The sequence below is a fragment of the Bradyrhizobium sp. SZCCHNS3016 genome (genome assembly GCF_032484535.1).
Classification (GTDB): domain Bacteria; phylum Pseudomonadota; class Alphaproteobacteria; order Rhizobiales; family Xanthobacteraceae; genus Bradyrhizobium.
Window position 1 is genome coordinate 56,056 of record NZ_JAUETE010000020.1, and the last position, 46,774, is coordinate 102,829.

32 protein-coding genes and 1 pseudogene (1 of these 33 cut by a window edge) are annotated in these 46,774 nt (G+C 66.0%); 22 read left to right on the top strand and 11 right to left on the bottom strand.

Annotated features, from left to right (window positions below; genetic code table 11):
• A protein-coding gene (locus QW881_RS29075) for a nitronate monooxygenase family protein (protein ID WP_315758847.1) crosses the window boundary here: on the top strand, window positions 1-26 show its final stretch. It extends 943 nt beyond the left edge of the window; 26 of the gene's 969 nt are visible here — the last part of the coding sequence; its start codon lies off the left edge, out of view; it ends in the stop codon at window positions 24-26.
• Between the two features lie 81 nt (window positions 27-107).
• On the opposite strand, the gene QW881_RS29080 is transcribed toward QW881_RS29075, so the two are convergent.
• The 4 genes from QW881_RS29080 to QW881_RS29095 all read right to left on the bottom strand — a co-directional run bounded on the left by QW881_RS29080 (window position 108) and on the right by QW881_RS29095 (window position 5,847).
• Window positions 108-1,679, bottom strand: a complete 1,572-nt coding sequence (locus QW881_RS29080; protein WP_315758846.1) for an ABC transporter substrate-binding protein — start codon at window positions 1,677-1,679, stop codon at window positions 108-110.
• Between the two features lie 212 nt (window positions 1,680-1,891).
• Window positions 1,892-3,424, bottom strand: a complete 1,533-nt coding sequence (locus QW881_RS29085; protein WP_315758845.1) for an ABC transporter substrate-binding protein — start codon at window positions 3,422-3,424, stop codon at window positions 1,892-1,894.
• 131 nt (window positions 3,425-3,555) lie between these two features.
• A complete protein-coding gene (locus QW881_RS29090) occupies window positions 3,556-5,166 on the bottom strand; it encodes an ABC transporter substrate-binding protein (protein WP_315758843.1) in 1,611 nt (536 codons plus the stop codon).
• A gap of 45 nt (window positions 5,167-5,211) precedes the next feature.
• Complete coding sequence (locus QW881_RS29095; protein WP_315736138.1) at window positions 5,212-5,847, bottom strand: hypothetical protein; 636 nt, start codon at window positions 5,845-5,847, stop codon at window positions 5,212-5,214.
• Window positions 5,848-6,365: 518 nt separating this feature from the next.
• Between QW881_RS29095 and minC the strand changes: the two genes are divergently transcribed.
• Genes minC through QW881_RS29115 form a run of 4 tightly spaced genes read left to right on the top strand, consistent with a single transcriptional unit; the run spans window position 6,366 to window position 8,964 of the window.
• Window positions 6,366-7,061, top strand: a complete 696-nt coding sequence (gene minC, locus QW881_RS29100; protein WP_315758842.1) for a septum site-determining protein MinC — start codon at window positions 6,366-6,368, stop codon at window positions 7,059-7,061.
• Between the two features lie 20 nt (window positions 7,062-7,081).
• Entirely contained in the window at window positions 7,082-7,897 is an 816-nt protein-coding gene (minD, locus tag QW881_RS29105; protein ID WP_315736140.1) for a septum site-determining protein MinD, read from the top strand.
• Complete coding sequence (minE, locus tag QW881_RS29110; protein ID WP_315716282.1) at window positions 7,894-8,169, top strand: cell division topological specificity factor MinE; 276 nt, start codon at window positions 7,894-7,896, stop codon at window positions 8,167-8,169. The genes minD and minE overlap by 4 nt, the downstream gene beginning before the upstream one ends.
• Window positions 8,170-8,190: 21 nt before the next feature.
• Window positions 8,191-8,964 (top strand): thioesterase family protein, encoded by a 774-nt coding sequence (locus tag QW881_RS29115; RefSeq protein WP_315736141.1) that lies wholly within the window; start codon window positions 8,191-8,193, stop codon window positions 8,962-8,964.
• Window positions 8,965-9,237: 273 nt separating this feature from the next.
• Here QW881_RS29115 and QW881_RS29120 read toward each other — a convergent pair.
• Window positions 9,238-9,579 (bottom strand): annotated as a pseudogene (locus QW881_RS29120) (methyl-accepting chemotaxis protein); the annotation flags it as partial.
• Between the two features lie 182 nt (window positions 9,580-9,761).
• On the opposite strand from QW881_RS29120, the gene QW881_RS29125 reads away from it, so the two are divergent.
• The 3 genes from QW881_RS29125 to QW881_RS29135 all read left to right on the top strand — a co-directional run bounded on the left by QW881_RS29125 (window position 9,762) and on the right by QW881_RS29135 (window position 11,740).
• Window positions 9,762-10,175 carry a DUF1801 domain-containing protein gene (locus tag QW881_RS29125; protein WP_315758841.1) on the top strand — a complete coding sequence of 138 codons (414 nt, stop codon included), beginning with the start codon at window positions 9,762-9,764 and terminating at the stop codon, window positions 10,173-10,175.
• A gap of 547 nt (window positions 10,176-10,722) precedes the next feature.
• Window positions 10,723-11,487 (top strand): hypothetical protein, encoded by a 765-nt coding sequence (locus tag QW881_RS29130; RefSeq protein ID WP_315758840.1) that lies wholly within the window; start codon window positions 10,723-10,725, stop codon window positions 11,485-11,487.
• A gap of 7 nt (window positions 11,488-11,494) precedes the next feature.
• Entirely contained in the window at window positions 11,495-11,740 is a 246-nt protein-coding gene (locus QW881_RS29135) for a hypothetical protein (RefSeq protein ID WP_315758839.1), read from the top strand.
• Window positions 11,741-12,995: 1,255 nt separating this feature from the next.
• Here the strand turns inward: QW881_RS29135 and QW881_RS29140 are convergent.
• On the bottom strand, window positions 12,996-14,558 hold the full coding sequence (locus QW881_RS29140; RefSeq protein ID WP_316159177.1) for an AMP-binding protein: 1,563 nt from the start codon (window positions 14,556-14,558) through the stop codon (window positions 12,996-12,998).
• A gap of 154 nt (window positions 14,559-14,712) precedes the next feature.
• Between QW881_RS29140 and QW881_RS29145 the strand changes: the two genes are divergently transcribed.
• The 4 genes from QW881_RS29145 to QW881_RS29160 all read left to right on the top strand — a co-directional run bounded on the left by QW881_RS29145 (window position 14,713) and on the right by QW881_RS29160 (window position 17,523).
• Complete coding sequence (locus QW881_RS29145) at window positions 14,713-15,342, top strand: hypothetical protein (RefSeq protein WP_316159178.1); 630 nt, start codon at window positions 14,713-14,715, stop codon at window positions 15,340-15,342.
• 56 nt (window positions 15,343-15,398) lie between these two features.
• Entirely contained in the window at window positions 15,399-16,370 is a 972-nt protein-coding gene (locus tag QW881_RS29150) for a nitronate monooxygenase (protein WP_315777833.1), read from the top strand.
• 84 nt (window positions 16,371-16,454) lie between these two features.
• Window positions 16,455-16,721 carry a hypothetical protein gene (locus QW881_RS29155; RefSeq protein WP_315758836.1) on the top strand — a complete coding sequence of 89 codons (267 nt, stop codon included), beginning with the start codon at window positions 16,455-16,457 and terminating at the stop codon, window positions 16,719-16,721.
• 181 nt (window positions 16,722-16,902) lie between these two features.
• Entirely contained in the window at window positions 16,903-17,523 is a 621-nt protein-coding gene (locus QW881_RS29160; protein WP_316159188.1) for a hypothetical protein, read from the top strand.
• A 76-nt stretch (window positions 17,524-17,599) separates the two neighbouring features.
• Here the strand turns inward: QW881_RS29160 and QW881_RS29165 are convergent, their stop codons facing one another.
• Window positions 17,600-18,079 (bottom strand): hypothetical protein, encoded by a 480-nt coding sequence (locus QW881_RS29165; protein WP_316159179.1) that lies wholly within the window; start codon window positions 18,077-18,079, stop codon window positions 17,600-17,602.
• Between the two features lie 123 nt (window positions 18,080-18,202).
• Entirely contained in the window at window positions 18,203-19,051 is an 849-nt protein-coding gene (locus QW881_RS29170; protein WP_316159180.1) for an SDR family oxidoreductase, read from the bottom strand.
• 191 nt (window positions 19,052-19,242) lie between these two features.
• Between QW881_RS29170 and QW881_RS29175 the strand changes: the two genes are divergently transcribed.
• The 4 genes from QW881_RS29175 to QW881_RS29190 all read left to right on the top strand — a co-directional run bounded on the left by QW881_RS29175 (window position 19,243) and on the right by QW881_RS29190 (window position 23,747).
• Window positions 19,243-21,282 (top strand): NAD(+) synthase, encoded by a 2,040-nt coding sequence (locus QW881_RS29175; RefSeq protein WP_316159181.1) that lies wholly within the window; start codon window positions 19,243-19,245, stop codon window positions 21,280-21,282.
• Between the two features lie 94 nt (window positions 21,283-21,376).
• Window positions 21,377-22,066 carry a substrate-binding domain-containing protein gene (locus QW881_RS29180; RefSeq protein ID WP_316159182.1) on the top strand — a complete coding sequence of 230 codons (690 nt, stop codon included), beginning with the start codon at window positions 21,377-21,379 and terminating at the stop codon, window positions 22,064-22,066.
• A gap of 100 nt (window positions 22,067-22,166) precedes the next feature.
• Entirely contained in the window at window positions 22,167-23,399 is a 1,233-nt protein-coding gene (locus QW881_RS29185) for an MFS transporter (protein WP_316159183.1), read from the top strand.
• A gap of 72 nt (window positions 23,400-23,471) precedes the next feature.
• Complete coding sequence (locus QW881_RS29190) at window positions 23,472-23,747, top strand: hypothetical protein (protein ID WP_410052081.1); 276 nt, start codon at window positions 23,472-23,474, stop codon at window positions 23,745-23,747.
• Window positions 23,748-23,951: 204 nt separating this feature from the next.
• Here QW881_RS29190 and QW881_RS29195 read toward each other — a convergent pair whose 3' ends face one another.
• The 3 genes from QW881_RS29195 to QW881_RS29205 form a co-directional block, all read right to left on the bottom strand.
• A complete protein-coding gene (locus QW881_RS29195; RefSeq protein WP_316159184.1) occupies window positions 23,952-24,191 on the bottom strand; it encodes a hypothetical protein in 240 nt (79 codons plus the stop codon).
• A gap of 121 nt (window positions 24,192-24,312) precedes the next feature.
• Window positions 24,313-24,615: a hypothetical protein gene (locus QW881_RS29200; RefSeq protein WP_316159185.1), complete on the bottom strand. Its 303-nt coding sequence runs from the start codon at window positions 24,613-24,615 to the stop codon at window positions 24,313-24,315.
• 257 nt (window positions 24,616-24,872) lie between these two features.
• On the bottom strand, window positions 24,873-25,295 hold the full coding sequence (locus QW881_RS29205) for a hypothetical protein (RefSeq protein ID WP_316159186.1): 423 nt from the start codon (window positions 25,293-25,295) through the stop codon (window positions 24,873-24,875).
• Window positions 25,296-25,665: 370 nt separating this feature from the next.
• Between QW881_RS29205 and QW881_RS29210 the strand changes: the two genes are divergently transcribed.
• The 6 genes from QW881_RS29210 (at window position 25,666) to QW881_RS29235 (ending at window position 46,597) form a co-directional block, all read left to right on the top strand.
• On the top strand, window positions 25,666-28,182 hold the full coding sequence (locus QW881_RS29210) for a M64 family metallopeptidase (protein WP_316159187.1): 2,517 nt from the start codon (window positions 25,666-25,668) through the stop codon (window positions 28,180-28,182).
• Window positions 28,175-31,681 (top strand): DUF6603 domain-containing protein, encoded by a 3,507-nt coding sequence (locus tag QW881_RS29215; RefSeq protein WP_315758826.1) that lies wholly within the window; start codon window positions 28,175-28,177, stop codon window positions 31,679-31,681. The genes QW881_RS29210 and QW881_RS29215 overlap by 8 nt, the downstream gene beginning before the upstream one ends.
• 51 nt (window positions 31,682-31,732) lie before the next feature.
• Entirely contained in the window at window positions 31,733-35,029 is a 3,297-nt protein-coding gene (locus tag QW881_RS29220; RefSeq protein WP_315758825.1) for a hypothetical protein, read from the top strand.
• Between the two features lie 37 nt (window positions 35,030-35,066).
• Window positions 35,067-40,736 (top strand): hypothetical protein, encoded by a 5,670-nt coding sequence (locus QW881_RS29225; RefSeq protein ID WP_315758824.1) that lies wholly within the window; start codon window positions 35,067-35,069, stop codon window positions 40,734-40,736.
• Window positions 40,729-42,612 carry a hypothetical protein gene (locus QW881_RS29230; protein WP_315758823.1) on the top strand — a complete coding sequence of 628 codons (1,884 nt, stop codon included), beginning with the start codon at window positions 40,729-40,731 and terminating at the stop codon, window positions 42,610-42,612. The genes QW881_RS29225 and QW881_RS29230 overlap by 8 nt, the downstream gene beginning before the upstream one ends.
• Window positions 42,613-43,492: 880 nt before the next feature.
• Window positions 43,493-46,597 (top strand): DEAD/DEAH box helicase, encoded by a 3,105-nt coding sequence (locus QW881_RS29235; protein WP_315758822.1) that lies wholly within the window; start codon window positions 43,493-43,495, stop codon window positions 46,595-46,597.
• Window positions 46,598-46,774: the final 177 nt, after the last annotated feature.

Here is a 46,774-nt window from a genome sequence, read left to right on the forward strand (position 1 = left end):
ACGAAGCGATCGATCCGCCGCTCTAAGCGGCTCCGCGACGGACAAAAGAAAAGCGCGGCAGCCAGGGCTGTCGCGCTTTTTTGTTGAGGCCGCAACAAGCGGGCGAGCTATTCCAGCTCGATCGCCTGGAACTTGCCGCGCTCGTCGAGCGCCGTGCCCCAGATCTTGTGCGAGGCCTGGTGCTCGGCGCGGCCGAAGCCGAGCTTGGCGCCAAGACCGAGATCGATGTCACGCATGTTTTCCAGCGTGTCGATCAGCGCCTCGGTGTCGAGCTGCGGGCCGACCCGGCGCAGCGCCTGGACCAGCACGTTGGCCGAGACGTAGCCTTCGAACGACACGTAGGACGGTGCCTCGCCCGGGAAGTACTTCTCGAGCGCGCTCTTGTACTCGAGCACGGCGCTCGAATAGCCGCCGACGGCCGGCACCACCTGGGTGACGATGACGCCGCTGGCATAGCGCGGACCGAGCAGCATCAGCTCGTCCGAGAGCTCGGTCGAGCCGACGAAGGAGACGTTGGTGTAGATCATGTGCGGGAACAGATCGCGCGTCTTCTCGATGAACTTCGCCGCTGCGCGATAGGTTGCGACCATGACGATCGCCTTGGGCGGGTTCTTCAATGCCCGCAGCTGGTTGACCGCGTCGTCGACGTCGACCGTGTTGCGCTTGTAGTTGAGGCGCAAGATGGCCGTGTCGGCAAGGCCGAGCGAGCGGAAGGCCTTGGCCACACCGGAGAAGCCGGCATCACCATAGGCGTCCTGCTGTGCGAACACGGCGATGTCCTTGGCCGGCAGGCGGCGCAGCTTGACCAGATAGCGAACGACGGTGTCGGTCTCTTCGGCGTAGCTGGCGCGATAGTTGAACACGTAGCGATCCGGCGGATCGTTGCGCAGGAGGTTGGCGCCGGTGAACGCGCCGTAGAACAGCACGCGGCGCTGCAGGGCGTAGGGCATCGCCACGGCAGAGGTCGGGGTGCCGACATTGCCGACGAAGCCGAAAACCTTGTCCTTCTCGTAGAGCTGCTTCATCGCGTCCAGCGTCCGCGACGGCTCGTAGCCGTCGTCGGCCGAATAGAGCCGCAGCGAGCGCCCGGCGATGCCGCCGGTGTCGTTGGCGCGGTTGAAGGCGGCCTCGATGCCCATCTTCATCTGCCGGCCGAGCTCCTTGGCCGCGCCCGAGAACGGAGCGGCGATGCCGAAGCGGATCTCGTTGGCGGTGACGCCCTGCACGTTGGTGGTGGACGCTGGCGGCAGCGTCGCGGTCGGTGCCGTCGCAGCCACGGCCGCGGACGGGGCAATCACCCCGGCGAGGCTGGTGGCGGTCTGGCTCGGCGCGCTTTGCCCGAGCGAGCGCTCGAGCTCGGCGAGCTGGCGGCCCGCGGAGTTACAGTCGGTCTGCGCCGCCCCCACGCGGTTGCGTCCATCGGCGACGTAGCCGTTGAAGACGCGGGTGAGCTCGTCACGATCCGAGCCGCCGGTGGAGGCCTCCCGGATCACCTCGCGAAACTTGTCGACAATGGCCTGAACGCGGCCCTGGTCGATCGCCTGACAGGCGGATGCTGCTCCCACGATCGGCCCGACCCGGCTCGCAAGATTACGCACCACATCCGCATTGGTGCCCGCCGCGCTGGCGGGCGTTGCGAGCAATGCCGCAACCAAGAACACGCTACAACGAAAGTTCATTGCCACTATCCCACTTTGGACCCCATCCAGGTCTTCCGCCTGGTGAATTGACGCCGTGTCTGCGACGGAGAAGACATAAGACCGTCACCATGCACAGACCAGCCTTTCCTAAGAGCATGACCATTTCGGTAACCCGACACGCCTTTTTCCGATCATACTTTAGGACCTGCTAACGAAACGTCTTCACCAGTTCTTCCCCTTCGAAGCTAATTCTACTCAAGTTCGATTGCCTGATACGTGCCGGTTTCGTCGAGTGCAGTGCCCCAGATCTTGTGCGAGGCCTGGTGCTCTGCGCGTCCAAATGCGAGCGTCGTGCCGAGGCCGAGATCGAGGCTGCGCATCGATTCGAGCGTGTCGACCAGGCGCTCGGTGTCGAGCGGGCTGGTCTGCTTCAGCGCCTGGATCAAGATCGTCGCCGCGATATAGCCTTCGAGAGACGTGTAGTCCGGCGCCTCGCCGGGCGCGTATTTGGCCAGGGCGTTCTTGTAGTCGAGCACGAGGCTCGAATAGCCCGAAACCGCCGGCACGCCCTGCGTCACGATGACGCCGTTGGTGAAGCGCGGACCGAGCAGCTTCAGCTCGGTCGCGAGCGAGGTCGAGCCGACGGCGGACACGTTGGCGTAGATCAGGCCCGGCACCGCGTCGCGCGTCTTCTCGATGAATTTCGCGGCGGCGCGATCGGTCGCCACCATGATGACCGCCTTGAGTCCCGGCTTGTGCGCCTTGACCTGATTGACCGCCTCTTCCACGTCCATCGTCGCGCGCGGATAGTTGATGCGCGTCACGGCATCGCCGAGGTTCAACTGTCGGTAGGCCTTCGCGACACCGGCGAAACCGTCGTCGCCGAATGGGTCCTGCTGGGTGAACACGGCGATCTGCTTGGGCGAGACGCGCTTCATCTTGATCAGGTAGCGCACCAGCGCGGCCGTCTCCTCGGCGTAGCTCGCCCGATAGTTGAAGACGTAGCGATCCGGCGGATCGCGTCGCACCACTGCTGCGCCGGTGTTCGGCGCAAAGAACAGCGTGCGCCGCTCCAGCGCATAGGGGATCGCCGCCTGCGAGTTGGCGGTGCCGACGTTGCCGATGAAGCCGAACACCTGCTCCTTGTCGTAGAGTTGCGTCATCGCCGCCAGCGTGCGGTTCGGATCGTAGCCGTCGTCGGCCGCCACGAGACGGAGCATGCGCCCGTTGACGCCGCCGGCATCGTTGGTGCGTGCGAACGCGGCCTCGATGCCCTGGCGCATCTGACGCCCGGTCTCCTTGCGGATGCCGGAGAACGGCAGGACCATGCCGAAGCGGATCTCACGGTCGGTGATGCCGCGCACGGGGCCCGCGGTGACGGCGCCAGTCGTCGCTTCGGCCTTGACCGGTGTGATCGGGGCCGTCGCCCCAGTCGGCTGGCCGAGCGAGCGTTCGAGCTCCGTCAGTTGCCGCTCCGCGGCGGCGCAGGTCGCCTGCGAGGCGCCCGTACGACTACGGCCCTCGGCGATGTAGCCATTGAAGCTGCGGGTCAGCAGATCGCGCTCGCCGTCATTGCTCGTCGCCTGGCGGATGGCTTCGCGGAATTTGTCGACGATGCTCTGGACCCGGCCCTGCGCGATGTCCGGGCAGGCGGACGCCTGTCCCACGATCGGCCCAACCCGGCCGCCAAGCTCCCGGACGACGTCGGGAGCCGCCGCCAAAGCGGGGCTCAAGGGAGCTACGAAAACACTCCCGATGATCAACGCGGACCAACGCACGGCCATCGAACCTTCCACCTGCTCAGCTTGTTTCCAACCCTCTTCGTTCTACTATTCGTGGCATTTCGAATTAATGTCGGGTTTCACTGTCGCTCTTTTGTCGTGGTAGTTGAGGCTGTCTTGCCTCTAGCGGTATCCTATTCAAGTTCGACGGGTTGATAGATGCCGCTGTCGTCCAGCGCGGTGCCCCAGATCTTGTGCGAAGCCTGGTGTTCGGCGCGGCCGAAGCCGAGCTGCGTGCCCAGGCCGAGATCGATGTTGCGCATGTTCTCGAGCGTTTCGACCAGTTGCTCGGTATCGAAGTTCGGACCGGCGCGCTTCAGTCCCTCGATCAGGATGCTCGCGGCGATGTAGCCCTCGAGCGAGGTGTAGTCGGCCGGCTCGCCCGGGGCGTATTTCGCAAGTGCGTTCTTGTATTCGAGGACCAGGCTCGAATAGCCGGCGACGCCGGGCACGGTCTGGCTGACGATCACGCCCTCGGCGTAGCGCGGTCCGAGCAGCATCAGCTCGCTGGCGAGCGCCGAGCCCGCGACCGCGGAGATGTTGGCGAAGATGACGCCTGGAAATACGCCTTGGGCCTTCTCGATGAATTTGGCCGCGGCGCGCGTCGTCGCCAGCATCACCACCGCCTTGACCGGGGTCTTCAGCAGCTTCAGCTGATTGATGGCGTCGTCGACCTCGACCGTGTTGCGCGGGTAGTTGACCCGCACGATCGAATTGTCGCTGGCGCCGAGCGTGCGGAACGCCTTGGCCACGCCGGCGAAGCCCGCGTCGCCGAACGCGTCGTTCTGCGCGAACACGACGATCTGGCGCGGATGCAGCCTTCGCATCTTCACGAGATAATGGACCAGCGCGTCGGTCTCCTCGGCATAGCTCGGCCGGTAGTTGAAGACGTAGCGGTCGGGCGGATCGTGGCGCACGACGTTGGCGCCGGTATAGGGCGCGAAGAACAGCGTGCGGCGCTCGAGCGCGTAGGGGATGGCGACCGCGGCGGTGGCCGAGCCGAAATTGCTGATATAGCCGAACACCTGCTCCTTCTCGTAGAGCAGCTTCATCGCATCCAGCGTGCGCGCGGGATCGTAGCCGTCATCGGCGGTGACGAGCTTCAGCATGCGGCCGTTGACGCCACCGGCCTCGTTGGCGCGATTGAACGCCGCCTCGACGCCGATCTTGAGCAGCCGCCCGCTCTCCTTCACCGGTCCGCTGTAGGGAATGACCATGCCGAGCTTGATCTCGCTCTGCGTCACTCCGCGCACGTTGCCGGCCGGCGGCAGCAGTTGCGCCGGTACGGTCGCGGCCTGCGCGGTCGCAGGTCCGATGCTCACGGCGGGCAGGTTCGCGCGCGCCGGAGGCGGCGCGGCGATGGATCGTTCGAGATCGGCAAGCTGCCGATCGGCGCCGCCGCAATCCATCCGGCCTGACGTGACGAGGCTGCGACCTTCGGCCACGTAGCGGTCGAGCAGGCGCGTCAGCTCGTCACGGTCGGCCTCGCTGGAGGCGGCCTCGCGGATGACGAGCTGGAATTTCTCGATGATGGCCTGGATGCGCGGCCGGGCGATGTCGCGGCACGCGAGCGCGGCGCCAATGATCGGGCCGACGCGGCCGCCGAGCTGGCGCGCCACGCTCACATTCTCGCCGGGCGCAGCAACGGCCTCGCCGGCCACGAGGGACGCGAGCAGGATGGCTGCCACACGGGCATGAGCCAGCGGACGGCGTGCTGCCGCTTTCTGCGGTAGGACGTCGATCATCGTCGCCTGTGATGTGTTGGAAGTCGGATCAGTCGTGTAGAGGGTTTAGCGAACCCGCTCCATCTGACCCGTCTTCTGGTTCCACTGCATGAACTGCTGCAGCATGGGCTTTTCGGGAGTGTCGGCCTCTGCCGTCGGCGCCGGAGCGTCCGCGAGCAGCGACTTGAACTGCGACAGCGCGGGAGCCTGCGGCTCGACCCGCTCCGGCAGCGCGCTGGTCTGGTCCGCCTTGGCGTCCTGCACGTCGGCGGCGACCGGCGGCAGCGTCTTCATCGACTGCACGGCGGCGACGAAGGACGAGCTCGCGTCGGGCTGGCGCCACACCGGCACGATGTTGACGAAGAACAGCGCGACGACGGCGGCGACGCCGGTTGCGGCGGCGAAGCGGCCAGCCACCTTGAACACGACCGAGCGGCGGTCGCGCTCGCGCTCCAGATCCGGCGGCTCGCGCATGACCTGCGGATTCAGCGACTGACGAAGGGATTCGAACACGGCGGTCTCCAGGCGAGCATCGAGCGGTCCTTGCTGTCCCGAAGCGGGACGCTCGGCCGCCTCCGCTGCCTTGGCATTGTCACCGACGAGAGATAGACGCGCGGCTTCCGGACGTTCGCGCAGCCACCGCGGTGCGTAGTGCAGCGGGTCCTGCGGGTTCATCGGATTCTGTTCACTCAACGAACTCATACGCTACTCCTCTGACGCTCGATTCCGGTAACTGATACGCTTCTGCCACGGTTCGTATGAGAGCTAGTTTCAAACGAAGAGCGGGAGCTGGTCTGCCACTTCAGTCCACACGGAATCACTCGCAGAATCAGACGTTTCGCGTCGATCAACGATCGCACGCCAGCGGTCCCTTCCTGCAAGGCGCCGTGGCACGTTTGCCGTGCCTTGGGCGCCTCTATCGATCCCATGCCCCGCCCCCTGACGAGTGTCAATCGATCGGAACCTCCTAAAGTCGTCGGTTCCGAATTATATGTACGTTAAAGTTATCATCATGATGTGATTAAAATGAGGCATGATAGGTCTTGACGCAGATGCTCATGAATTGCGTCTCATTGATGCCAAGATTGCGCCTTGATTCGATCATCATCGAACTATGTCGGGCGGGCCGCTGTCGATTTTTGAGCGGCTTAGCGTCGATTTAACCATCCGTTAACCATCTGGCGCCGACAGTTAACCAATCACTAAGAAGGTTGGGTCGGATGGTCATGAGTGCCAGCGCTGAAACGGTGCGTCCTGTTATTCGTCTGCGCGGGCGCTCCTACGTAGCCTTCGTGTTTTCGCCGGTGGTGCCGATTGCCGACTGGCTCAGCGAGCTCGATGCAACGCTCGCGGGCTCGCCCGGCTTCTTCGTCGGCAAGCCGATCGTGCTCGATCTCTCCGCGGTGGATCTGAGCCCGCTCGCCATCACGCACCTCATCAAGAGCATCGAGTCGCGCAACATCCGCGTGCTCGGGCTCGAAGGCGTCGAGCAGGGCCGGCTGTCGCTCGGCATGCCCCCCTTGTTGTCCGGCGGCCGTCATTGCGCCGTGCAGGAGATCGAGCCGGAGAAGCCGTCGCTGCAGCAGCCGACGTCGCTCTTGCTCGACCAGCCCGTGCGCTCCGGCCAGTCGATCGTGTTTCCCGACGGCGACGTCACCGTGCTCGGCGCGGTGTCGTCGGGCGCCGAGATCGTCGCCGGCGGCTCGATCCACGTCTACGGCGCGCTGCGCGGCCGCGCGATGGCCGGCATCAACGGCAACGCGGCGGCGCGCATCTATTGCCAGAAGATCGAGGCCGAGCTGGTCGCGATCGACGGCTACTACCAGACCGCCGAGCAGATCGACGCCGCGTTGCGCGGCCGGGCCGTGCAGGCGCGGCTCGAAGGTCATTCCATGAAGATCGTTGCATTGAACTGAGTAGCAGGAGGATCCGTAACATGTCGAAAGTACTTGTAGTGACGTCGGGCAAGGGTGGCGTCGGCAAGACCACCACGACGGCGGCGATGGGCGCGGCGCTGGCGCAGGCCGGCGAGAAGGTCGTCGTCGTCGATTTCGACGTCGGCCTGCGCAATCTCGACTTGGTCATGGGCGCCGAGCGCCGCGTCGTGTTCGATCTCATCAACGTCGTGCACGGCGTCGCCAAGCTGCCGCAAGCCCTGATCCGCGACAAGCGGCTGGAAAATCTGTGGCTGCTGCCGGCCTCGCAGACCAAGGACAAGGACGCGCTCACCGAGGACGGCGTCGGCCGCGTCATCGCCGAATTGCGCAAGACGTTCGACTGGGTGATCTGCGACAGCCCGGCCGGCATCGAGCGCGGCGCCATGCTGGCGATGCGCTATGCCGACGAGGCGGTCATCGTCACCAATCCGGAGGTGTCGTCGGTGCGCGATTCCGACCGCATCATCGGCATGCTCGATTCCAAGACGGTGCGCGCCGAGAACGGCGAGCGCGTCGAGAAGCACATTCTCATCACGCGCTATGATGCCGGCCGCGCCGCGCGTGGCGAGATGCTGTCGATCGAGGACGTGCTGGAGATTCTCGCGACGCCGCTGCTCGGCATCGTGCCGGAGAGCCAGGACGTGCTGCGCGCTTCCAACGTCGGCTGTCCCGTGACGCTCAACAGCCCAGCGAGCGCCCCCGCGCGCGCCTATCACGATGCGATGCGCCGCCTCCTCGGCGAGGAGGTCGAGATGCAGATCCCGACCGAGCGCAAGGGCCTGATGAACCTGCTCTTGGGACGGAGGGCTGCATGAGCGTGCTGCGGCTCTTTACGGGGCGTGCGGCCTCCGCGCCTGTCGCGCGGGAGCGGCTGCAGATCCTGCTCGCGCATGAGCGCAGCCTGCGCGGACAGCCCGATCTCCTGATGCAGCTCCGCGAGGAAATCCTCGCCGTGGTTTCGCGCCATGTGGTACTCGATCCGGACAAGGTCATCGTTCGCATGGATCGGGGAAAGCATGTCTCGACGCTCGAGGTCGACATCGAACTGCCCAATGGCGCCGACCGCGCCTTTGCCAGCGCCGGCTGAGACGTGGCGAGGCGCGCGCTGATGCGGCCGATCTTCCGCATCGCGGACAATAGGGTCGCCGTCAGCTCCGATGCTGCGGGACCGTGGGATCCGACCATGCAACACGGGTCCGCGCCGTCGGCGCTGGCCGTATGGGCTGCCGAGCGCATTCCGACGACGTCGCCGATGCGCATCGCCCGCGTCACCATCGACCTGATGCGCCCGGTGCCGCTCGCAGAGCTCCTCATCGAGACCGAGGTGCTGCGCGAGGGCCGCAAAATCCAGCTCTGCGCGGTGCGGCTGCGCGCCGGCGATACGGTGGTGGTCACGGCGACGGTGCTCAAGATCAGGCAGGATGCCGTGCCGCTTCCGGACGATGTCCGCGAGCTGCCGGTCGATCTGGTCGGTCCTGACGATGCGTTGCCGGAGCCTGCGGATTTCTCGACCAGCCCGTTCGTGCGCGGCATGACCCTGCGCGCCGCGCGCGGCCGGTTCGGCGTCAAGGGACCCGGCGCGATCTGGTACCGCGTCGACTGGCCGCTGGTCGAAGGCCACGCCGTGTCGCAGGCGATGCGCGCCGTGGTCGCGAGCGACTTCTGCAACGGCACCTCCGCTGCTCTCGACTTCCACAGCTACACCTTCCTCAACGCCGACCTCACCGTGAACATGGCCCGCGAGCCGGTCGGCGACTGGATCCTGCTCGATGCCGAAAGCTGGATCGGCCCGGACGGCGCCGGTCTGGCGATGGCGCGGCTGGGTGATGTCAGGGGCTATTTCGGCCGCGTGGTGCAGAGCCTCGTGATCGAGAAGCGGTGAGGGGGCGGTCAGCCGTCCGGATTGCGTTCACAGCGAGTTGGCGAACTGATCACCGCACCGGCGCTGCCTCGTTTCCAACGGCACGCCGCGGCGAGGTGTTATTAGGTTGGGCCGGTGATCGGCAGTTGCCTGCTTCGTTTCCGGGTGAACCGATCAACCCCGCGCCAAGCTCCGCTGCGCCCTCTCCCCCGCTTGCGGGGGAGAGTTGGAGAGGGGGCGCCACGCACACCGCCGCTGGAGCGGCCCTCTCCCTAGCCCTCCCCCGCAAGCGGGAGAGACGCGGTCGTTGGTCGTGCGCGCCTGGTCGACGGCCTCGTTGGCCATCCGCGCGGATTCCTGCACCTGCCGGCTGATCTCGGTCACCGACGAGCTCGGCTCCTCCGTGGCGGATGCGACCGACTGCGCGCTGGCGGTGGCCTGCTCGGATGCGGCCGCGACGGTGGTGGTGCGCTGCTGCGTGCGCTCGGCTGTCGAGGTCAAAGTCGTGGCCGACGCTTCGAGCTCGGTCGAGGCCGACGAGACCGTGTTGGTGATCTCCCTGACCGCACTCTCGAAGCTGTTGGCCAGCTCGTGCATGTCGCGCTTGCGTCGCTCGACGGCGAGCTTCTCGGCCTCCGTGTTGCTGCAAATCGGCCCGCGAGCGCTCAACGATGAGACATCGTGGTCCGCGCGTGTGGCTGATTTGGCCGTGGAGTTATCAATATTGCTCTAAACTTGAGCAGGCCAAGATGGTCGTATAACTACGACGCGGACTACACGCAGGTGAGACGACAAGCAGGTGGATGGGAACAAGCGTCATGGCGAAACCAACGAAGGCTACCAGCGTCGGCGAGGGGAACCAGTCTCCGTCGGAGCTGATCGACGCCCGGATCAAGGAGCTTGGGGATTGGCGCGGCGTCACGCTCAGCTACGTCCGCGATCTCATCAAACGGGCCGATCCCGATATCGTCGAAGAGTGGAAGTGGCGCGGCGTTCCCGTATGGTCGCATGCCGGCATCGTCTGCACCGGCGAGACCTACAAGGCCGCGGTGAAGCTGACCTTCGCCAAGGGAGCCTCGCTGCCGGACCCTTCCGGCCTCTTCAACGCCAGCCTCGACGGCAACACCCGCCGCGCCATCGACCTTCATGAAGGCGACGTGATCGATGAGACTGCGTTCATGGCGCTGATCCGCGCCGCGGTGGCGCTGAACATGACGAAGGGGAAGCGCTAGGGCTGGTGCATCGCTCCGCGCAGTCAGTATCAACGATCCAGGTCGCTGCTCACTCACCACGTCGTCGCGAGCGCAGCGAAGCAATCCAGGGCCAAGTCGAATCATCTGTCTGGAAGGCCTGGATCGCTTCGTCGTTTCGGGGGCTCGCGACGGCGGTGTGCCGGTCGCCGACAACCTTTCGCAACGATGACCCGTGTGCATCGAGGTGGGAGGAGGCGGCAGCCATGGTTGCGCTCTGCCGAGAAACACGCTAGTTCAGCGCATCCCAACTTCAACGCAGGAGGCGACGATGTTCAGACTCACGCGCTTCCCGGGCTCGCTGCGCGATCATTGACGCGGCCGACCGGGATGATTGTCCCGGCCATGATTTGACCCTTTCGCATCTCATCGAAAAGCCCGCGGCCCTCGTGGCCTGCGCTTGAACCGTCGTGTCATGACATCAAATCTCTTGCTGACTCCCAGCCGGGAGCCGGAGCGTTCCGACCTGCGCGAACGCCGGCTGCGGCGCTATTCGTCTCGTCTTCAATCCCGCGTGCGCGCATGCGCGATGCGACATCCTCATCTCGCCGACCTCGCGCTCAGCTTTCCGGCGCTGCTGTTCGCGCTGGCGGTGCCGCGCCCGGACGTCGATCCGGAGCGGGCGATCGCGTGCGTGATCGCGGGGCGTCCGCTGGCCGAGGCGGCGGCCGCGGCCGGTCTGCCGCTCTGGCTGCGCAAGCTGCCACCGGAGGCGTTCGTCCGTCCGATCCCGCCCTTGCCAGACGGCGAGCTGTTCCGGCGGCAGATCGGCAACCATTTGCCGCGCTCGCCGAAGCTGATGCCGACGTGGCTGCAGCTCGTGGCGGAGATGGCGGCGCTGGCGCATGAGCCGGCCGCGGTGTGGATCGCCCGTGAGTATCTGCGGGCGCCGCTGGCGCTGAAGCGCGACCGCATGCATCTGCTCGGTCTGTGGATCTGGTTCTCGGGGCAGCCCGCCGGCTTCGGCTGCGAGCTCGTCGAAAGGCCGTGGACGCCAGCCATGAAGCTCGATGCCGCGATGACGGCTGCCCTCGCTTGGCGAGGGAAAGTCTCGCTGCATCTCAATCTCGGTCAACGGCCAATCCGCGACATGTGGCTCAATCCCGGTCGCGTCGGGGACTATGAGTTTCGGCCGCTGGATGACATCCCGGATCTGGTCGACGAAGCGATGACCATGCGCAATTGTGTCCGCACCTATGGCTCCGACATCGCCCACAATCGCTCTCGGCTGTGGAGCGTCCGGCACCTGGGCGAACGCGTCGCGACGCTGGAGGTCGCCGTCCGTTTTTCCTGATCCGTTGTTGGGCATCGTCCAGCTCAAGGGACGGGGGAATGCTGACGTCGCCCGCGAGCTCTGGTGGATCGCGCGGCGCTGGCTGCACCTGCACGATCTGTCGCAGATCGAGACCGGTCGAATGAAATGGCGCCAGGCCCCTGTGGATCTCACCACATGGCGAATGCTGTGGCGGCCGTATTGGCTTGCCAAGCGCCGCATCCCGGACTGGTTGCCGCTCGCACCGTCGCGCGCTGCGTTCGCGGCGTTGTGAGATGGTTGTCGTGTCCGGACGCTCGTTCGACAAAATCAGTGTCGTCCCGGCGAACGCCGGGACCCATAACCCCAGGGCCATATTCGAGGCACGCGCGTTGATGCATCTGGGCTCGCCACGTCCTGTGGTATCGGTCCTGGGTCGCGCGAACGCGCCGATGCCTGCACATCGTCCGGCTTCGCTTGTTCGGCACGACAGCGGGTCGGAGTGCAGACCGGCTTTACGTTGGGCCCTCTGTTGCGCGTCGCGTGGGATTCGTTGTGCCGCAGCGAGGTTGATTTGGCCGACGAGCAGGCTTGCTTCCCCATCGATACCTTCCGGCGCAGGTCGGGCGTCCGCAGCGGCGCGCGCAAAGACGAAATTCGCTCGCGCGATCAAGCTGATTTGGGCTGTCCAGATGCGGAGCGAAAAATATTCGACTTTGCATTTTCAGAAATCCATGGTCTCTTCTCCGCATCCCGCTTCACTGACGAGGGGCGCTTCGCGAACGTCACGATGCGTTGGGGTGGGATGCGGTGGCCGCGATGGGGCGCAGCATGCTTTGGGCATGCCGACGTACGCCACGTCGCGGACGGTGAAGTCGCAGGGTCCTGGCCTCCCGACGCTGAGGTCCGCGCAACGCGTGAAACGCGTTGTCGCCACGGTGGCAAACAAGCCGGTCACCGAGGAGACTGCGTATAAATCGTAAAGCCATCGCGCAGGGAAGGCCGGGTCTATCCGGCCGAACCTGTGGTTCTGCCGCGTGCTTTTTTGCTGCACGCGGACCGCAGGCCTCGGTCGAGGCCTGGCCTTCCCTGCACCCTCCGTGAGTTGGAGGGGAACGACACCAGCAAGACTCGGACGCAGATGCGCCGCGAGGCAGCAATGTCATGTCTGCAATGGGGGCAACGCATTCAGTGTTGTTTGGATACAGCGGATCGCGTGGCGAGTATCGCGCCACACAAAGGCTGTCGTCCCGGCGAACGCCGGGACCCATAATCACAGGACGATGGTCGAGGCACGCGGGTCGCGACGTCAGCGCTTACGACGCTGCCCTGTGGTTATGGATCCCGGGTCGCGCTTCGCTTGCCCGGGACGACAGCGGAGCGCGGCGGCTACGGGCGAGAGCTTCCATCGGCATTGCAAAGCCGCGAGTCTGGATTGCCGTCGTTGCGAGCGGAGCGAAGCAATCCAGGGCCTCATCCGCGGCCCTGGATTGCTTCGGCGCAAGAGCGCCTCGCAATGACGGTGGCGATCGAGGGAGCTGATGATGCCGCTACCCCACCATCCGCCCGCGGCCCTCCCAGAACCGTGCGCGCAGCACCTTCTTGTCGACCTTGCCGACGCCGGTCATCGGCAGCTCCTTGACGAACGAGATGCTCTTGGGCGCATGGGCCGAGCCCTTGCGCGCCTTCACGAGCTCGATCAGCTCGGCAGCGTCGATCTGCGCGCCGGCGCGGGGCACCACGATCGCGGTGACAGCCTCGCCCCATTTGTCGTCGGGCACGCCAACCACCGCGCACATCGCGACGTCGGCGTGCTGCGTCAGCACGTCCTCGATCTCGCGCGGGAAGATGTTGAAGCCGCCGGAGACGATCATGTCCTTCTTGCGGTCGAGAATGTACACGTAGCCGCGCTCGTCGCGGCGGGCGATGTCGCCGGTGTGCAGCCAGCCGTTCTTCAACGTCTCCGCCGTGGTGTCCGGCCGCTTCCAATACTCCGCCATCACATGCGGCGCGCGCACGCAGATCTCGCCCGCTTCGCCCTGCGCGACCTCCCGATCGTCGTCGTCGAGGATCTTGACCTCGCAGGCCGCGATCGGGAAGCCGCAGGACAGGAACAGCTCCGGCTGCTTCGGATCATGATCGGCCTTGCGCAGCACCGAGACGGGATAGCATTCGGTCTGGCCGTAGAGCTGCGAGAACACCGGGCCGATGCGCTCGATCCCCTCGACGAGCCGCGTCGGCGACATCGCCGAGGCGCCGTACAGCACGAGCTCGAGCGAGGAGAGATCGGTCTTGCCGAGCGAGGGATGATCCAGCAGCACGTAGATCATGGTTGGAACGAACAAAGTGAAGTTGATGCGCTCGCGGGCGATGGTCGCCAGCACGGCCTCGGGATCGAATCCCTTCAGCATGTGCACGGTGCCGCCGCGCATCAGGGTCGGCAGCACCTTGGTGCCGGCGACATGGCTGATCGGCGCCACCGTCAGGTAGCGCGCACGCTCCGGAATCTCGAAATCGGCGAGGATCGCGGTGGCGAAGCCGCCATACTCGCGGTGATGGCGCAGCGCGCCCTTCGACTTTCCGGTGGTGCCGCCGGTGTAGTTCAGGGTCGCGATGTCGTCGGGCGTGGCGAAATTGCGTGCGGTGGCGTGGCCGGCCTGCTCGATTGCGGCGAGCAGGTCGACGCCATAGCCGGCCTGCCCCAGCGTGAACACGTGACGGAGGCCGTCGGCGCGCGCGGCGAGCTCACCGCCGCGGTCGCGGAACGCTGCCGCATCGATCACCAGCACCTGCGATTCCGAATCCGACAGCTGGAACAGCTGGTCCTCCAGCGATCCGAGCGGATGCAGCCAGGTGATGGCGAGCCGCGACAGCTGTGCCGCCGTGCCGGCGCACCAGGTATCGGCGCGGTTCGCGGTGAGCAACGCGACACGTGTTCCCGGCGAAAGGCCGAGGCGCATGAACACGCTCTGCATGCGCCCGATCAGGTCGATCGCGCCCTGATACGACAGCGATCCGCCGGGCCAGCTGAAAGCGATGCGCGAGGGGTGACGCGACAGGGTGAGCAGGGTCTGCTCGCAGACGACTGGAAACGTGTGAAGCTGATGGCTCATGGAACGTCCTCCCGGGAGGCCGCGATCGTTGTGGCGTCGCATGGCTTGTTGCCGACGCTATCAGAAAGTGCCTCGCGCTCAAGGCGCGCTCTGCCGTTCCCGGAACATCGCAGCGCGCCCCGCGTTGCCCGGCCGAAGAATAAGGAGCAAGGCCATGCGCACCTCGACAGCCTTTTTTGCAGGAGCCGGAACGGTCGCCATCGCCGTCGCGGCCGGTCTCGGCGGTGGGCTCATTCTGGCCGAGGGCATGCATCCGCGATCGCCGGTGATGGAATCGACCAAGCTCGAGCGCTCCGGACCGGACGCGCCGTCGCCAAGTCCGACCGCCACCGCGTATCTTGCGGCGACGCAGGCGGCTGCGACGACGCCGATCAAGGTGTCGCCTGCAGCAGCCGAGACGGCGCCTGCGACGTCGGCCTCGGCCAGTCCCGCGCCGTCGCAGCAGGCGGCTGCGCCGGACGCGAACGCTGCGCCCGCGGCTTCTGCGGTGGCGGCCACCACCCCGGCCAGCACGGCCGACGAAGCCCAGGCCAAGCTCCAGGAGAAGGCCGCAGAAAAGGTTCAGGACGCGGACCTGAAGGCGCGCGGGGCCGAGCGCAAGCGCGTCGCCGAGCAGCGCCGCGCCGACCGGCACCGGCAATATGTCGAGCGCCGGCGCCAGCGCCGGGAGCAGGATCTGCGCGCCGTCGAGCAGGCGGTGCGCGAGGATACGACGCCCCGCGCCTATGCGGCGCAGCCGGTCGGCATGGAAGGGCCGCGCTTCAGCTTCTTCGGCAACGATTGATCGCATGCGGCTGCGTCGTTATCCCTGAGCCGAACAGAGATCAGGGAGGACGCGCCGTGCAGGAGACTCGATGGGCCGGGCTACGGACGCGGCTGCGCCTGCCGCTGATCGCAGCGCCGATGTTTCTGGTGTCGGGAATCGAGCTCGTGAGCGCGGCCTGCGCCAACGGCGTGATCGGCGCGTTCCCGACGGTCAATTGTCGCACCCCCGACGAGCTCGACGCCTGGCTGTTCCGGATTGCGGATCGGCTTGCGCGCAGCAGCGATACCAGCGGGGCGGCGACTGCGCCAGTCTGCCCGAATCTGATCGTGCATCACTCCAACGCGCGGTTGAAGGACGATCTCGCGGTGCTATTGCGGCACCGGCCGGAGATCGTGATCACATCGGTCGGCTCGCCGGCGAAGGTCGTTGCGCCCTTGCATGATGCGGGCGCGCTGGTGTTGGCCGACGTCGCCTCGATCCGTCATGCCGAGCGCGCGGTGGAAGCCGGCGCCGATGGGCTGGTGCTGCTCACGGCCGGCGCGGGTGGCCAGACCGGCTGGCTCAACCCGTTCGCCTTCGTGCGCGCGGTCAGAGCGTTCTTCGCCGGGCCGATCGTGCTCGCGGGCGGCATCAGCGACGGCGTGGCCTTGCGGGCGGCCGAGGTGCTCGGCTGCGATCTCGCCTATATGGGCACGAAGTTCATCGCCACGCGCGAAAGCATGGCCGATGATCGCTACAAGGCGATGCTGGTGGCGAGCTCGGCCGACGACGTGCTGCTCACCTCGGCGTTCACGGGCCTGCCGACCAGCATGCTGCGGCCGTCGATCGTCGCGGCCGGGCTCGATCCCGAAGCGTTGCCGGCGCGCGGCGCGATCGAGATCGGCAGCGACATCGACATCGCCGCACGCGAGGCGCGGCCGAAACGCTGGCGCGACATCTGGAGCGCGGGGCACGCGACCTCGGGGGTCACCGACATCCCGTCGGTCGCCGTGCTGGTCGCGCGCACGGCTGATGAGTACGGCGGCGCGGGTGGCCTCCGATCATGAGAGAAAACGTGATGTGTGTCCTTAAGGCACCATTAACCATCGGGTCCCACAATCCGCGGAGCTTGAACTTGGCGGAATCGTGCGATGGGCATCGGGCTACGGCAGGACAAGGAGCGGGCGACGCTCGAGGAGATCCGGATCCGCGTCGGGCATGCTTTGCAGCGGCATCCGCTGTGCCGCAACGTCCAGTTCGACATCATGAGCGTTCCCCGCACCGCTCGCGGCGGGAACTGGACCATCAGCCTGCATTCGGTGGAACCGGCGGCGCTTTGGGAGGCCTCCGACATCGTCGCCGACATCCAGGCCGCGTACGATCTGCTGATGCCGGCCGAGCTGTATTCGGCGGCGTGAAAAAAATATCCATCATGTTCACAGGGCAGAATGGTGGCCTCTGTGTTTCTGTGGCATCGTAAAGCCTTAATTAACTCCCACTTTTCGGCAAGCTGCGGCTTTCCGCCGGGATACGGAGAATTGCGTGACGAAGTCGATCGCTTTTGTCGCTGTGCTGGGCGTGCTGATCTCATGCGCGGCCGTGACAAGCGTCCTGATGCGGGACAGCGTGCCTTCGGCCGGTGCGATGATGCCGCCTGTGGTGGCGAAGAGCCCAATTTCCAATCGTGAAGCCAAGGGCGACCGCCTGGCGATGGTCACACTTGCGGCTCCCGAGGTGCAGCAGCCGAGTGCCCCGTCGAAGGCGACGCTGCGTCAGGCCTATGCCTATGCGCCGTCCGAGCCGGAAATGGCAAAGGCGTCGGCCGTCGTCGCTGCCGAGCCGGTAGTGCCGAAGTCCAAGATTCTCGCCAGGAGCGAGCCGGGCCCGGCGCCGCTGAAGCCGGAGGTGCAGAAGGCCTATTCGTTGCTGTCGGACGGCCAGATCGCGGGCATCAAGGAGCGGCTGCGGCTGTCGTCGAGCCAGGAATATTATTGGCCGGCGGTCGAGACGGCGCTGCGCGCCGTCGCCCGCAAGATCCACGCCGGCCGCCAGGGAGCGGCGAAGCCGGGCGCGGTGGCGATCGATCCGGATTCGGATGAGGTGCAACAGCTGAAGTCGGCCGCGATGCCGCTGCTGTGGCAGCTGCGCGAGGACCAGAAGGACGAAGTGCGGCGGCTTGCGCGCACCATCGGCCTCGACAAGGTCGCCGCCGCGATCTGATCGGGGCGATCCACCCGGGTTGAACATCAAGATGGCCGCCCATTGCGCGGCCTTCCTGCTTTTCGAGGGTGTCTTTTTACCTCGCCGGCGGATTGGTCTCCGGATGCCTGCCGCTCTCGGCACCGGCTCCAGTCGGCGACGATGCGGGCGCGGTGCGCAGGTCCGGGCCGGGCCGCGCCAGCTGGGTCATGGTCGGGGCTGCCGGCGGGTTGATCGCCGCGCCGGCGCCGACCGCGTTGCCGCGGTCGGTGTTGGTGGGTGCTGACGGCACCGGCGTCGGCTTGTCGCCGCCGGCAAAGCGCGTCGCGCCGCCGCTCTGGTAGCCGGCGACCAGCAGGCCGGCGACGACGAGCGCGAGCACGAACAGCCCGCCGAGCTCGGGCAGGGCACCCGACGGGGCTACGCCGCGGCCCCGGCCGTCACCCTCGAGCGCCACCGCCGCGATCTCGCTGTTGTGTCGCGAGCGCAGGAAGGCCAGGAACGCGCCGGCGGCAATGATGATCGCGGCCGCGAGCGTGAAGAACATCAGCCAGCCGATGGGTTGATCGCCTTGCACGTCGAACATCCGTCGTGTGAGGGGCGCACGACGTGCAGTCGCGTTAAACCCGCATGACAATCTCTGTTCGTTGCAATCGTCGGTGGCGGGGAAGGTTTCCCGCCCGCCCCCGAAAATCTCGCGTCAGCGCCCTTGGCCCGCGGCCCACAGCGCGTCGAGCCCGGCGCGATACGTCGGGTAGGCAAAGACGACGCCGAGCTCCTGCTTGGCGCGGACGTTCCGGATGCGGCGGTTGCTGGCATAGAAGCTGCGCGCCATCGGCGACAGCTCGGCGCGGTCGAACGGCAGCTCGGGCGGCGGCGCGATGCCCATCAGCGCGGCGGCGTAGGCGATGACATCCTGCGGTGGCGCCGGCTCGTCGTCGACGATGTTCCAGGCGCCGCCTTGCCGGCGCTCGATCGCGCCCATGATCGCGCGGCCCGCATCATCGACATGGATGCGGTTGAACACCTGTCCCGGCTTGACGATGCGCCGCGCCCGCCCGGCCCGCAGCTCGACCAGCGCATTGCGACCCGGCCCGTAGATGCCGCCGAGCCGGAGCACCGCGAGCCGGTCGCCGATCCGCGCGCGCCAGTCCTGCTCGACGCGGACCCGGGCCTGCACCCGGTCGTGCTCAGGCGCCAGCGGCGTGTCCTCGTCGATCCAGCCGCCCTGATGGTCGCCATAGACGCCGACAGTCGAGAGATAGACTACGCGGCGCGCGCGCCCTGCCGTGATAGCGTCGCCGAACGTGGCCAGCACCGGGTCGTCGCCTCCTCCAGGCGGCACCGAGATCAGCACGACGTCGGCGCCCGCGGCTTTCGCCAGCGTCGCGGCCGGCGCCGTGCCGTCGAACAGGTCGATGTCATCAGGCGCCAGCTGCGCGCGCTTGTCGGCGCCGCGCACAGTGCCGCCGACGCGCGCGAACGCGCCGCGGTGCAGTTCGACGAAGCGCTGCGCGGTGTAGCCGAAGCCGATGACGAAGAGGTTCATGGATGCCGTTCACCCGGATGGCGCGAAGAAGCGAGCCTCCGAGTTACCCGGCGCCGGGTGGCCCGCGCAATTCAAATGACGCGTGCGGAGGTCACAGCCTGCGCCCCGGGCGATGCTGGCCTGCCGCCCTTGTTATGGCTCCCGTCATGGTCCATGTCGTATGATCAGGTGACAGGAGATGGACTGCCACGATGAATTTCCATTCGATCTACCGGCACGGTTTTGCCCGCGTCGCCGCCTGCGTCACGGCCTCCAGCGTCGCCAACCCCACCGCCAACGCGGCGGCGATCCTGGCGGCGGCGCGCGCCTGCCATGACCAGGGGGCGGCGGTCGCGGTGTTTCCGGAGCTCTGCCTGTCCGGTTACGCGATCGAGGATCTGGTCAAGCAGGATCCGCTGCTCGACGCCGTCCAGCGCGGCCTGCTCACCTTGGTCGAAGCCTCGCACGACCTGATGCCGGTCATGATCGTGGGCGCGCCGCTGCGCTTCGCCCACCGCGTCTATAATTGCGCCGTCGTGATCCATCGCGGCGAGGTACTCGGCGTCATCCCGAAGAGCTACCTGCCGACCTATCGCGAATTCTACGAAGGCCGTCACTTCGCCTCCGGCGCCGGCATCCGCGGCGAGATGATCGAGGTCGCCGAGACCATGGCGCCGTTCGGCACGGATCTGCTGTTCGCCGCCGCTGACGTCGCCGGGCTCGTCATCAGCGTCGAGATCTGCGAGGACATGTGGATCCCGGTGACGCCGGCGTCCGAGCTGGCGCTCGCCGGCGCCACCGTGCTCGCCAATCTCTCGGGCAGCCCGATCACGGTCGGCCGCGCCGAGTCGCGCTCGCTGCTCTGTCGTTCCACGTCGGCGCGCTGCCTCGCCGCCTACATCTACGCGGCGGCCGGTGTGGGCGAATCCACCACGGATCTCGCATGGGACGGCCAGACCTCGATCTTCGAGAACGGCGTGCTGCTGGCCGAGAGCGAGCGCTTCCGCCAGATCGGCCAGACCATCTTCGCCGACGTCGATCTCGATCTGCTGCGCCAGGAGCGGGCGCTGATGGGCACGTTCGACGACAATGCGCGCGCGCAACGCGCCGGCGTGCACTACCGCCGCATCGGCTTCGAGCTGCAGCCGACCCTCGATGACATCGGCTTCATGCGCAGCATCGAGCGCTTTCCGTTCGTGCCGAGTGATCCCGCGCGGCTCGATCAGGACTGCTACGAGGCCTACAACATCCAAGTCGCGGGTCTCGTCCAGCGGCTGCGCGCCACCGGCACCAAGCGCATCGTGATCGGCGTCTCCGGCGGGCTCGATTCCACGCATGCGCTGATCGTCGCCGCCAAGGCGATGGACCTGCTCGGCCTGCCGCGCACCAACATCCTCGCCTATACGATGCCGGGCTTCGCGACCGGCGCGCAAAGCAAGTCCTATGCGCATGCGCTGATGACATCGCTTCAAGTCAGTGCCGCCGAGCTCGACATCCGCCCCGCCGCGACGCAGATGCTGAAGGACATCGGCCATCCCTTCGGCCGCGGCGAACAGGTCTACGACGTCACCTTCGAGAACGTGCAGGCGGGCCTGCGCACCGACTACCTGTTCCGCCTCGCCAATGATCGCGGCGGCCTCGTGCTCGGCACCGGCGATCTCTCCGAGCTCGCGCTAGGCTGGTGCACCTATGGCGTCGGCGATCAGATGGCGCACTACAACGTCAATGCCGGCGTGCCGAAGACCTTGATCCAGCATCTCATCCGCTGGGTGATCGCCTCGCATCAGTTCTCCGCCGAAGTGGACCGCACGCTCGAGGCGGTGCTTTCAGCGGAGATCTCGCCGGAGCTGGTGCCGGTGAAGGAGGGCGAGACGCCGCAGAGCACGCAGGCCGCGATTGGCCCCTATGAGCTGCAGGACTTCAACCTGTTCTACACGCTCCGCTACGGCATGCGCCCGTCGAAGATCGCCTTCATGGCCCATCACGCCTGGAAGGATGCGGGCGACGGCGCCTGGCCGCCGGGCTTTCCCGCCGACAAGCGTCACGCCTACACGCTCGGCGAGATCAGGAAGTGGCTGGAGGTGTTCCTCAAGCGCTTCTTCGCCTTCAGCCAGTTCAAGCGCTCGGCAATGCCGAACGGCCCGAAAGTGGTCGCTGGCGGCGCCCTGTCGCCGCGCGGCGACTGGCGCGCGCCGTCGGACGGCAACGCCACCGCGTGGCTGGAGGATCTGGAGCGCAACGTGCCGAAGTGATGACCATCTTGCTCGGCCGCCGCGCTTGCCATATCCGAGACGTGCGCGTCCGCCTTTGCGGCGTCGTCATCGACATCGTTGAACGGAGCAGATCATGAGCGTGACCGCCGCCGGCATTTCCTCGATGGCGACGAGGCAGATCCTCGCCGAGCTCGCGGCCGCCTATGAGGAGGCGACCGGCGAGGTGATCACGATCGAATCCGTCGGCGGCGTCGATGCCGCCAAGCGCATCCGCGCCGGCGAAGCGTTCGATTTCGCGGTGCTCGCCTCGGATGCGCTGCAGAAGCTCGAGGCCGACGGCCATCTCGTGCCCGGCAGCATCATCGAGATCGCGGAATCGCCGATGGCGATGGCGGTGCGCGCGGGCGCCGCGAAGCCTGATCCGTTGGACGAGGCCGCCGTGCGCAGGGCGATGGAGAACGCCAAGGCGATCGGCATCTCCACCGGCCCGAGCGGCACGTATGTGCAGAAGCTCGCCCGCGACTGGGGCCTGGAGAGCGAGGGCACTTCGCGCCTGGTCCAGGCCAAGCCCGGCATTCCCGTCGCCAGGCTGCTCGCCGACGGCGAGGTCGAGGTCGGCTTCCAGCAGCTCAGCGAGATGCTCGGCGCGCCCGGCATCGACATCGTCGGCCTGCTGCCCGCGTCGCTGCAGCCCGGCACCGTGTTCGCGGCGGCGTTGTGCAAGGCCGGCGCGCATACCGAGGCGGCGCGGGCCTTCATCGAATATCTGGTCTCGGAGGAGACCGCCGAAACCAAGCGCCAGCACGGCATGACGCCGGTGTGAGGCGCCGGCTCCACAGCCCGCGAAAAAATCCGATCGCCGCGTGTCGTCTCGGCCTTGTCCCGATCGTCTTCCAACCGAACAATCGGGAAGGAGACGGCGGATGAGCACATCGTACTATCGCTGGGTGATCGTGGCGGCCGGGGGCGTGCTCGGCTGCGTCGCCGTCGGCGGCCTGTTCTCGCTGCCGGTGTTCCTCAAGCCGATGGCCGCCGAGACCGGGTGGTCGGTCGCGGGGATCTCCACCGCGATGACGATCGGCTTCCTGGCGATGGCCGTCACCAGCATGGGCTGGGGCACGCTGTCCGACCGCATCGGCCCGCGTCCCGTGCTGCTGATCGGATCGATCCTGCTCGCCGTCAGCCTGCTGCTGGCAAGCCTGACATCCTCGCTGTTGGCGTTCCAACTGCTGTTCGGCCTGATCGCAGGCATCGCGACAGCGGCGATCTTCCCGCCGGTCATGGCGACCGTCACCGGCTGGTTCGACACCCATCGCAGCCTCGCGGTGTCGCTGGTCTCGGCCGGCATGGGCGTGGCGCCGATGACGATGTCGCCGCTCGCGGCCTGGCTCGTCTCCAGCTACGACTGGCGGACCGCGATGCAGTGCATCGCCGCGATCGTGGCCGCCATCATGATTCCCACGTCGCTGCTCGTGGGCCGTCCGCCATCGTCCGCGCCCGGCGACGCCGTCGCGTCGGGTCCCGCCGCCGGGCCGGCCGAGATGACGCGGTCGGCGGCGCTGCGCTCGTCGCAGTTCCTGATCCTGCTCGCCACCAACTTCTTCTGCTGCGCCACGCATTCCGGCCCCATCATCCACACCGTGAGCTACGCCGTCACCTGCGGCATCCCGCTGATGGCGGCGGTGACGATCTACAGCATCGAGGGGCTCGCCGGGCTCGGCGGCCGCATCGCCTTCGGCCTGCTCGGCGACCGCTTCGGCGCCAAGCGGGTACTCGTTCTCGGCCTGCTCGCGCAGGCGTTCGGCGCGCTCGCCTACGTAGTCGTGGGCGACCTCGCCGCGTTCTATGCGGTCGCGGCGACCTTCGGCTTCCTCTATGCCGGCACCATGCCGCTCTACGCCGCGATCGCGCGCGACAATTTTCCGCAAGGCATCATGGGCACGGTGATCGGCGGCACGGCGATGGCCGGCAGCCTCGGCATGGCGACCGGCCCGCTGGCCGGCGGCCTGATCTACGACAGCTTTGCCAGCTACACGTGGCTCTATGTCGGCTCCTGGCTGATGGGCCTCGGCGCTGTCATGATGATGACCACGTTCCGGCCGTTTCCCAAGCCCGCGCCGCGGCAGCGCGCCGTGCCCGTGCAAGCGCCGGCGTGAGGCTGCTGCTGCGCACCCTCACGCGCGCCGCCGGATCAAACAACAACGCTTGATCCTGCGGCAGGAACTGTGATGTCGCAGTCGGGTTGGGCGAGCGTGGAGTTCAACCTGATGGAGATCGGATCCATGAAGAAGATCCAGCTCGCCATTGCCACCCTCGTCGTCACCACCCTCGCCGCCGTTCCGCTCGCCGCCCAGGCGAAGCATGCCAAGAAGCACAACGCCGCGACATCGGCGACGTCGTCGCAGACGACCGGCAGCAACATGAAATCCGGCCGCGACTCCACCTCCTCGAGCCAGGGCAATGTGGGGCCGGGCACCAACCAGGCGGGGAGCATGGGGAAGTAGTCGCACAAGTCGGTGTCGTTGAGCGTCGGGACAGCTCCATGCGCGAGCTTTCCTGACGCGACTTGGAAGGGTTCTTTGCGGATCCGGCTGCGAAGCGTTAGCTGTTCAGGTCCGTACGTCCGTGGCGCCGTCCACGTATGGCCTTGCACCTGCAGTCGCTGGCCGCGCCCTCCGGCAAGCGGAGCAACCGCCTCGCGTCGCCGATCACGACGCCTGCTTGATCTTGTGGTCCAAATGCCCGGTGCCGTGGTCGCGGCGCAACTGGCTCAGCGACGTCTCGTTGAGCTGCAGCAGCACATCGCCGAGCTTCGTCGAATCCGGATAGCCGGCCGCAAAGGACTTGCCGTAGATCTTGCGCAACGTGGCGACCAACGTATTGCCGTGCTTCCTGCTGATCTCGCCATCCTTGTCCCGATGGCGGCCGTCGAGTCCCGGTTCCTTCATGCGTCTCTCCCCTGATGCGACTTGCGCGCTTGGGGAGGAGCCTGCGCTCAATTCGCCCGATTGGCAACGCTGCGGCGCGAAGCGACGTGATTTTCTGATACATCTGCCCTGTCCCAACTGGCTACTCCGGCCGCCCTTCGCCCGACAGCCCCGCAGCCGGACCGGGTGCGGCCGTCGTGGTCATAGGAGCGGATGCTGGCCTTCGGGGCGGCACGCTCGGAGCTGGAGGGTAATAAGGATAAAAATTCTGCTCAATCGCCCGCCTCAGTTGCTTGTAGCGCACCTTGTTCGATGGACCGGTTTCGTCCCAGTTGCGCGTGTAGAATTTACAGTTTTGCGACGTCGCTCTGTCGGCGAGCTTCCGAGTAGCCGCGACGAAATCCCGTTCGTTGATTTCGACATCACGTTTGAACGAGCCGACCATCTCCCACGCCGGATCCTTCGCTCGGGTTGGCGTAGCGTCGCTGACCCTAATCCCGCGATCGCCGAATGTGATATCGAAGATGTATTCCGCTTGTCCCGTCGGCGTCCTCCAGCATGATGGATAGGCGAGGCCGTTTCCATTTCGGCGCACTAGATTGAGCACGTCGAGGTGATACCTCTTCTGTTCAGCTTCCGCTGTTGCAAGTTTTTGGGCAACTTCAGATAGCGGCTTGATCCGGCCCCGCTGCGGATCTTTGCCTAAGGGCTGAGAACATCGACCGCACGCTTCAGAACGGCCGGTGGATCATCAGGACCGATTTCCGACGCCTGCGCGGTGGAAAACGAGTGGAGTGTCTGCGCGCTGTCGAGGCCGAGTGACTTAAACAGCTCAGATTTCTCAGCCCGCTTGGCTGCCTCCCCTTTGAGGGCTGTCTTTTCCGCTTCCAAGTCTGGGAGCAGTTTGAAACGCTCGACGAGCTGCTGCACGCCGGTGATATCGACCGCGCCACCTTCATACAGTACTTGCTGAAGCGGATTCAGCTGCTCTTCAGCCGCATTAGCTCTGTCCTGCCAAATCTTGAGTTCGGCTGTAAGCGTGAGCAGGAGCAGGATCTCCGCCAAAGTTAGCCCGAGAATGAGGCCCCGGCGCTGTTCGCGTTCACGGATGGGAGACGCGGTCAATCGCAGTGCGACTCAAGACGCTTGACGGGGTAAGAAATCGGATCACGCCATAGATCCCGTACCCCGTGGGGACAGCTACAAGCCCAGCGCCCTCCAACGGCTTCTTGGCGATCGGAAACCACTGAGCGTTCGTGTCTATCCGATGAACGAGGACAACGAGATGCTCCACGCGGCCGGCTTTTGCATCAGGATTGGTGCCAGTGATGGAGAACTCCACTCGGCAAACGACAATTGCAGAAGGACGTCGAAACAGTATCACGTTCAGGTTGTATTGAGAAGGCTTGGGTGTAAAATCCTTACGATGCCAGATTTCCGATGGGAGCGACGGGCTTCCCAATAGTTCTACTCGCTGAGAGAGGGTTGTGCCGGCATGCCTCTCATTGTCTATCCGCATTGCGACATGCACGTCGCGCTGAAGAAGCCCGCGACCAAAGTGCTGCCGTTCCGCGTGTTCGACCAGGATTTGCCGAGCGGGTCGACGACCTACACGCTGACCGACGTCACCGCGGATTGCAATTTTCGGATCCTGGCGCCGTACAACCCGGTCGGCTCCCGGCTGACCAGCTTCGTGACGATCGATCCTGCGGCGCGCACCATCACCGGCGACGACGTCGGCATCAATCTCGTGGTGATCGAATACGGCCCCGGCTACATCGTCGCGCGTATCCAGGTGCACGACGATGTGCTCGGCTGGTGGTTCGGCAACTCCTCGATCACCACGGCGCTGCATCCGACGGTCGCCCACAGCCAGCCGACGCTGTGCGCGCTGTTCAGCGACGATCCGACCGGGACCGATCTCGTCGGCGACATCACCGGGCACGGCTTCGTCACGCTCAGCTCGGCCAGCCCCGGCACCTTCGTGGTGGCAAATACGAACAATGAGGGACGGTTGAGGGGCGTGAGCGAGGGGGCGGCCCAGCTCGACGGCAGCTTCCTCGGTGTCAACCAGAGCCTGCCGGTGAAGGTGGTCGACTACGCCAAGATCCGCGACAACATCTCAACGGTGCGCGCCAGCGACCTCGCCAATGCCGCCGAGATGCACAACATCCTGTTCCTCGCCGAAGGCTTTCGCGCGTCCGAGAAGGACAAGTTCGACAAGATCGTGCAGGAAGCGGCGGACGGTCTGTTCTCGCAGAAGCGCCACGAGCCCTACGGCACGCTCGCGGGCAGCTTCAACGTATTCAAGGCCTTCCAGGCGTCGGAAGAGCAGGCGGTGACCTGCGGCTGGCGCGTCAACGACGAGGAGACCTCGGAGCTCGGCAGGGGCGGACCGATTCCGTGGAATTACAGCGTTTCGGACGACAAGAGCATCTACGAAGTCGACGAGCTCGTGGCCCGCGTCGGCCTGCCGCTCCGCAACGAGACTGCGACGCCGGCGCAATTGAAGGCGCGCTGGGCGGGCCAGTCGCTGCCCAACTACGATGCGGCGAAGGTCAACGACACCCTGATCGAAGCGTGGAGGAAGCAGAAATCGCTCGGCATCCTGGAGGCACGTGACACCTTCTACGGCCTGATGCTCGGCTCCCGCTGGGGCGACCGGTCGGCGAAATCCGGAGCCGCTTTGACGATGCCGGCGGCGGATGCGGCGGGCGATGCCAACCTCGCGCCGCTGATCGCCCGCGCCTATCAGTTCTTCAAGCCGGCCAGCGCCACCCGGCACCTTACCCCGGATCCTCGCCGGCATCCGCCGGAGCTCGCTAGGAACGGCCGCGCGAACGTTGCGGCGCCGATCATGGCCTACCTGTCCGGACTGCGGCTCGGGTCGTCGCCGCACACCGCGCTCGGCGCCGAGTGGATACCGGACGGCACGTTCAAGCGCAGCCGCGGCCTGATCGCCATGATCACCAACGAGGACATGATCGGCGGCACCAATTTCAACCAGTCGACCGTGACCGCCAATTCGCTGCAGAGCCTGAAGACGCTCGACTTCGAATATCCGGCGACCAACACGGCGACGAAGAAAGTGATGCGGCGCAAGCCCGCCAGCGACATCGACGCCGACCTCACCGATATCATCGACACGGTTGCGCACGAATTCGGCCATTCCTTCAATCTCGGCGACGAATACGAAACGAGCGCCGAAGACAATGCGACCGCTTCGAGCGAGCACGACAACATCGTCGCGCTCGCCGGCATCTTTCAGGATCCGAACTACGCCGCCAATCACTCCCGTCTGGTCGATCCGTCCAAGGTGAAATGGTTCGAACTTCTCAGGGTCCAGCTTTCGGCCAAGCTGACCCAGGCTTCGACCCAGCAGGGTGGCTCGATCGAGGTCAGGATCGACCCGCGCCAGATCCCGCGCTGGGTGCAGGCGAAGGCGGCCGGCCGCCAGGCGTTTCTCCGCCGCATCCAGATCACGGCGATCGGCCGGCAACTGCCGCTCACGTTCACCGATTCCGATTACCTCGTCAGACTCGACATCGGCGACATCGACCAGAACCTCGGCTCGATCCGGCTCGGCGGGCTGGAATTGCCGCCGGCGCCGTTTCCCGTGTTTCCGAAAGGCTCGCTGCTGTTCGTGCCGCGCCGCGACGATGCGGACGCGCTGGTCTATGTGGTAGAAAAGAAGGTGCGCGACTTCATCGCAGGCAACCATCTGCCGCTCAACAAGGATGCCGACTTCGCTCATGTGAACGACGAGGGCGACGACCCGAAGGACATCCCGAACTTCAAGCCGCCATGCAAGGCGCAGCGGCTGGTCGGCCTGTACGAAGGCGCATACAACTTCACCGGGCTGGTCTATCGTCCGGCCGGCGACTGCAAGATGCGGAACAACAGCGGCACCTTTTGCCATGTCTGCAAATGGCTGATCACCAACCGCGTCGATCCCGCGCTGCACGACGTCGTCGACCGCGAATTCTATCCGGAGGCCAAGAAGAATGGCTGAACCGGGCGCCCTCGAAACGATCGTCGCCGAGATCGGCAAGCTGCTGCTGCCGCTGCGGGCGGCGGTGGAGTCGCCGGCCGCGTTCCAGGGCCTGCTGCTCAAGCTGGGCTGGGATTCCGACGTGATTCCGAAGCCGATCGCCGATCTCGCGGTCGACTTGCAGCTGCTGTTCGATCGGCTCCAGGCGCTGGTCGGCGGTGGGCTGTCGCTCGACGGCGAAGTGGCGTCCGACGGCGGGATGACGGCCGAGTCCGGGTCGCTCGAAGACGCCTTCAAGACCATCGAGGCGATCGCCAGCGTCGTGCAGGCGATCGACGACCTCGTCTCGGCGCCCGGCGGCGCATTTTCGGCGACGCTGAACGCCGATAATTTCAAGGGCGAGTTTCCGGGGCAGCTCGTCGGCTATCTCTTCATCACCTATCTGCGCAACCATCATCCGGGCATCGGTTTCGCGCTGCAGGCGCTCGGCGTCATCCGCACCCGCTATACCGCGGCCGCCGGCAACCGCCCGGACTACATCGACTACAGGTTCAGCTTCCCGGACCTGCCGAAGATCGTCTCCGACCCGGTGACACTGTTCGAGAACGCCTTCGGCTGGGGCACCGACAGCTTCGACTTCTCCAGCTTCGCGCGGCAGATCGACAGCCTCGCGGCCGGGCTCGGGCTCGACGTCCGGATGGTGGAGGTGCCGGATCGGGTCGCGCGCGCGCTCGAAGGCGGCCCTCCGATCGGGCGTGCCGCCGTGCGCAAGCGGCTCCGCTTGGTGTTCTTCGAGCGGGCGCGCGACGCGGGACGGCTATCGGCCGAGCTCGGACTGTTCCCGCTGCCAAAGTCCGGGAGCAAGAAGCCGGGCTTCGCGCTGCTGCCGTCGTTCAGCGGGCTGCTGTCGGTGCGGATGCAGCTCGGTCCGACGATCGCGGTGACGATCTCGAGCGACCTCGATCTCACCGGCGGTGTCGGCCTGATGGTGCGGCCGGGCAGCGGCATCGACATGGTGATCGGCTTCGCAGGCAGCGGCGCGCCGACGTCGGCCAAGGGCACCGCGCGCGTCGAAGTGGAATACTCCGCCGCCTCCGGCAGCCCGACCATCGTTCTCGGCACCGGCGAGGGCACGCGGCTCGAATACCAATCGGTGAGCGGTGCCGGCGGTTTCACGCTGGTGGCGGGCAGGGACGTCGAGGTGTTCGCCGAGGTGGACCTCAAGGGCCTCGCTTTCGTCCTCGATGCGTCCGGCTCGGACGGCTTCATCTCGACCATCCTGTCGGGTATCTCGACGCGGTTCGAGTTCGATCTCGGCCTCGGCGTCGCCTATCCGCGCGGCGTGTATTTCCGCGGCACCTCGCATCTCGAGATCCAGATCCCAGCGCATATCGACCTCGGTCCGATCCAGGTGCAGGGACTGACGCTCGCGGTGACACCGTCGGGTGACGGCCTCCCGATCGATATCGGCGCGACGCTGAAGGCGGCGCTCGGTCCGCTGGTCGCGGTGGTGGAAAACATCGGGCTGCGGACCGATCTCGCTTTTCCGGGGAGCGGCGGCAACCTCGGCCCGATCGATCTATCCTTCGGCTTCAAGCCACCGAACGGCGTCGGGCTGTCGATCGATGCCGGGGCGGTGAAGGGCGGCGGCTATCTCTTCATCGATCCGGACCGCGGCGAATATGCCGGCGCGCTGGAACTGAAGATCCTCGACTTCCTCTCGGTGACGGCAATCGGCGTCATCACCACCAAGATGCCGGACGGGTCAAAGGGCTTTTCCTTCATCGCCATCATCACGGTCGAGTTCAACCCCGGATTGCAGCTCGGTTTCGGCTTCACCCTGCTGGGTGTCGGCGGACTGGTCGGGCTCAACCGCTCGATGGACCTCGACGCGCTAGTCAACGGTGTGCGCGCCGGCTCGCTGGACTCGGTGCTATTCCCGCACGACGTCGTCGCCAACGCGCACCGGATCATCTCCGACCTCCGCACCTTCTTCCCGCCAGAGCAGGGGACCTTCCTCATCGGCCCGATGGCGAAGTTCGGCTGGGGCACGCCGACGCTGATCAGCCTGTCGCTCGGGATCATCATCGAGATTCCCGGCAACATCGCCATCATCGGCAAGCTGACGGTGGCGATCCCGGACGATCGGCTGCCGCTCATCATCATCCAGGTCGCCTTCATGGGCGCGATCGAATTCGACAAGAAGCGCGGCTGGTTCTTCGCCATCCTGTACGAATCCCGCGTGATCTTCATGCCGCTCGACGGCGGCATGGGCGTGCTCGCGTCGTTCGGCGGCGACGCCACTTTCATCGTCTCCGTCGGCGGCTTCCACCCGGCCTACAATCCGCCGGCGCTGCCGTTCCCGCCGATCCCCCGGATCGCGATCAACATTCTCAACACGCCGGTGGCCCGCATCCGGGTCGACGCCTATTTCGCGGTGACGTCGAACACCGTGCAGTTCGGCGCACATGCGGAGCTGTATTTCGGCGTCTCGATCGCCAACATCGAGGGCCATCTCGCCTTCGACGCGCTGTTCCAGTTCTCGCCGTTCTATTTCATCATCACGATCTCTGCCTCACTGTCGGTGAAGCTGTTCGGCGCGGGGCTGTTCAGTATCCGCTTCCGCGGCTCGCTCGAAGGCACATCGCCCTGGCACGTCGAGGGCACCGGGAGCATCTCGCTGCTGTTCTGGGATGTCGACGTCGACTTCTCCCACACCTGGGGCGACAAGGAGGACACCAGCCTGCCGCCGGTCTCCGTGCTGCCCCTGCTGGTGGCGGAGTACTCGAAGGCGGAGAATTGGACTGCCGCGCTGCAGAACAGCAGCAGGCTGTTGGTGACGCTCAAGACCGTGGACGCGGGCTCCGACCTTGTCCTGCATCCGGTCGGTTCGCTCAAGATCACCCAGCGTGCGATCCCGCTCGGCATCACCCTCGACAAGATCGGCGCGCAGCGCCCGGACGACGCCAATTACTTCTCGGTCGCGACCGCGACGTCGGGCATCGAGAAGCGCGCCACCATCCGGGAGTCGTTCGCGATCGCCCAGTTCAAGGACCTCAAGGACGGCGAGAAGCTCAGCGCGTCCGACTACGAGGCCGAGGAGGCGGGGCTGGAGCTGTCGGTCACTGGCAACCAGGCAAAGACCAGCTATGTCACCAAGCGCATCGCCCGGTACGAAGAGATCATCGTCGACAACAATTTCAAGCGGGCACGCCGGCGCTTCGTCACGCTCATCTCCGGGCTGTTCACGCACTTCCTGGCCAACAACGCCGTGGCGCGGTCCGAGATCTCGGCGAAGTCGCGCGATCTGAAGCACGTATTCGACGACAAGATCGCGGTCGATCAGGCGTCCTATGTGGTGGTGAGCCTGGCCGACAATTCGCCGATCGCCGGCGCGCCTGCGTCGTTCCAATCGCGCGCCAGCGCCGGCGAATTCATGGCGGCGGAGACGCGGCGCAATCCGAACTTCGCCAGCGAGGCCCATATCGTGCGCCCGCACGAGATGAAGCGCGCGGCGTAGCGGAGGCACGATGATGGCGGGCGGTCCGGCGAGGCGGCGGGGAGGAGCGGGATGAGCGACACGATCGGCACCTATTCCTTCCTGCCCTGGCTGCGGCTCGGCGTGGCGAACAGCATCACGGCGGCCGACAACGACAACTCGGTGGCGCTGCGCGCGACGATCAAGGTCGACTTGTCGCTGGCCGGGCGGCCGGTCCAGGGCGACACGGATCTGACGGCGACGATTTCGCGCGATGTCGCGCTCTATGGTCCTGGGGACATCGTCGGCATCGATCCGATGGCGGTGGTGAAGGTGGAGCCGCGCGACTGGATCACCAATTTCGAGCCGAACTACCTGCCCTTCGTTGAGTTCTACGACGAGGATTTTCCGTGGCGCTACACGCCAGCGGCGCCGGACGAGTCGAGCCACCGGCTGCGCCCGTGGCTCGCACTCCTGGTGCTCGAGGTGGAGGAGTTCAAGGAAGTCGCGGTGTCGTCGGCGCGGCCGCTGCCGGCGATCGAGGTGACGGGCGATCCGGCCTCGGTATTTCCGCCCGCCGACCAGCTTTGGGCCTGGGCGCACGTCCACGTCAACCGCGACCTGATCCAGCAGGACGGCGTGGTGGAATCGACCAATGCCGACCAGGCGAGGGCGCGACTGGAGAGCCTGCTGGCCAGCAATCCGGACTACGCCTATTCGCGCGTCCTGTCGCCGCGTCAGTTGAAGCCGAATACGTCCTACCATGCGTTCGTGGTGCCGACCTTCGAGAGCGGCCGTCTCGCCGGCCTCGGAATTGCACCGGCGGCGAATCCCGCACTCTTCGCCACCCTGTCGGCCTGGGCGGACTATACCGACCGGCCGTTCCCGACGCTGCATCCGGTGTACAAGCGGTGGTACTTCAAGACTGGGACGGTGGGCGATTTCGAGTACCTCGTCCGCCTGTTGAAGCCGCGTCCGCCGGACTCGCGGCTCGGCCGCCGCGACATGGACACGCAGACGCCCGGCTCCGGGATGCCGCCCATCGCGGTCGCCGGGCTCCACGGGGTGCTGCGGCTCGGCGGCGCGCTCAAGGTGCCGGACGAGGCGCTGACCGGCGCGCAGGAGGCGGAAGCTGCGGCCTACGAGGGCTGGGACGAACCCTACGCGCACGAATTCGAGAAGGCGCTGGCGGGCTTCGTCAACCTGACCGATGACTATGCCCGCGAAGGCGCGCCCGACCCGGTGATCACGCCGCCGCTGTACGGCCGCTGGCACGCGCTCACCGAACGGCTGCTTGAGGAGGCAGACGGCAGCGACGCGCCGCAGCCGCGCAACTGGGTGCACGAGCTCAATCTGGACCCGCGGTTTCGCGTTCCCGCCGCGTTCGGCACGGCGGTCGTGCAGAAGAACCAGGAGGCCTATATGGACGCCGCCTGGGACCAGGTCGGTGACATCCTCGCGGCGAACCGGCGGATCAGGCTGGCGCAATTCGCCAAGGCGGCGGCCGCGATCTGGCATGCGCGCCATCTCGGGCCGCTGAAGGATCTCAGCGCGGAACGCGGGCTCACGATGATGGCGCCGGTGCAACGCCGGGTGATCGCCGACGGCTTCACGCTGCGCCATTGGCTCAAGGAAAGCACGGTGCCCCGCGCGGCGCTGTCTGCGCCGTTCCGGCGCGCGGTCCGGCCGCGCGACCAGCTCGCGGCGACGCTCGGCTTCGACTCGCCGAAAGGCGCCGAAGAGCTGCTGGAGAAGATCAATCGCGGCGAGGTCAGCGCGGCGCCGCCGCGGGTCACCCCGGACGCCTTGCCGGCGGTGGAGGATGTCGCCGCGCAGCTTCAGCCGAAGTCGCTGCCCGCGGAGCTGACCAACTGGCTCACCAAGCACCGCTGGGCGAAGTGGGTATTACTGGTCGTTCTGCTGCTGCTCGCCGTGCTGTTGCTGGCCGTCGCCATTCCGCTCGCGATCATGGTCGCGGCAGCGGCGCTGGCGCTGTTCCGATGGCTGGTGCGGCTGGAGAAGCAGGCCGGCATCGCGACCGGCGTGTTGCCGCAAGGGGCTTCGCCCGAGATCATCGATGCGCTGCCGGGCTTTCCGTCTTTCACCATCCGCGATCCCGATCCCGCCGCGCCTGAGCCGGTCGGCGGCGCTTCGTCCGCCGACAGCCCGGAGGCGGCGCGCTTCAAACTGGCCCTCAAGGACCTCAACCGGCTGCTCACGGTCAGCGCCGATCTCGGCAAGCCGCCGTTGCGCAAGCCGATCGACATCGCCGCGCTCGGAGCGTCGACCTTCGCTGCGATTGATCCCGACAAGACGGTGCCCGCCTTCACCTTCTCCTCGATCACCATTCCGCCGCGAGTGCTGGCCATCAACGGGATCGCGACGCTGCTGCAGCCGGAAGTGTTCAAGCCTGTGATGGCATATCCGGAAATCGACCTGCCGATGTACAAGCCGCTTCTCGGCCTGTCCGACGAGCACTTCCTGCCGAACATCGACAAGATTCCGCAGAACACGATCACGCTGCTCGAGACCAATCAGCGTTTCATCGAGGCCTACATGGTCGGCCTCAACCATGAATTCGCCCGCGAGCTGCTGTGGCGCGAATATCCCACCGACCAGCGCGGCAGCTGCTTCCGCCAGTTCTGGGATCCGAGCGGCGTGATCGACCGGGAGGGCCTGTCGAAGGACGAACTGCGCGAAAAGCTCCGCGATATCCCGCCGCTCCACACCTGGTCGCTGTTCTCCAAGCTCGGCGATCACGACCATCGCGAGAAGCCGGGCGAGAACGAGGAGGAAGTCGTCCTCGTCATCCGCGGCGAGCTGCTGAAGAAATATCCCACCGCGGTGATCTACGCCCAGAAGGCGCGCTGGCAGCGCGACGACGGCGGCGCGATCAATCCCCGCGTCGAGCGGGTGCTGGAGACCGACGGTCCGGTGGAAGACCGCCTGCGCACACCGCTCTACGAAGCCAAGGTCGATCCCGACATCACCTTCATCGGCTTCGACCTGACCTCGAAGGAGGCAAAGGGAGGCACCGGCCGCGGCAATTCGACGGCGCCGGGCTGGTTCTTCGTCATCAAGGAGCGGCCCGGCGAGCCGCGCTTCGGCCTTGATATTTCTCGCGACGGGCCGCTCAACGTCTGGAACGACCTCGCTTGGCCTGACGTGCTGTCCGACGCCGACAAGGGCTTTCTGCAGATCAGGCCGGGCGGGCCGACGCTCACCCTGGACGATCCGGTGGCGCCGGAGCTGCAGGAGAAGAAACAACAGTACGACGAGGACAAGGCGCTACGCTGGCATCCGGACAGCAACTCCGCGGAGCTCGCCTACATCCTCTACCAGGTTCCCGTGCTGGTCGCGGTGCACGGCAGCGAGATGCTGCCGAACTGATCGCGCAGCGGACACGACAGGGGGCGGCTGAAGCGAAATGTCCGAGTTCGATGATATCCGCAAGGAGCTAGAAGCGTCGCGCGCCGCGGTCGATGCGACGTCGCGCGAGATCGGCCGGCTTCGCCACACCCGCGCGCGGCTGATCCGCGACCGCGCACGGGCCGAGCGCGTCAGCAAGGGCGCCGACGATCCGGCGCTGGCGGCGATCGACAAGGAGATCAAGGCGGCGACATCCGAGATCGAGCGGCTGGGCGGTGCGCTGAAGGCGGCGAAGGACGAAGTGGTCCGCAATATCGGGCTGTTCGCGAACTTCACCGACCCACGCCGCAACATCGGCCTGCTGTCCGATCAGACGCCGATCCTGCTGATGCCGCTGCGGATCGAAACGCGCTTCAAGCAGGCGGCGGAATTCGGCGGCGACCGCGACGAGCTGTGGGTCCGGGTTTATCCGGACGACATCGCCGTCGACAGCTTCGAGGAGGCGTTGTCGGAAGACGAGGTGAAGCGCGCCCAGGCCTATTGGGCCGACGTCTGGCGGGCGAACCACGACACCGCCGGGGAGCGGGCCGCCTGGCGAACGCTGCTGAGCGGACAGGGCTCGGGGCGGTCCTATTACGTGACCCAGACTCATCGCCCGCTCAACGAGGCGGCGCAACCGGCCAGGGTGGAAGGCGTGCCGACCGTGATCCTGACGGTGGTGACCAGCGCGCCGCTGGCCGATCCCGAGCGAGGTGCGGTCAGCACGTTCTGGACCGCGCTGTGGCGCGCGGGCACGGATGTGGCCGCGCAGACGGACGCGATCGCCGCGCTCGACAACGCGCTCGGCGCCGAGCGCGCCGCGGCGGTCCGTGGGGCGTACCGGCCGCGGAATCTCGCCGACGCGCCGCCCGAGGGCGCGGACCGCGCGACCACCACGGTCATCGCCGCGTATCTGGAGTTTCCCGCCGCGGACGCCACGCCGATGCGCGAAACCGGTTGGTCGCAGCCGGCGACCGCGCGGACCCTGCCTGATCGCCTCGTCCTGCTCGGCTACAACGGCGGAACGCTCGAACTCGAGCAGCTCGGAAAGCCGATTCCGTCGCCGCTGCCGGTCACGCCGTCGCCGACCGGAACGGACGACGCGTCGGTCGCGAACGACGGCGACGACATCACGTTCGGTCCGGAGCTCGAATGGGTGCGCAACTTCGACCGCGCCGTCGAGATCGGCATGGGATTCCGGGTGCCGCTAACGCCGCCCGCCTTCCGCCGCGGCTTCGATCAGTTGATGGTGCTCGGTGTGCGGCTCGGGGCCGATGCAGACGCCGGCCGGGTCGCGCTGGAGCAGCTGTTCGCCCATCATCATCAGTCGAAGGCCGGGTTCTCGATCCTGCCGCAGGGCCAGCCGACCAACAACGTCGAGGGCGAGGGCGCCGCCTACAGCTGGCGCGAGGAGTCCGACGTCAGCTTCGATCACTACTTCGGCACTCCGCCCCTGGACCCCGACGGATGGTTCGAGCGGACAGACGGACGCTGCCTCGCCGCCACGCTCGGTCTCGATCCGGCCGCGCTGACGGCGATCCCCTTCTACCATCGCCACGACGTCAACGACGCCCGCGCCATGAACACGGCGCTGTGGCCGGCCACGCTCGGTTACTTCATGGAGAGCATGCTTCATCCGGTCTTCGACGATTCGACGGTGGAGCGGACCCGCGACTTCTTCGTCCGGCACGTGTCGGCACGCGGGCCGATGCCCACGATCCGCGTCCGTCGTCAGCCCTACGGCATCCTGCCGGCGACGCCGCGCTCGCGCATCCAGTGGATCTTCGCGGGGTCGAACGTCGCGGTCGGGGCCGCGCACGTGCCGGACGATCCGGAATTGCGGTTCCTGACGCGGTTGTATCAGTTGCTGCGCAAGGTCGAGGCCGATCTCGAGCCGCTGATGTCGCGGGTGTCCTACATCGGCAAGCCGGACGGCGACCGTCATCAGATACTGCTCGATGTCCTCGGCCTGCACGCCGGATCGGTGGAATTCCAGCAGCGCTTCGCCGAAAGCTTCAAGGAACTGTACAACCGCCTCGCGATGCAGGGGGCGGGCGGCGCCTTGGTCGCGCTCCTGCTCGCCGCGGGCTATGTCGGAAGCGGGCTCGATCTGCTGAAGCAGCTCGGCTACGCGCCGCCCGAGGGGATCGAGGTGCCGGACATCCTTGAGAAACTCTTTCTCAAGGCGCCCAACCAGCTCAAGGGCCCGCTGATCGACGACCGTCCGTTGTCGGAGACCGAGCAGATCCGCGCCTACACCGCCGGCGGCGACAACTACATCGGCTGGCTGATCAAGGCTGCGGCGACCTCCCACGACGCGCTGCGGCTGCAGCAGGGCTTCACCCAGCGCCCGAACGCGCTGCTGTATCTCATGCTGCATCACGCGCTCGACCTGAGCTTCGTCGAGACCAGCATCCGCCTGTTCTTCAATGCCGGGCTGATCGGCGAGACCGAGCTGAAGGCGGCGCGGCGCGAGCCGAAGTTCTTCCAGGTCGAGGAGGCGAGCCTCGCCGTGCCGGCTGCGGCCGGCGGCAGCCGCTGGCGCTACCTCCACCGCAGCGACGCCGCGGTCACCGGAACGGGACTGAGGACGGTCGGCGAGTTCATCCCGACGGTGCTGACCTCGATGGTCGCCACCGCGTATCTCAAGCGCCAGCTCGATGCGCTCGAACGGCTGAAGAGGTCCCCGACGGCGGTTCTTGAACGGGTGTTCGCCGAGCATCTCGACCTCTGCACCTACCGGTTCGACGCCTGGTACGGCGGCATCATGAGCCGCCAACTGGAGCGGATGCGCTATCCGAACGGTGCCGGCCAGGGGACCGCCCAGCCGGGCGCACCGACCGGAGAGGCGAAGACCGGAATCTATCTCGGCGCCTATGGCTGGCTCGAGAACGTCAAGCCGGAGTTCAAGAAGCTGACGGCGATCGAGCTGCCGGCAAACCTCGCGGCGATCTTCGGCGATCCGGATGCGCCGCCGCTGATGCGCGACCGCAGCAACCAGGGCTACATCCACGCGCCGTCGCTGAACCAAGCGGTGACTGCCGCGGTGCTGCGCAACGGCTATCTGTCCAATGCCACGCCCGACAATCCCGGCAGCCTCGCCGTCAATCTCAGCTCGGAACGAGTCCGCATCGCGCTGTCGATCATCGAGGGAATGAAGGGCGAGCAGAGCCTCGGCGCGCTGCTCGGCTATCAGTTCGAGCGCGGCCTGCACGACCGCCACGACGTCGAAGTGGACGGGTTCATCTACGACCTCCGCAAGGTGTTCCCGCTGGTCGGCGACCGGCTGGCTCCGACGCGTACCGGCCGGCTCGACGCGTTCGGTCGGCGACTGCGGATCAACCGGGTGGAGGCGCGCAACGTCATCGACGGCCTTGCTTTGGTCGAGCACATCAAGACCAGCGGCGTGAGCAGCTACCCGTTCGGCCACGATGCCGACCTGCCGGCGGCGAGCCCGCAGCAGGCCGCGGCGATCACCGCCGAGGCCGCGCGGATTGCCGACATCGCCGACGCGGTCGCCGACCTCGCGATGGCAGAGAGCGTGCATCAGGTGGTGCAGGGCAACTACGACCGCGCCGGCGCCGTGCTCGACACCTACTCCAAGGGAAAATTCCCGGCGACCCCCGACGTGGTGCGCACGCCGCGGTCGGGGGTGACGCTGACCCATCGGGTGGCGCTGCATCTCAAGGCCGGGCTCGACCCGAACGACGGCGCGCTGACATCGCCGCGGGCGAAGGCGGAGCCCGCGCTCAACGCCTGGCTCGCGGGCATTCTGCCGCCGCCGGCAGCGGTCGCCTGCTCGGTGACGGTCACCGACCCGCTCGATCTCTCCTCCGTCACCTACAACGTGACGCAGGTCGATCTCGGCCTGCTGCCGATCGACCTGCTGTATCTGCTCGATCCGGACAACGATCCAGCCGCCAAGGCGCTCGACGATCTGATCGAAGCGCATGTGATCGCCGTCCATGCACCGCGCCCGGACGCAATGCTGACGATCGCCTACCGCGAGAGGATTGCGGCGATCGCCGGGCATGTGCCGCTGTTCGAGCTGTCGGCGTTGGTGCGGCATCTCAGAAGCCTGCTGCTGCGCTCGCGTCCGCTCAAGGCGAGCGACATGGCGATGGCCGGCGAGGCGAACGAGGCCGTCGATCTTGACGCGGCGCTCGCGCGCGAGCGGGCGACGCTGCCGCGCGATCTGCTCGCCGCGCGGCTTGCGGATCTCGACGCCTTCCGTACGGCGCTGCAGGCCCGCCTCGACGCCAAGCAGGAGGCTCAGATCGCCACGGAGATCGAGCAGACGATCACCGGCTTCGTGTCGGTGATGCAGGGTCTCGGTCCATTCGCGGCGTTGCAGACCGGTACCGGTGCCGTCTACGCCGACCGGCGGCGGATCTTCTCCCAGTTGCACGCCGCACTCGCCGGCTACATCGCTCGATGGACCAGGCAACTCGCCGAGTTCGACACACGTATAGTCGCCTACGACGCTGATTCCGGCGCGCCGGACGCGGCGAAGTTCCTGGCGCTGCGGGTGGCCGAAAAGCTGATCGCGACCACGGCGACCGACCCTCTACCGGCGCAGCCGGACGATTTCCGCGACGATCTCATGAGCGGCAAGCGCGCCGCCTTCGTTGGACAGCGCGCCGTTCTGATCATGCTCTACGACAATGCGTCCGATCTCGCCGCCCTGCATGACGGCATCGAGGCGTCGAAGGCTGCGAACGCAGCGTTCGACGCGACGGCGATCGACATCGCGGCACAGCGCACGGCGGTCGTCGCCCTCGCAGAGGACATGGCGAAGCGCACCGCCGCGCTCGCGCTCGAACTGACGACGCGGCTGCCGGCGATCCAGGCCCGGCTCGATCAATACGATGCGGCGGCGGAGGCGAAGAACAAGATCGAGGCGTTGACCGCGGCGGCGAAGCTGCTGTTCGGCGACGATTTCAAGATCGTTCCGGATTTCGGTCTGCCAGCGGCGCAGGCCGGTGAATGGAGCAACGCCTGGGGCGCGGGGGCGCAGGCGGACGAGACCATTCTCGGGTTCCTCAAGACGACGATCGGACGCCGCTTTCCGCTCGACGACTGGTTCACGGGTGTCGCGCGGGTGCGGTCGAAGCTGCACGATCTGGAAGCTTCGCAGCATCTCGCCGACGCGTTCACGGGGGCGGGCGTCGCGCTGCAGGCGCTGCAATTTCCGCATCGCCCCGAGTTGCCGTGGCTCGGACTCGAATTCCCGGAGACCGATGCCGACGGAAAGCCGTTCGTGATCGACGAGGACAAGCTGCTCTATACCGCGCATTTCGCCGAAAGCTTCGATCCGGCGCGGCGGCAACTCGGGCTGTTGCTCGACGAGTGGACCGAAGTGATCCCGCGCCCGACCGAGGATACCGGTCTGGCGTTCCACTTCGACCGGCCAAACGCCGAGCCGCCGCAGACTCTGCTGCTGGCGCTGCCGCCGAAATTTGTCGGCTCGTGGCAGTGGCAGGATCTCGTCGACACGGTACGCGAGACGATGGACCTCGCCAAGAAGCGCGCGATCGAGCCCGACCACGTCGACACGACCGCCTATGCCCGCTTCCTGCCGGCGCTGGTGTCCGCCGTGGCCTTCCATCCGATCACGGCCTCGCTCAACTTCGCCTTCAACAACAACCTCGCCGCGGTGCTGGCCGAGACGGAGACGGGCAATGGCTGACTATGTCGCGGTTCAGAACCTCTCCGCCGTGTTCTCCGGCAAGGTGAAGCTGCCCACCATCACGTTGTGGAACAGGCTCGAGGGCCGCCCACGCACGCACGATTTCGAGCGCGCGCTCAAGGCCGAGGTCCGTGATCCGCTGTGGCTGCTGACGAAGCAGTGGCAGATGGGCGAGTTTCAGGGCGACGACGCCGGCTCGCCCGTCGTCGCCAAGGTGCACATCGAGACCACCGAACTGACGAAATACCGCGCGGCCAGCAATCCGCCGGAAGCGTTCGCCGACGACGTGCCGCTCGAGGCCAAGGTCGAGCGGCGGCCGATCCCGTTCCGTCTCGCCGGCCAGAAGATCGCGTTCGATCTCCGCATCGCCCTGGGCCGGCGCTGGCTGAAGCTCGTCGCCGGCATCGAGCCGGGGCTTGCCCAGCAATTCATCGCGGCGCTGCCGGTCGCCATGCCAGATCCCGCGCTCAAGGCAGATGCGCCGGTCGCCGCCCATCGCGAAGCCTGGCAGACGATGGCGGCGCTGGCCGGCCGGTCGATGGACGGCTACGACCTCGTCGAGCATCTGACGGCCGCGCCCGGCAATCACGCGCACGACCTCGTCGTGCTCGGCAATCCGGCCAGCGCCGCTGCGATCGAGACGGCCGAGGCGGAATTCCTTGGCTGGTACCGGGAGGCGTTCTACCAGTCCGCCGCGGGTGCCGCCGATGCCTGGCTGCCCGATCGCCTCGAATACGCCTTCGCAGCGTCGGCGCCCAAGGCGGGCGGCGAGAAGCTCGTGGTCGCCGACGAATACTTCCAGGGGCATCTCGACTGGTACAATTTCGACGTCGACGCCTCCGGCGCAGGGCTCGGTGACCTGGCGGACGCGCCGCCACCGGCCGCCGTCGAGACGACCTTTACGGCGTCGTTCATCCCGGCGCCGATCCAGTTCGACGGCATGCCGAACACACGCTGGTGGACCTTTGAGGAGGGACGAACGAATTTCGGCGACATTGATCCGGAGACGACGGACGTCAACAAGCTGCTGCTGATCGAATTCGGCCTCGTCTACGCCAACGATTGGTTCTTGATGCCGTTCACGGTGCCGGCCGGGACGATCACCCGGGTCGCCGGCATGAGCGTGACCAACGTCTTCGGAGAGCGGATCTGGGTCGAAGCCGCGGGCAAGGGCGGGGACGCGGATTGGCAACGCTGGTCGATGTTTACGCTGGCGACGAAGGGGAGCGACAACATTCCCGCCGATCTCAGCCTGTTCATCGTGCCCAGCGTGCCGAAGATCCAGGAGAGCGAGCCGCTGGAGTCGGTGGAACTGTTCCGCGACGAGATGGCCAACATGGTGTGGGGTGTCGAGTCGCGGGTGATGTTGGCTTCGGGCGACAGCAAGAGCGGGCGCAGCGCCGCGCTCGACACCCGCCGCTATTTCCGTCGCCTGGTGGAGGAGAGCCTTCCGCCGGGCCCACCACCTGCGCCGCCGATCGAGAACGACGCCGCGATCCGCTATCGGCTGATGAGCGAGATGCCGGAGAACTGGATTCCATTCATCCCGGTGCACATCGACAACGACAGCCGCGAAATCCAGCTGCGTCGCGCAGCAATGCTGCGGGTCATCGACCGCGACCCGGATCCGCCGGTGCGCGTCGAACCTCGCACCGATCTGCTGCGCCACGGTCTCGACCTCCCGCAGCAGCAGGGCTACAATCTCCATGAGGAGGAGGTGCCGCGCGCGGGCATTCGTGTCACCCAGAGCTTCCAGCGCACGCGCTGGTACAACGGCCGCACTTTTGTCTGGCTCGGCATCCGCAAGGAGACCGATCGCGGCGAGCGGTCGAGCAGGCTCGCTTTCGACGCGATCCTTCCGAAGCGGAAGGCATGAACGCATGAAACGTCACCGTCGAAATATAGCGGTGGCGCGGCCGCCGGAGATGGAGGGTTGAACGGGCGCGCGCCATTCCCAAGTCGGCAATTTCTCGCGCGACGGCAGACGCCCGGCGCGCCAAGATTACGTAGCGGCCGGCAAGTGTGAATATCCGAAGACCCATTCCCGACCTCAGCGCTTCCTTCATGACATAGGAGAAGCAACGGAGAGCCAGCACGAGGAACACCGCTCAAGGTTGAGCGCGGAGAAGTTCGCCTTGATTGTGCCGAATCTAGAGTCACTGCGTTATTGTACGTTGCGGCCTGAGCCTCTTCGGCAGAGGCCCATAGCCATAAGGGCAGAGATCACGCGGTATCGCTTATAGCACGGGCAACCGCCGGCTCTGCTCAAACCTGGTGACGGGTAGTCCCACCGCAGGCCGTCTCAGCCGGGCTCGTGACTTCTGTGCAGCCCAGTCACCAAGGCCGCAATCACGCTTATCAACGCGTTCGTACCATGGTCATTCAAGAACGAATCTCTACGTCATAGTTGTCATGGCACCCCAGTCTGCCACGTGGAGCGCGACGATGGTGCTGGTTGGTGACACCGTCGCACTTAAGGGGAGAATGGTGATCGACACTCCGAAGTTTGGATCCCTTGAAGCCGTCGAATCCGCTAAAGCTCGACAAAGATTCGCAGGCTTGCCTAGCATTCGTCAATTCAGCACGAGAATTCAGTGACCACTGCTCTTCGTACGCTCCGTGGCTCAACGCCGCGCAAGAACACATCAGCAAAGCGCTCCGCGTCACCAAAGGCCGCCCCGCGGAAGAAGACATCGGTTGCGACAACAACGAAGGCTCCGATTCGGACTGGCATTTCCTCCTCGTCTCCACTGGGCATGTTGGCGCTGTATCTTACGGCGCGATGGCGTGCTTCGGGCCGAGGCGGACTTGTGTTCCTCGCTGAAAATGAGAGCCGAGCCGAGCTGTTGGGTTCGATCATCCCAGTTATCGAGCCGGGCTGTGATGTGCTCGTCTATCCCCGTTTGAACACGCTTCCGTTCGATCAGCTTGAGCCTTCACGTGATATCGCGGGCCGGCGGAGCTCCGTCTTGAGACGCCTTGCCAGGGCAAAGAAGCCGATCCTGCTGATCACGACGGCGGAGGCCATAATGGAGCTCCTGCCGTTGCCTGCGAACTGGTCTCGTATCGGATTTCCACTTCGGACCGGGGCCGTCTATTCCGAGGAAGACCTCGAGGCGCGTCTGCAAGCTCTCGGGTACGACCTGGACGATAGTCCGGATTATCCCGGTGGAGTTTTGTTTCACGGCAACACCTTCGAGATATTCCCAGCCGGCGCGTTCGGACCTTTTAGGATAGAGCATTCCGGAGGGAGAATCCGGCGTATTGCAGCGATCAATCCGATAGACCAGGAGGTGATTTCTGAAACGAAGGAGCTCCTGATTGACCCGATGTCCGAGCGGCTGGCGTTCACGGGCCGGGCTCGAAGAAGGTCCAGCCTATTGGACTATTGTGCGCGCGCCAAATGGATCGCCGACAGCACCGTGCCCAGGCACGCCGACACCTGGTTGAGCACGATCGAGGATGCGGCCGCCCGCAGTGAGCGCGACCGTGCCTATCTCAGCCGACGCGAATGGGAGCTGGCGGCGAAGAAGATCACTGTGTTGCCGCCAACCACTCCGTATCGTGCGACGCCAGAGTTCTACAAGGCAGCCTCTCCGCGGAAGGCCCTCCGTGCATTTATCGAGGAAGCCCAGCGCGGTAGGGCACGTGTGCTTTTCGTCGCTGCGGTCGAAGCGGATTTGCGTGTGATGGCCCGGATGAGCGCTATCAAGGCCGAATGCGTGCCGGATTGGACGCACGCGACCGCAACGGGCAGGCAGCAGGCCGCATTGCTGGCAGGCTTCGATGCGGGCTTTGTCGTTCCTGGAAAGAAGCCGCTCGTGGTCATCACTGCTGCCGACGTGCTCGGCAGCAGGGCACACCAACCGCAACCGACGAACTGGGCATGGACGCCCGGCTTCGATTCGGGAGACCTCCCTGAACTCGGATCCGTTGTCGTTCATCTGCAACGTGGACTCGCACGCCTTGGCGGCTTGAGATCCATGGGCACGGGAGATCTTTCGGCGCGCGAGATGGTCAGGTTGGTATTCGCCGGAAACGATGCCGTTCTCGTCCCTCTTGCAGAATTGGCCCTGATCTGGCCCTACGCCGCTGAGCTCGGAGACACCTCGCTGGACAAGGCCGACGGCAGCTCATGGCGGCCGCGGCGAGCTGCTGCCGAGACGGAGATTCATGTGGTCGCAAAGGAGCTGGCCAAGCAGATGAGTCAGCGCCGTCGGCGCCCGGCTCCGAAGCTCGTGCCGCGCCCTGCTGTCTATGAGAAGTTCGTCGCGCGTTTTCCCTATTTCACTACCCCCGATCAGGCGAAGGCCATCCGCGACGTTCTGGATGATCTTGCATCGGGGCACCCGATGGACCGGATCGTCTGTGGGGACGTCGGCTTTGGCAAAACCGAGGTGGCGCTGCGAGCAGCGGCAGCCGCCGTGCTGGCCGGAAAGCAGGTCGCTATCGTCGTGCCGACGACAGTGCTGGCACGACAGCATGTCGAAACCTTCCGCAAGCGCTTCGCGCCTCTTGGCATCGATGTTGGAAACCTGTCGCGGGTTGCCTCGGCCGCCGAAGCGCGAAAGGTAAGGGAGCGCCTCAAGAGCGGAGAACTCAGGGTCGTCGTCGGGACCCTCTCGCTCGCATCCAAGGAGGTGAGATTTGCCGAACTTGGCCTGATCATCATTGACGAGGAGCAGCATTTCGGCGCTGCTGAGAAAGCCATGCTGTCGGGCCTCAATAAGAACGGCCACAGGCTCTGGATGAGTGCGACTCCGATCCCCCGCACACTTGCGGCCGGCTTGACGGGCTTGAGGGATCTCAGCGTGATCGCGACCCCGCCGGTCCATCGTGTTCCGGTTGCCACCAAGGTGGCACCGCTCTCGGACATAGCTATCGCCGCTGCCCTGGTTCGTGAGCACAGACGTAACGGTCAGAGTTTTGTCGTTTGTCCGCGGATCCAGGATCTCGATCCCCTGCTGGCCAGGATCCACGCGCTGGCGCCGGAACTACGTATCATTACCATTCACGGCAGGTTGCCAACGGACGAGATTGACGAGCGATTGATGGGATTCGTCGAAGGTCGGGCCGATGTACTACTTGCAACCAACATCGTGGAAAGCGGCCTCGACATTCCACGTGCGAACACTATCGTTGTGTGCTGGCCAGAAAAATTTGGCCTGGCACAATTGCATCAGCTCAGGGGACGCGTAGGACGCGGCGGCATCCGGGCGTTTGCACATTTCCTGACGGAAGGCGGCTCCGAACGCTCGGAAAAACGGCTTTCCGCCCTCGAGGAATTGAGCCGTCCGGGCGCCGGCTTCGCGATCAGCGCTCGCGACCTCGACCTCCGCGGCGGCGGCGACCTGCGCTCCGATCGACAATCCGGCCACACGCAGGTGTTCGGACCGACGCTTTACGGCCACCTTCTTACGCTTGCCCTGGAGGGAGACCGCGATGGAATGTCCGCGCTCTGGATCCCTGAGCTGAATCTTCCCATCCCTGAGCTGCTTCCCGCGAGCTATGTGCAATCGGAGGCGGTCAGGCTGGAGATCTACACTCGAGCCGCTCGGTGCCGGAGTGATGACGAGCTGGAGGAGCTCGAGGATGAAACGCACCGCCGATTCGGCAAGCTGCCATCTGAGGCCAGCAATTTCTTTGCTGTCGCCAAGCTCAGGGTAAGTTGCCGGCAACGAGGGATCATGCGTCTCGATGTTGGGCCTGATGCGATTGCCGCAACGATGCTTGCAGGGAGGATCAAGAAATCACGCTCCCGGTTGCTGCAGCGCGAGGGCGATCGCGTCGTCTATCCCGGGCGCAGCGACGAACCTGCCTTACGAAGGGTCGAACAGTTCTTGGATCTATTGGACGAATGAAGGGTGACGCGTGACCCGGCTTGAAGCGGTTCTGTGTGCTCTCGTCGGGCCCCGAAATGAAAGCGATGGAGCTTGACCCTTGGCAAGGACGATTGAGAGAACTGGACTGCCCCCCTTAAGTGAGACACGATAATTTCTGTGACAGTGGGGTTGCCACGACGACTATCGTGCCTTGTT

Bases quoted from the DNA above. Each gene is read 5' to 3' on its own strand.
- QW881_RS29085 (WP_315758845.1), bottom strand. From the start codon at position 3,424: ATGGCCGTGCGTTGGTCCGCGTTGATCATCGGGAGTGTTTTCGTAGCT.
- QW881_RS29235 (WP_315758822.1), top strand. From the start codon at position 43,493: ATGTTGGCGCTGTATCTTACGGCGCGATGGCGTGCTTCGGGCCGAGGC.
- QW881_RS29155 (WP_315758836.1), top strand. From the start codon at position 16,455: ATGGGCATCGGGCTACGGCAGGACAAGGAGCGGGCGACGCTCGAGGAG.
- QW881_RS29185 (WP_316159183.1), top strand. From the start codon at position 22,167: ATGAGCACATCGTACTATCGCTGGGTGATCGTGGCGGCCGGGGGCGTG.
- minE (WP_315716282.1), top strand. From the start codon at position 7,894: ATGAGCGTGCTGCGGCTCTTTACGGGGCGTGCGGCCTCCGCGCCTGTC.
- QW881_RS29225 (WP_315758824.1), top strand. From the start codon at position 35,067: ATGTCCGAGTTCGATGATATCCGCAAGGAGCTAGAAGCGTCGCGCGCC.
- minD (WP_315736140.1), top strand. From the start codon at position 7,082: ATGTCGAAAGTACTTGTAGTGACGTCGGGCAAGGGTGGCGTCGGCAAG.
- QW881_RS29190 (WP_410052081.1), top strand. From the start codon at position 23,472: ATGTCGCAGTCGGGTTGGGCGAGCGTGGAGTTCAACCTGATGGAGATC.
- minC (WP_315758842.1), top strand. From the start codon at position 6,366: ATGGTCATGAGTGCCAGCGCTGAAACGGTGCGTCCTGTTATTCGTCTG.
- QW881_RS29230 (WP_315758823.1), top strand. From the start codon at position 40,729: ATGGCTGACTATGTCGCGGTTCAGAACCTCTCCGCCGTGTTCTCCGGC.
- QW881_RS29145 (WP_316159178.1), top strand. From the start codon at position 14,713: ATGCGCACCTCGACAGCCTTTTTTGCAGGAGCCGGAACGGTCGCCATC.
- QW881_RS29090 (WP_315758843.1), bottom strand. From the start codon at position 5,166: ATGATCGACGTCCTACCGCAGAAAGCGGCAGCACGCCGTCCGCTGGCT.
- QW881_RS29220 (WP_315758825.1), top strand. From the start codon at position 31,733: ATGAGCGACACGATCGGCACCTATTCCTTCCTGCCCTGGCTGCGGCTC.
- QW881_RS29130 (WP_315758840.1), top strand. From the start codon at position 10,723: ATGCGACATCCTCATCTCGCCGACCTCGCGCTCAGCTTTCCGGCGCTG.
- QW881_RS29210 (WP_316159187.1), top strand. From the start codon at position 25,666: ATGCCTCTCATTGTCTATCCGCATTGCGACATGCACGTCGCGCTGAAG.
- QW881_RS29180 (WP_316159182.1), top strand. From the start codon at position 21,377: ATGAGCGTGACCGCCGCCGGCATTTCCTCGATGGCGACGAGGCAGATC.
- QW881_RS29115 (WP_315736141.1), top strand. From the start codon at position 8,191: ATGCGGCCGATCTTCCGCATCGCGGACAATAGGGTCGCCGTCAGCTCC.
- QW881_RS29080 (WP_315758846.1), bottom strand. From the start codon at position 1,679: ATGAACTTTCGTTGTAGCGTGTTCTTGGTTGCGGCATTGCTCGCAACG.
- QW881_RS29195 (WP_316159184.1), bottom strand. From the start codon at position 24,191: ATGAAGGAACCGGGACTCGACGGCCGCCATCGGGACAAGGATGGCGAG.
- QW881_RS29095 (WP_315736138.1), bottom strand. From the start codon at position 5,847: ATGAGTTCGTTGAGTGAACAGAATCCGATGAACCCGCAGGACCCGCTG.
- QW881_RS29175 (WP_316159181.1), top strand. From the start codon at position 19,243: ATGAATTTCCATTCGATCTACCGGCACGGTTTTGCCCGCGTCGCCGCC.
- QW881_RS29125 (WP_315758841.1), top strand. From the start codon at position 9,762: ATGGCGAAACCAACGAAGGCTACCAGCGTCGGCGAGGGGAACCAGTCT.
- QW881_RS29140 (WP_316159177.1), bottom strand. From the start codon at position 14,558: ATGAGCCATCAGCTTCACACGTTTCCAGTCGTCTGCGAGCAGACCCTG.
- QW881_RS29215 (WP_315758826.1), top strand. From the start codon at position 28,175: ATGGCTGAACCGGGCGCCCTCGAAACGATCGTCGCCGAGATCGGCAAG.
- QW881_RS29170 (WP_316159180.1), bottom strand. From the start codon at position 19,051: ATGAACCTCTTCGTCATCGGCTTCGGCTACACCGCGCAGCGCTTCGTC.
- QW881_RS29200 (WP_316159185.1), bottom strand. From the start codon at position 24,615: ATGGTCGGCTCGTTCAAACGTGATGTCGAAATCAACGAACGGGATTTC.